The sequence below is a fragment of the Acinetobacter sp. S4400-12 genome (genome assembly GCF_024129495.1).
GTDB classification, from domain to species: domain Bacteria; phylum Pseudomonadota; class Gammaproteobacteria; order Pseudomonadales; family Moraxellaceae; genus Acinetobacter; species Acinetobacter lwoffii_C.
This window is the reverse complement of record NZ_JAMXYB010000019.1, coordinates 1-50,151: the sequence shown is the minus strand read 5'-3', so window position 1 is coordinate 50,151 and position 50,151 is coordinate 1. Positions and strand designations below refer to the sequence as shown.

Sequence of the window (50,151 nt, the reverse complement as noted above, 5' to 3'; positions counted from 1 at the left end):
CTGCAGGTGCATTTATCCTTGCAGATAAGGGTTATCAGGGAATTTATACAGTGTATCCAAATAGCTTGTTGCCATTAAAAGCAAAGAAGCGTTGTAAACTGGATCCTGAATTAAAAACCTATAATCAGGAAATCAATAAAAGAAGAATTGGGATTGAGCATGTATTTGGCAGTTTGAAAACTTTCAAGATCCTTGCCGAACGATATCGCAATCGAGGCAAAAGACTAGGATTAAGATTCAATCTAATTGCGGGAATCTATAATTTAGAACTGAGTAAAAAATGACTTATGAAAGAAGTCTAATATAGATTTCATGAAATATCAGAAATTAAATCGTTTTTCAGATTCTGAATTCCAGCGCTTGGTTGGTGTACCTCGAGCAGTTTTTAGTGAAATGGTCGAAGTTTTAAAAGAAGCAGAATCACTTAAAAAGAAATTAGGGCGTCCTCATACTTTAGCTATAGAGGATCAATTATTATTAACACTCAATTACTTACGGAGCTACAACACCCAATTGGAATTGGCGGCAAATTACCATATCGCTGAAAGTAATGTGAATCGAACTATTAAAAAGGTTGAAGATGCATTAATGAAATCAAGACGTTTTACCCTGCCAAAACGCAGCATTACCACAGCAGACGAACAATTTAACTGGGTAATTATTGATGCGACAGAATGTTTAATAGAACGCCCGAAAAAAAAATCACAGTAAGTTCTACAGTGGTAAAAAGAAGAAACATACGTTAAAAGCCCAAGTGATCTATCATCCGAAGAGCAAACAAATCATAGGAGTAGATATATCGTCTGGCAGTCAGCATGATATTAAATTGGCAAGAAAAACAGTTAAGAAATTCAAACATTGTGACTATGTTATGACCGATTTAGGGTACTACGGATTAGAGCAAGATGGCTTTAAATTATTGATGCCAATAAAGAAAAAGAAGAATTTACCCTTATTTGATGCTGAGAAAAATTACAATAAAATGATTGGAAAAATACGAGTTGTAATCGAACATATTAACAGTCAATTGAAAAGATTTAGAATACTAAGTGAACGCTATCGAAATAGACGGAAAAGATTCGGTTTACGCATTAATTTAATCGCTGCACTGGTAAACCGGATGAACTTGCAATAACAACTTTCGCAAGAGATCTTATAAATAAGGCAATAATATTTATAAGAAAATCAGGCCTTGTATGAATATCTAAAAGACCTGATGGATGTTGCAGTTATTTATCGTATTGAGCAATCACTTTTACAATAATCGTTTGTGATTCTTCCTGCTCTTCAGCGAGATACAGACGCTTTAACTCTTTACTGGTTACTTTAAAATTCAGATTTTGATAAGAAATAGTAGGGGGAATTTGATCAAAATATTGGCCATCCGCATCAATTTCTTCCTGAAATAAAGGTGTACCCAATTGATAGTCCAGACTTTTTAATACGACATATTTTACTGTAGTTTTCATTCTTACCACCTACTTTTACTCAGCTCTTTATTTTTGTTTTACCATTATTCCTATGAGGAAGAAACTATTAATTGCAGAGATTGCCCAAGCTTTAAACAGTCAGCCCCTAGCTCTTCTTTTAAGCTACAAATTTATAAATTTGCAATTTATTTTTACCTTATATCAAAATTAAAGCCCTATTCAGAGTTGATACCCAGCCAGAACCGGTCTAAATTAAACTTAAGCTATCTCTTATCAAAATGTGCACTATGCTTAAAACATGTTGTGAATTACTTGAAGAAAAAGAGATCAAGATCGCCTTCATTGAAAGTGCGAGTTCTGGGTATCTGACCAGTCAATTCTCCATCTGTAAAGGAGAAGGTGCCGAAACTTTACTGGGCGGTTTGGTCTGCTATGACGTCGGTGTCAAAGTCTCGGTACTGGGTCTATCACAGGATCTAATCAATAGTTACACCGCAGAATCTATGCCTGTCACTGTTGCATTGGCTCAGGCAGGCAAAAAAATGTTTCAGGATGCAGACTGGGTGATTGCCTGTACTGGCCTGCTTAAGCCTGGAGGCAGTGCTACACCAGAAAAACCGGAAGGCACGTTTTTTATCGCGATTGATGATGGAGTTCAGGTTCATCAGTTCCACTACTATTTGAAAGGTACCCCTCAGCAGCGTTTAAACAAATTGGTAGCAGTTTTGGCACATGATATGATTAATCTGCTCAATCAGTAAGACTTCATTATTTCTACCCTATTTTAAGATAAATTAAGCTTATCCTCACTATAATAAGGTTTAATGAGCAATGAAAATAAAAGCTATCATTTCAGTTTTACTGGTTGGTTTGCCTTGTGCGGCGTTTGCCACAGTGGGCGGACCTCAGAATATTGAAGTCTTAGGGTATGAGGTTAAAGATCAAAAGCTCTACCTGATGCGCCATTATCTGGATGGCCGAGGCCGTTTACCGCAACTGTATTATTATAATTTTAAATCCAAGCAGCCAAACCAGCTGGTGATGGTGAATTCCCTGTATATTAATCCGAAGACCAAACGTATTGATTATGATCAAAGTAGTCAAAAATTTGATCAGGAAATTGCCAAAATCAAGAAGCGTTTAATTCCAGTCATTCCGGTAAAAAAACAGAATATTCGACTTGAATTATTAAAAACCAGCAAAGGCTATGCGTCTGCCTGGTATGATCCACAAGAGAAAGTGCCAAAATGGACCTATCAATATCAAGTAAAATCTGGCTCACAAAAAAGTCTGACTCATCAAGCGGTCAGTTATCAGCAAGGTTTAAAAATCAGCCAGGCCTATAAAGTTCCTAAACAGAATAAAACGCTGGTGACAATCAAATATTTGGGGATTCCTTTTGAAACCGGTTATACCATTGAAGACCCGGTACTGTTAAGCCGTTAAGCTTGAGTTTAATAAAAATAAAGCCTCTCATGAGGCTTTATTTTTTTAATCAGCAACTCAGTATTCAGATCAAGCTGCTGAACTACGCTCTGCAATAGGAATGACTTTTCGCAGCTCTGGACCGGTATAGTCTGCGCTTGGACGGATAATACGGTTATCCGCACGCTGTTCCATCACATGCGCTGCCCAGCCAGTTATACGTGACATGACGAAAATCGGGGTGAACAGCTTGGTTGGAATCCGCATAAAGTGGTATGCCGAAGCATGAAAGAAATCGGCATTACAGAATAGTTTTTTCTCACGCCACATCACTTCTTCACAACGTACAGAAACCGGATACAATACGGTATCACCCACATCTTTGGCCAGACGCTCAGACCAGACTTTAATAATGGCATTACGCGGATCAGAGTCTTTGTAAATTGCATGTCCGAAACCCATGATTTTTTCTTTACGTTCCAGCATGCCCAGCATTTCGCGTTCAGCTTCTTCTGGAGACTGCCAGTTTTCAATCATATCCATTGCTGCTTCATTGGCACCACCATGCAAAGGCCCACGTAGGGAACCAATCGCTCCAGTGATACAGGAATGCATATCAGACAGAGTAGAGGCACAGACACGAGCCGTAAAGGTTGAAGCATTAAATTCATGCTCTGCATATAAAATGAGAGACACGTTCATAACCTGCTCATGCAACTCATTGGATTTTTCACCATGCAACAGATGCAGGAATTGTGCGCCGATAGAATCATCATCGGTATTTTCTTCAATACGTACACCATCGTGGCTATAACGATACCAGTAGCAGATGATCGCAGGTAAGGTGGCCAGGATACGATCTGCGATATCCTGCTGCTGTTCGAAGGACTGTTCAGCTTCCAGGTTACCTAACATGGAAACCCCTGTACGCATTACATCCATAGGATGTGAATCTGCAGGAATACGCTCAAGCACTTCTTTTAGGGCTTGCGGCAAGGCACGTAAAGATTTTAATTTTGCTTTATAGGCTGCTAATTGTTCTGAATCTGGCAATTCACCAAAGAATATTAAATAAGCTACTTCTTCAAACTGACAGTTTTCTGCCAGATCCTGCACGTCATAACCGCGATAGGTCAGACCTGCACCACTTTTACCGACGGTTGAAAGTGAAGTTTTCCCTGCCACTTGTCCGCGCAATCCTGCGCCAGTAAGTACTTTTCCTTCAGCCATTGTTTTAATTCTCCTGTTTAAACAGTTTATCTAATGTGTTTTCAAAGCTGTGATAGTCTAAAAATTCGTAAAGTTCTTTTCGTTGTTGCATCTGATCTAAAACATGTACCTGTGTACCATGTTCACGAACGGAGCGCATCACCTCAAGTGCTGCTTTTTGCATGGCGCGCGTTGCAGAAAGTGGATACAAGACCATACGTATGCCCTGCTCGGCCAGTTCTTCCGTCGTATAATATGGCGTATCGCCAAATTCGGTAATATTGGCCAGTACCGGCACCCCTACAGCATCACAAACGGTACGGTACATGGTGATGTCCGTCATGGCTTCGGCAAAAATTGCATCTGCGCCCGCTTCAACACAGGCACAAGCGCGGTCAATAACAGCCTGCAGACCTTCTTTTTGTAGCGCATCGGTACGTGCCATCACCACAAAATTGGAATCGGTTTTGGCATCCACTGCTGCCTTAATCCGGTCCACCATTTCCTGCTGGCTTACAATTTCCTTATTCGGACGGTGACCGCAACGCTTTTGTGCCACCTGATCTTCAATATGGACCGCCGCTGCACCAGCCGCAATCATCTGTTTAATGCTACGTGAAATATTGAATGCACCGCCCCAGCCTGTATCAATATCAACCAAAAGTGGCGTATCGACACGCTCAGTAATGCGGCGTACATCTTCCAGAACATTATCTAGACTGGTCATTCCAAGATCTGGTAACCCATAAGAATAGTTTGCTACACCAGCACCAGAGAGATAAATGGCTTTATAACCGACCTGTTTGGCCATCATGGCAGCATAGGCATTTACGGTACCCATAATTTGTAATGGTTTTTCGACTTCAAGTGCTTGTCTAAACTTTAAACCTGCAGACATTTGTTCTGTCATCTTCCCTTCCACAGTTCTGGCTATAATTATTGAAATTTGAGTATACCAATTTGCTTGGTGTACACCATTCCATTCTAGAACAAATACTCTAACACTTTAGTCAAATAATAGGTTTTTATTGCCGACCTGTTTTTCGTGATTGCCATTATTCTTAATAGAGCATGCTGTTAAGAATAATGTTCATCTAAAAATTAAATAAAATGAGCATTACTTCCTCTTAGTAGGAGCATCTATTAATATATCCAGCGCCCTAGCCAAATACACTTCTACACAGCACGCTGTACATATATTTGTTATAATCTCAATATCTACTTCATTCAATTGATTAATTTTTAGCCAATATGCAAGACCTTGCTCATCTGGAACCTCTCGCCAAAGATCTACCGCAAACCAAACGCGGCCATGATCGTTGCATTGCGTTGCTTGTCAGTGCAACCGAGCTTTTTCTGGAGCATAGTTATGATGCAGTCTCACTAGATGATATTGTTCAGCATGCTGGTGGTTCCAAGGCTTCTATTTATAAATATTTTGGCAATAAAGAAGGGCTATTTAAAGCGATCTGTGACTATCGTCGTGAAAGGTTTTTTGAACAAATCAGCATTCCTATTGAATTGATGGCCTTGGATTTTCGTCGTTATTTGGTAGAAACTCTGTTAAATTTTTATCATCAAATTATGACGCCTGAAAATTCGGCATTTATGCGTCTGGTCTTTGAACAGAGTCAGCGTAATCCAGATCTGGCTTTACATATTCATCAACGCGGACCTGTACATGTTCAGACTTCAATTGCCAATGCTCTGGAACAGGCAGATGCCAAAGGGGTACTACGTTGTGAAAATCCAATGTATTCGGCTCAGTTATATTTTGGTATTTTACGCAATCTGGAATGGCGTATTCTAATGGGAATTCAGGAAGAAGAGAGTGATGAAGAAATTACCAAGTATATTCATTACTGCGTAGACCGCTTTTTAGAAGGTCATCAAAAAGTCTAGTTTTTTTGCATTTTCCATCTCATATAGTATATTAGCCGATTCCGTATTTTTCTTAACTCACTAACCAACAACTAATTGTTGATCGGATTTTCAGCAATTATTGTGGAGTAACCAATGGCTCTCCGTCACTTTCTCACTTTACGCGATTTATCGACTTTAGAACTTAACCAAATATTGCAACGCGCTATTGAGCTCAAGCGCAAACAGCATAATAATGAAGTTTTCCAACCCTTTGTTGGCAAAGTCATGGGCATGATTTTTGAGAAATCCAGTACCCGTACGCGCGTTTCGTTTGAAGCGGGCATGAGCCAGTTTGGCGGTAGTGCTATTTTTCTGTCATCACGTGATACCCAGTTAGGTCGTGGTGAACCTATTGAAGACTCAGCACGCGTTATTTCCAGCATGCTGGATATCGTAATGATCCGTACTTTTGGTCATGACATCGTTGAGCGCTTTGCTTCTTATTCAAAAGTTCCAGTCATTAATGCGCTGACCGATGATCATCATCCCTGCCAGCTACTGGCTGACATGCAGACCTATCTTGAGCATCGTGGCTCAATTGAAGGTAAAACTGTGGCCTGGATTGGTGATGGCAATAATATGTGCAACTCTTATATCGAAGCGGCGCATATGTGGGGCTTTAAACTGAAAGTTGCCGCACCTAAAAGTTATGAACCACAAGAGAAATTCCTGTCTGAATTTGCCCATTGTGTCGAGCTGGTAGATACAGCTGAAGATGCGGCGGTCAATGCAGATCTGATTGTCACTGATGTTTGGGCCAGCATGGGCCAGGAAGAAGAACAGAAAATTCGTGAAAAAGCCTTTGCTGATTATCAGGTGAATGAGCGCCTTATGGATCTTGCTCATCCGGACTGTTTGTTTATGCACTGCTTGCCTGCACATCGCGGTGAAGAGATTTCTGAGAATCTGCTTGAGCATAAAAATGCTGTGGTGTGGGATGAAGCCGAAAACCGCCTGCATGCACAAAAAGCACTGGTAGAGTTCTTATTAAATGAGAACCTGAAAAAAGACTAAGATGTATCCTCATCTTCACAAATTAAGCACCAATCTCTGGTGCTTTTTTTGTCTCAGCTCTTATAATCAGGGTTGGGACGATATAAAAAGTGATACAAGCTAATGCAAAAAAAATATTGGGCTTTCGCAGTTATTGCAGGACTCAGCAGTCTGTTCATGCAAGCGAATGCTTCTGAATTTGATCAATATCTGCAAAATAAAGGCATTCTTAACAGTAAGTTCAAAATTCAGAAAAAAGCAGAGCTGAATGAATTGCTGGCAGTACTGAGCGCTGAAGACTCCAAAACCCTACCATTACAGATTGATCAAAATACGGTTATTGAGCAATTGCAACTCACTGCAAATAAAACCAGCCTGAAGGGCGTAATCACCACCCCGGACTTTGCGCAGTTTGAGACAGATTTGGGTCGTAAAGAAGTGCAAAAGCTCATTATGAAAAATCTAGTGCAAAGCTGCCCGATTTTCTTTGAGCATGAGTATCAAAAACTAAATCCGTATACCGTACAGCTTGAGCTCAGTTCAGAAAAAAATCGCTACACCCTGGAACTTAAACAGAAAGATTGCGGTATCAAATGATTTGCTCATCTGCTGCATAAAATGATTTAGTCTTGCTCTGCATCACGCCATGAATGATGCAGACACTCTTACTCTTAATAGACTGCAAGATGGAATCAGCTTTGCCCTCAACGCCGATTATCTGCTCTGGCATAATACCGTTTGCCCCCCCCTATCGGAAGCTTTAAAACATTAGAAAATACTCCCTCTACTATCCAAAAAATAAATAGCATTATTTTTCAAGTAAAGGTTCAAAAGGTTTTATACAATTCTTATTTAAAAGGTTGTTTAACGAACCAAGCCTTGGGGCTGCAACATAATAATCAGCGCACCTAAAATCACGACCATTCCACCCAGTAAATCCCAGCGAGACAGACTCACCTGATCAACAAAGCGCAACCATATCAAAGCTGAAAAAACATAGATACCCCCATAGGCCGCATAGATACGCCCGGAAGCGGCTGGGTGTAATGTTAATAACCAGACAAAAGCAGCCAATGCCAATGCAGTAGGAAGCCATAACCAGTGGCTTCTCCCCTGATTTAGAATCAGGTAAGGAAAATAACAGCCCAAAATTTCCATAAGCGCCGTGACCAAAAACAGGCAAAACGTGGTGAACAGCTTTGTAACTTGAATATCCATGATTTAACTATTGAACTGTATGATTGAGTTTATTAAAAAATATGAGTGCATGAAAAAACCCGTGCTTGCACGGGTTTAATTCTTTCTTCAAGCTTAGGCAGGTTCAGCGGTCTGATCTTCAAACACTTCAATTTTCAAGCCAACTGCTTTACCATCTTCTTTTTTCACGGATACGGCCACATTGCCACCGTTTTCTGCCAGCTCACCAAACAGAATCATTTCTGCCAGCGGCTTCTTCAGATGTTCTTGAATCAGTCGCTGCATTGGACGAGCACCCATTAAACGGTCATAGCCGTGTTCAGCCATCCATTCACGGGCACTGTGATCCACATCCAGAATGACTTTCTTCTCATCCAGTTGTGCCTGAAGTTCGGTAAGGAACTTATCAACTACATTTTCAATAACTGTAGTTGCCAAAGCTTTAAACTGAATCACGCCGTCCAGACGGTTACGGAATTCAGGTGAGAAGGCTTTCTTCATGGCTTCCTGGTTGTCATTGCTGTTGTCCTGCTCCATAAAACCAATGCTGACACGGGAAATACTTTCTGCGCCAATATTGGTGGTCAGCACCAGAACCACATTCCGGAAGTCCGACTTGCGGCCATTATTATCTGTTAGTGAACCATGATCCATGATCTGCAATAACAGGTTAAATACATCTGGATGAGCCTTTTCAATTTCATCCAGAAGCAGCACACAATGCGGATGCTTGTGAATTGCATCCGTGAGCAGCCCCCCCTGATCAAAGCCAACATAGCCCGGAGGCGCACCGATCAGGCGAGATACTGCATGACGTTCCATATATTCAGACATATCAAAACGGACCAGCTCTACACCCATTAACTTGGCCAGCTGTTTAGTGACTTCAGTCTTACCTACACCTGTAGGACCTGCAAAAACGAAGCTGCCAACTGGCTTATCCGGAGATTTCAGGCCCGCACGTGACAGTTTAATAGCAGAAGCGAGCGCTTCAATGGCTTCATCCTGACCAAAAACCACACGTTTTAGATCACGTTCCAGATTTTCAAGGACAGTCTTATCATCTTTAGACACTGTTTTCGGTGGAATACGGGCAATCTTGGAAATAATATCCTCAATGTTTTCCACCGTGATCGGGCTATTGTCCTGCTCAGCTTTCAGACGACGCTGTGCACCTGCCTCATCAATTACATCAATCGCCTTATCTGGCAAGAAACGGTCATTGATAAACTTGGCAGACAGTTCTACTGCGGACACCAAGGCCTGATCGTCATACTGAACATGGTGAAAATCTTCAAATTTCGATTTCAGACCACGCAAAATATCAATAGTTTCTGAAATAGAAGGCTCATTCACATCAATTTTCTGGAAACGGCGCGACAAGGCATGATCTTTTTCAAAAACCTGACGATATTCCTGAAAAGTCGTTGAACCGATACAACGCAATGAACCATTTGCCAGTGCCGGTTTGATCAGATTCGAGGCATCCATGGTGCTCCCCATACTCGAGCCTGCACCAATAATCATATGAATTTCATCAATAAACAGGATGGCTTCCGGTTTTTTCTTTAAAGCATTGAGGAGTTGTTTCAGGCGTTTTTCAAAATCACCCCGATATTTGGTTCCTGCGACCAAAGCACCAATATCCAGACTAAATATCTCGGCATTTTCCAGCGGTTTTGGTGCTTTACCGTTCACAATTAGCCAAGCCAGACCTTCCGCGATCGAGGTTTTACCTACGCCCGGGTCACCGACCAATAATGGATTATTTTTACGGCGGCGACATAAAATCTGTGCAGCACGTTCAATTTCTTTTTCACGACCAATTAAAGGGTCTGTTTTGCCACGCTGGGCTTCTACATTCAGATTGGTGGTATAGAGTTCCAGCGGTCCTGAATTCGCAGAAGATGCAGACTCTCCTTCCAACTCTTCAATTTCTTCTTCGGACGGCACATCATCCTTACGTGTGCCGTGCGAAAGATATTGGGTCAAAGTTAAGCGATTAATCTGGTGACGTTTCAACAAATAAACGGCAAATGAATCCCGCTCAGAATACATGGCCACCAGAATATCTGCACCTTCTACCGTCCGGTCACCACCACTGGATTGCACATGGAAAATTGCACGCTGCAAAATACGGTCAAAGCTTTCGGTAGGATGAGGTGCCTGATCGCTATTTTCAGCGAGTTTAGGGGTATGTTGTTCTACGTAATCTTCCAATTCTTTACGCAGCACGATAATGTCCGCGCCACATGCTTTAAGAGCATTAACGGCTGAATCATTATCAAGTAGAGCCAATAATAAATGCTCTACTGTCAGGAATTCATGTCTCTTCTGACGAGCCATGCTGACAGCCAAACGTAGTGATACTTCTAATTGACGACTGAGCATGCAACCCCCTTAGTTTTTAGGCTCAATCTGGCAAAGTAATGGATGACCTTGAGATCGAGCGCAATTGTTAACTTGGTTCGCTTTGGTTTCCGCAATATCCCGTGGATAGACCCCAGCTATACCTTTCCCTTCATAATGTACAGTTAGCATCACTTGAGTTGCTTGGTCAAGATTCATTGCAAAGTATTGTTGTAAAATTTCAATTACAAACTCCATAGGGGTATAATCGTCATTCATCAATACCACTGCATACATCGGTGGACGCTTTAATTCTGGAGGCGCAGTCTGTACTGCAATATCTGAATCACCCTCATGATCGGGTTCGTTGCTTAAACGCGGACTCATATGCCAATCAACAATTCCAGACTGATAAAAAGAATTTTTGACATCACTTAAACACATTTGACGTTTATTGTTTGGCATAAGATTTCTATTTCACACTTAATTTGCATTTGCTTCGGTCTTAGGAATTTCAGACAACACAGTAGACGGACTTTCTACCGCTTTTCCTTGATCCCAGCTAAAACGGCGTGTGACCGGTTTAGAACCTGTCAAGCGCACTTCGATAAATTCTGGTCTAAAGCCTTTGGGCATGGTCCAGCGCCCAGTAAGACGTTCATAGTTTTCAAAATTGAAACTCTTATCCTCCATCGGCACGACCAGAATTTCTGAGCCTTTGATCAGACGCATTTCGACTAAACCGGATACCCGATTTTTGCCTGGACTGACCTGAATCAGATCAAGCTGATATTCAAATGCATTGTCTGGCAAAGGCTTAATGCCAACATGCTGGACAGTCAAGGCCAAACCACCACGCTGACGTAAAATTTCCCGGTAAATTGTACCCAGACTTTCTGCCTGAACCTGTTCATCCTGGGCTTTGGTCATGGCTAAATAGAGGTCATTGGTATTACTGACCGCCAGATCTCGCTCCTGAACCGCAGTATTCAGGCTTTTATTCATGCTTTCCAGACTGGCTTTCTGCTTTTGTACCACTTCGACCAACTGTTCAGCATCAGCATCAAATCCGACCACAGTCAAACCCTGACGGTGTCCGACCGTATAGCCCAATAAGCCACTGCCCAACATCAATACTACTGCACCAACCACCAGAGGACTGCTGCCTTTCATCAAAGGTTTTTTTTCATCCGGCTCTTGAGGGATCGTCGCGTTTGAGTCTGTATTCGGCATTTTGATCTCTAATTCGATTTATTCAAAACACACATTTAAATCTAAATCTAAATGTGTGTGAAGTTCTAATACGTTTTTTATGGTAATAAGCCGATATTATTCAAGCCAGCATCTTCTGCAAAACCAAACATCAGGTTCATGTTCTGCACTGCCTGACCTGCTGCACCCTTAACCAGATTGTCTTGAACGACCAGTATCACCAGCTTGGCCGGCTGTGGCTTATATAAAGCAATCCGTAATTCATTGGCGCCACGTACTGAACGGGTTTCAGGTGAACTGCCGGCCGGCATCACATCTACAAATTTTTCGCCAGCATAGTACTGTTCATATAATGCCTGCAAATCTGCAGCCTGGCCAGCTTCGGTAAGGTCGATATAAATAGTCGACAACATGCCGCGGATCATCGGGACAAGATGCGGAACAAACAGGATCTGATCGAATACACCCTGCTGTCCTGAGATATTTTCTAGGGCTTCAACAATTTCCGGGTGATGACGATGACCTGGTACTCCATAAGCCTTGAAGTTATCTGAATTCTCAGAGTAAATCATGCCCAAGCTGGCTTTACGGCCTGCACCAGAAACACCTGATTTCGCATCAATAATAATACTCTCAGGCTTCACCAAAACTTCGTTAGCTTGTAAAACTGGTGCCAGACCCAGCTGTACAGTCGTTGGATAACAACCCGGATTTCCAATTACACTGGCTTGTTTGATGTCTTCACGATTCAGCTCAGATAAGCCATACACAGAATTTTTTAACAGTTCTGGACATGCATGCTTCATGCCATACCACTTTTCAAACTGGGCAAGATTCTGTAAACGGAAATCTGCTGCCAGATCAATCACTTTGGTATTTGCGGCCACCAGGGCTTCAGCATGCTGCATGGCAACACCATGAGGAGTTGCGAAAAACACCACATCACATGATTTAAGTAAATCCTGACTTAAATCAGAAAATTCAAGATCGGTATGACCGCGTAAGCTCGGGAACATATCATCCACACGACGGCCTGCTTCCGTACGTGATGTAAGTGCTTTCACTTGAACATTTGGATGTCGCAGCAATAGACGTAAAAGTTCAACGCCTGTATAGCCTGTACCGCCTACAATACCCACTGAAATCACGATCTTTACCTCAAAAATGTCTGTTTTCTTTATAACGTAATAGTATGACAGGAAGTTGTGGCTTTCTAAACCATTTTACTCAGGATTGATGCTTTTTTATAATTTTCAGCGGGTTGAGATTTTAAAAGTCTTGAAAGCACATACCGGTTTAATTCCCCTCATTGGTATTTAACTTTGTCCAGCTGCGATAACACAGATAAAGCCCAAAGAAAAATCCTGGCATAGCCAAAAACACAATAGGATCAGCCTGAACTGTAAACGGCGTTAGGCCAATAATGGCAAGCAGTACTGCAAGCGTCGCAAGCCATTTAGGAATTACTCTTTCCCGACTCCAGAGTAGAGCCATAATAAAGAGAATCGTCCAGGCCAATACACTAGAGATGAGGACTAAATAACTGGTCCAGTGATAAGAAATCGGATTGTCAGGAGAGAGCATATTCAAGATAAAAAGCATATAGAAAAATAATGCCGGCAAAGACATTAATATAATCAGGAGACTGATGCTAAACCGGTTCCAATTCATGTGAATAAATTCTAGTAGTTATGTGTCGATTTTAACCAAAATCTGAAAATGATAAAGTCTTAATTGCTTAGGCTATTAAGAATAAGCTTAAGATAAGACCAATTTAAACGATGCAACTTCATATTGATCACCTTTATATAACCGAAATTCGGATCAATTTAGGAATCATAGCAGCCTATAGTTATACCAATATTAAAACCAGCTGCAGTCTGCTAAATTTTATATTCTTATAGGCTGATGCAATTAGGCTTTATTGACAATCTGTCTGTATTGCAAAATGTATGTATGTTTATGCTGACATGCGCATGAAATATAAAACTTAAACATTCTAAATAATTTATACAGAAGCGCTAGCAAAACGTGCTGTCTAAAAACACATAGATTAACAATTCCACCAATATGGCAAAAACGTATTTTTTAAATACTGACGATGTTGCTGAAAGTTTGCATCATGTTGAGCAACCAACTGCCAGAACCTTGAGCTGTGATCGAAATGGTGAGTATGTGCAAGTTCATGTACACTTACATAACGCACAATCTCTTGAGGAAACAACACCAGCGCACTGTTGAGCATAATGTCATGTTTGGCTGAACAACTGCCCCAGCGGGTTTTGGGTTGACGAATATGACAGACATTAAAAGACAGCCCGGTTTCCTGAGCGATTTGCACCAAATACCCCGGCAACTGCTCCTTGGCATAGGCGATGACAAATGCCTTTAAATAAGCTTCAGGATTCCGGTCACTGATAGAAAGCTGGAGTTTTTCTGATTCAAAAACAAAATTATTTTTTTGGCTTTGATAACAAACCTGTAGAGCTTGGGCTTGATTAAAAAGTTGCAATTGTGCCGGTAAAGTCTGGTCAATACTTTGTACTTGTTCCTGCTGAATTTTCCATGTTTTTAATAACCAGGATTCGGCCTGCTGTAAAAAACTTTGTATTTGCTGCTTACTGCAAGAAACCGGCACCGTCATTTTGATCTGCTGATGCTCTACACGTAAACGTAAACGTCTGGAGCGAGCATTTCGGATGATTTGAATTTCAGGTAGGTCGTTTAGGGTCATTTTTTATATTTAATCATTAGGGTCTATTGACACTGCGTCCATGTTTGCGAAGTGAGAGATCTATTTTGCAAGATTTTTTTAGCAGAGATAAGGCATAAGCAGGAAACTTAGTCATTCTAAATGCTTTCGTTATGAAACTTGGCAACAGTTTCGCTACTCCTTTCGTTTCATGCCTCATCTCTACTCAGCTTTAGCTTACAGCACAAGCAAGCCATTTATGAAAGATCAACAGATCCTATTTTATTCATTTCTCTCACTCCCCCCTTTTTTAATAAAGAGGAAGATTCAAACTTTTAAAAATTTCTAGGAGCCTGATCAAAATTAAAAACGTTCCCTCCTTTAAAAAGGAGGGTCAGGGAAAACCTCTTAAACCGCAGTGCGTTCTTCAATTCCATGATTGGTTGCGACAATCGCAATATCGGCTTTATTTAATGCAAAAATTCCGTTACAGACAACGCCAGGAATATCGTTGATGCTTCTTTCCAGCTCAAGAGCATTCAAGATATTCAGGTTATAAACATCCAGAATTACATTACCGTTATCAGTCACTACACCTTCACGATAAGCAGGATCTCCCCCCAGGGCAACCAGTTTACGTGCCACAGCCGAACGTGCCATTGGGATCACTTCTACAGGAAGCGGGAAATCACGTCCCAATTGCTCCACCCATTTTGAATCGTCAACGATACATACAAATTTTCTTGCAATAGAGGCAACAATTTTTTCACGTGTTAGCGCAGCGCCCCCACCTTTGATCATGTGCATATGACGGTCAATTTCATCGGCACCATCTACATAAGCATCTAAACTGCCAACGCTGTTCATATCGACCACGTCTATACCCAGCTTTTTCAGACGCTCTGCTGTGGCTTCTGAGCTTGCCACTGCTGCTTCCAGCTGAAGCTCTGGCAAAAGATCAATTAAAAAGTTCACGGTACTGCCTGTACCAATGCCTAAAATGCCCCCTTTTGGTAAGTGTTTTAAAGCTGCTTTGGCCGCAGCCTGTTTTTTCTCATCTTGGGTTGCATATAGACTCATGACATCACTCAACTATTTTGGACTTTTGCAGCATTTTTAAACCGAAAAGCCGTATGGTTTGTTACAATAAGCGCCTATTTTAAACTGTTAGATGGAAAATTAACATGCTGTCTCGTTTGGTTCGACAAATTTTACAAGCAACGGTCTACGATGTTGCAATCGAAACTCCACTCGAAGCAGCGCCACGAATTAGCGAACGACTCAATAACAACATTCGTTTTAAGCGTGAAGATTTACAACCGGTCTTTTCTTTTAAACTACGCGGTGCCTACAACCGTATTAGTCAATTACCGAAATCCCAGCTCGAACGTGGCGTTATTACGGCTTCCGCAGGCAACCATGCACAAGGCGTGGCACTGTCTGGTAAAAAGTTAGGGATTCGCGCCATTATTGTGATGCCGAAAACTACACCGGATATCAAAGTACAAGCCGTTAAACGCCTGGGTGGTGAAGTGGTTTTACATGGTGATTCATTTGATGTCGCCAACAAGTATGCAATTCAGCGTGCGCAAGATGATGGCATGACCTTCATTCCGCCTTATGACGATGAGCTGGTGATGGCAGGTCAAGGTACGATTGCCAATGAAATCCTGCGTCAATGGCGTGATGTAGATTATGTATTTGTTGCGGTTGGCGGTGGCGGCCTGATTGCCGGGATTGCAGCCTATCTGGGAGATGTGGCGCCACACGTCAAAGTCATTCCAGTGGAATATGATGAATCTGCCTGCCTAAAAGCTGCTTTAGAAGCAAATGAGCGTGTGACCCTTCCATCTGTCGGTTTATTTGCAGATGGAACGGCGGTGGCCCAGATTGGTGAAAAACCATTTGAAGTGATTCGCCTGCAAAAATCAGACAACTCAGGCCCGATCGTCGAGCCGAATGTAGTACTGGTCAATACTGACGAAATCTGTGCTGCAATTAAAGATACATATGACGAGTGCCGCAGCATTGTTGAGCCATCAGGTGCGATGGCGCTGGCAGGTATTAAAAAATACGTTGAAGAACATCAAATTACCGATAAAAATATGGTGTCGATTGTCTGCGGCGCCAACATGAACTTTGATCGTTTACGTTATATTGCAGAGCGTACTGAACTTGGCGAGCGTAAAGAAGCCATTTTTGCCGTGACCATTCCTGAAGAAAAAGGCTCATTTCTGAAATTCTGCCGCGCCCTGCAAGGGCGTAATATTACGGAATTTAACTACCGTGCCAGTGACGCTTCTGCGGCACAGGTTTTTGTCGGCATCAGTTTAAAGAATGGTGAAAAAGAGCGTCAGGAAATTTATGAAAACCTTAAGTTTCATTATGATGTTGACGACCTATCCGATGATGAAGTCGCAAAACTGCATATCCGTTATTTAATCGGCGGTCATGCCGATATTGAAAATGAACGCTTATTCCGCGTGGAGTTCCCGGAGCGTCCAGGCGCATTGCTAACGTTCCTGGAGCGTCTGGGTCCTACCCATAACATTACCCTGTTCCACTATCGTAACCACGGCGCAGCAGAAGGTCGTGTGCTGGTGGGCCTGGAAGCTGAAGATGCACAGCAAAACCCGGACGGTCTGGTTGAAACTCTGGAAAGCATTAGCTATCCATACGATGAGATTACCAATAATCTGGGTTATCAGCGTTTCCTGAAATAAAGAGCAGATTATCAAACCGTCTGAACAGGCGGTTTTTTATTGCCTGGATTTTCTGAAAAAAGGCCACAAATACAGGATTTATGTAATAGTAGATAGCTGATTATTCTAAAAATCTTTAAGATATTAAGCAGATTCGATTTGAATAAAAAGTTAGGAACATTTCCATGGCATTATTTGCAGTCATTGGACTCGGTAGCTTTGGTGCAACGGTTGCAACTCAGCTAATTGAGCTGAAACATGAAGTAATTGGCATCGATCTGAATAAAAAATATGTTGAAAATATCTCTGACCAGCTGACACATGCGGTGATTGCCGATGCAACCGATGAACATGTCTTGGATGAGCTGGATGTCAAGCGTTGTGAAGCTGTAGTTGTGGCGATTGGTGAAGATATTGAGGCCAGCATTCTTTGTGTGCTACACCTGAAAAACATGGGCGTTAAAAAAATATGGGTCAAAGCCAAATCCAAGGCTCATCATATGATTCTGACCCATCTGAATGTCGATAAAATTATTCATCCTGAAGAAGATATGGGCGTACGTGTTGCCCAGTCTCTGAGCTATCCAATGGTCAGCCGCTATATGGCACTGGAAGATGATTATTATATTGTCAAAGTCGAAATCCATGCCGATCATCATGGCATGCCGCTACGTAAATTGATGAGCCATGTGCCTGAAATTAAAACCCTGCTGCTTAAACGCGGTAGCCGCATAGACGACAGCCCTGCTCCGGATATTCTGCTTCAAGAGGGCGACATTCTGGTCATTGAAGGTCTGCTTGAACCTTTACGCCGTCTTTCCAAATATTTTAAACGCTTATGAAAACACCAGACCTTAGTTCACATCACACGGTAAATCTTAGTCCGCCCGCCCTTCTGGCTTTGGGTTTTCTCGGGCTGATTTTTATCGGTTCTTTGCTGCTGATGCTGCCGATTGCCCATCAACAGGAGATTAGCTGGCTGGATGCTATTTTTACTGCCACTTCTGCCGTCACCATTACTGGCCTGTCAGTCGTAAACGTCGGAGAAGCGTATACGATGTTTGGCCAAATCATCATTATGTTCTTGTTGCAATGTGGTGGTCTGGGCTTTATGACTTTTGCAATTCTTGCGGTCATGAGTCTGGTGCCAGGAATGGGCTTAAAACAGCAGGTCATGGCTCAGGAATCCATAGGACAAACCAGCTTAAAAAAAGTCAGCTTTACCATTAAGGCGGTTTTTTTATATTCATTATTTTTTGAAGCTATTGGCACTATGATTTTAACCCTGGCCTGGCTGCAAGATTACCCCTTGGGTGACGCTTTATTTTATGCAGCATTTTATAGCGTCTCTGCCTTTAACAATGGTGGATTTTCTTTATTTCCCAATAGCTTAATGAGCTTTTCTGGGCAATATCTGGTGACCTTTACCATTAGCATGCTGTACATCATCGGCGGGATCGGCTTTTTGGTGCTGATGGATGTAAAAAAACATAAACGCTGGTCCAGGCTCAGCACCAATAGCAAACTGATTCTCTCCACCATTCTGGGTTTGAACTTAGGGGCTTTTATTCTGCTCTGGATTTTAGAAGCGTCGAACCCGCAAACCCTTGGAATCCTGAGTCTGGGCGATCAAGCCTTAAATGCCTGGTTTCATGCCACTGTCCCGCGTTCTTCAGGGTTTAACAGTCTACCTTTAGATCAGATGACAGATGCTTCGACACTGATCACCATGATCCTGATGTTTATTGGCGGAGGATCTTTAAGTACCGCAGGTGGCATCAAAGTCGGTACTTTTATTATTGTATTGATCAGCGTGATCAGTTTTTTACGCCGCGAAGATGAAATTCGCCTGTTTAATCACTCCATTTCCGAAAAAACCACCTTTAAAGCTTTGGCAGTGGTCTGTATTACCGCTGGACTGATCATTATGGGCTTTATGAGTTTACTGATTCTTGAACCTGATCATGAGTTTCTAGATTTGTTATTTGAGACAGTTTCAGCAGCCTGCACCGTCGGCTTGTCACGAGGCGTAACCGAAGAGCTGCAACCTGCCAGTTTGATCATATTAATGCTCTTGATGTACGCCGGTCGTTTGGGTCCCTTAACCCTAGCCTACTTTATTGCAACCCCGAAAAAAAGCCGCCTGAAGCATCCTCCGACAGAGATTCAGATTGGATAATTTTTAATTTGAAACACATAAATAGCCGATAAAAAAACCACGCCAAAGCATGGTTTTTTTATTCGAGGTATTTTAATACCAGTTCAGTAAAGATACACCCAAACCGACATAAGTCGCGCGGTGATTATAATCAATCAGACTCTCGCCATAACCATCAAAAAGTTGGAACTGTCCACGCAAACGACCACTAATCGGGAATGACCAGTCAAACTGTACGGCGCCACGACTTTCATCCCCACCTTTCAGTGTATGTCTCAACATTAATGAAAAATCATGTTCCTTGTGACGATAAAATGCAGTCAGATCCCCCCGACCAATATAGTTTTTGATTTCAGGATTGTTATCATCCTCCCACTTCTCTTCAATTCGATACCAGGGGCGAACCATCATGGCGAAATTGTCTTTTTCAAAACCAAGATTCAATATAACCCGGTTCCAGCTACGTGAAAGCGGATCTGAACGGCCATTGGACTGATGGTTAAGCGTCAGACCAAGTAAACGCCAATTTAAACCGAACAAGTCATAATTCGTACGGAAGATCAGACTGGCTTCAGGTTCATAATTGGTTTCACGAAACGGCCGGGACTCGTCCGAATTATAGACCTGCCAGCGTGAAGACTGGGTATAACCTAACCAGAGGTCACCATTATTGCCGAGAATATTTTCCACGGCCTTGGTTTTCAAAGACAGCTGGAATTTTGCTTCAGTTGACGTGAGATTCTGGTTCTCTGTCTCGGTATTGTTCGGGTTTTCACTTTGCGGGAATTCATTTTTTTTCGATGTCCAGAAACCTGGCATCAAATATAGCGGTTGATAGGAACGAATGTTCCATGTACCCAGTTTACTCTCTGGTGAAAGCTCCCAACGGCTATCCATTAAAGACTCAGTGGGAGTCAGTCTTGGCCTCTCAGAAGTATAGATATTAGAAAAAATATCTGCACTTTTTGCTTTCAGGCTATCGGCTGTGGGCCTAAGTTCCTGGGCAGCACGCTGTTCAGAAACAATTTCAGGCTGATTACTGCCCGATGCTTTAAACAAAGTATCGTAACAAGCCAGTCGCTCAGCACTCACTTCCAGTGCTGCACAGGCTTCGGCGGTTGCGGGCGTAGGACTATTGACCAGCACCGGATTTTCCGCATTCGCGTGCGTCCCAACCGCGCAGCCCAGCAAAACGCTCAGCTGCAAAGTTGAGCGCTTAATTGAATTAAGCGCCATCCTTTTTCCTCATTCTTCTATTTATTGAACTTGTTGAATACTAAAACCCAGCTGCTCCAATGCTTCCCGTTTTGCAACAGGTGCAACCACTGCTTTAGATGCTTGCTGCTCAACCAAATAAGTTTGTGCAACACGTTTCAGGTCATCCAGCGTGACATTCAGTAAACGTTCACGCAGCTGTTTGCGAAATGCCGGGGTACGCTGATGCAGATAGGCATAGCATGCAGTAATCGCTTCGCCTGCTGGTGAACCCGGCTTATCCATGCTGGCAATCAGGCCCAAAATGGCTTCTTCCAACTGATGCGGTTGTTGGGGAGCATTCAGCAACCACTGAATACTGGCCTCAAAATCCTGAAAAGTTTCTGCCAGACGTGGATCACGGTAGCTATAGAAACGGAATGAACAGGCATTGCCATCATAGCTGGCACCGCCACCATACGCCCCACCTTTTTCACGTATCGCGCTGTGCAGGAAACCATTACGTAAATAACCTGCCAGCACCATCAGTGCTGCAGCATCTGGATGTGATACCTCCACTGCAGGATAGGCTGCTGCACAGAACTGAACATTGGTCTGAATCAACCAGGCTTCATCATGATCATGATTGACTTTCTCAACCTGTGTCAGCTCAACAGGTGCGTTATTAACTTCCAGCTTGTCCCAGACATGTTGAATTTCTTCAATCAGGCGCTCAGCATGTGGCTCTTCACATACCAGCAGGAACTGCTTAGGTGCTTGCAGCAGGATGTTATGAATACGTTTTAACTCGTCAATCAGCGCATCATACGCAGCCGGGTCTTGTTCAATCTGATTCACCAGATGGATCAGCCAGTTTAAAGCCCCCAAACCGGTATTATGATAATCCCGTAAAGCTAAAGCACTGTGCTGACGCGAAGCGGTTTGCATGGCATAGCTGTGACCAGAACCGGAAATGCGTGACTGCCAGCGTGTTTTACGCTGTTGCAACAGTTCAACAATACGCGCTTTTTCGTCAAAACGTAGCTGCTCGAAACCGATCTTTAATAGACGGATTGCATCCAGATGCGTTGTCAGGGATTTGGTGGTAAGTGTGAGCCAAGCACTAATCTTGTGCTTGTCATCGACTTTAGAGCGTAGTGAAGCCCCCATTCCCAAGCCACCACTTACTGCAGTTTGTAGTTGCTGGAATTCAAGATAGTCGTATTCGCCTGCACCCACTTCACCCATCAAAATAGACAGCAAGTTGAAATACGGCGATTGCACCACTTCATCCGGAATTTTAACCAGTACCTGCTGATAATAAATCCCGTTGGTACCCGCATGATAAAGATTAAGCGGGGTATCTACGCGGTTACAGATAATTTCACGCAACTGGCCCTGCACAATCTGCAACTCGGCAGGAACATCTTCCAGGCCAACTTTAGGTAACAGTTCCAAATCATCCGGAGTATCCTGACGTACTTTTAGGGCTTCAGTCTGAGTAATAATTTCAGCTTTCTGCTCTTCGGTCAGTGTTTTTGCAATTTCAGCCAGACGTGCTTTTTCAGCTTCTGCTTCTTTGGCCGATTTGCCTGCATCTGGAACCAGCGTGAGCTGTACACGATGCGGATTATCCAGTAAATGTTCTTTAATCAGATTCGACAGCCACATCGGATCTTGCAGCTCGTCCTTAACCGCCGCAATGGCAGAATCTACATCCCAGACTTCAACCGGATCACGATGATGAATTGCACTGCCCAATCCACTTAGAATCAGGCTTAATCCATATGGCGTACCGTCACCATTGATTTCACGCTGATGCAGCTCGATTTGATGCAAGATTGCATCAACAGCCTGTTGATCGACAGGTTTGGAAGCTACCTCTTCAAGTATCTTGAATACACCATTTTTAAACTCTTCTGCATGTTCAGGGTTAGAACCTTGAACTGCACAATAGAAGGTCATTTCAAAGTTAGAATCATCTACGCCCAAAAATGGACCAGTCGACTGGGCATAGCCACAGGTTTCCAGATAGTGACGCAGTGGTGAGGCTGAATCTTCCAGCAAGATACCTTCTACCAGACGCATTCCCAGACGTAATTTGATTTCACTAGCTTCAGGCAATAACCAGGATAAAACATGATAGGTTTTATCTTTCAGATCTTCGGCATCTACAGCATAGGTATCGGTTACGGCAATTGGCGCGGTCAAACGTGTTACCGGTGTAGAATACAGTGTTTCGCCTTTTTCAAATTTGAACAATGCCAGATTTTCAAACTGCTCCTGAAGTTCAAAAGCTGATTTATTACCAAAGGTCATAAATACTGCATTACTTGGGTGATAATGTGATTTATAGAAATCCACAAGTTCTTCATAGCTGAGGTCTGGAATATCTTTAGGATCACCGCCCGAATTATAATGATAGGTCGTATCCGGGAATAAATAATGCGCCAAAGTATGATAAAGCTGATCTGAAGGCGAGCTCATCGCCCCTTTCATTTCATTAAAAACCACACCTTTATAGACCGGTTCGCCATTTTCAAACTCGATACGAATCCCTTCCTGAGCAAAATCCAGCGGATTCAGGTTCGCAGCAAACGCTGCATCCATATACACTTCCAGCAGGTTCTGGAAATCTTTGCTGTTCTGGGTTGCAAACGGATAAGCGGTCCAGTCCGCTGCCGTAAATGCGTTCATGAACGTATTCAGTGAACGGCGAATCATTAGGAAAAATGGATCGCGCACCGGGAATTTTTCTGAGCCACATAATGCAGTATGCTCCAGAATATGCGCTTCTCCCTTGGAATCCATGGGCTGGGTGCGAAAAGCCACCAGAAAGACATTTTCATCATGATTGGTCGCCAAATGATAATGGGTGGCGCCAGTCACTTTATGCTTATATTCAGACACAGCAATGTCTAAAGCTTCAACATGTTGTTGACGTACCAACTGAAACGCAGGATGTACAGTTTGAGAAATGGTTTCAGTGACATCTACAGTCATGCGATCTCCTAATATTTAAATTAAAAATAACTGATCGCATTATAGCTGTAGTTGTTTAAATTATTCACTGAGAAATCCAATGATTTTGATCGAATTCAGTAAACTTGATTATTTAAAATGATAAATCATCAAATTCACTTGAATCAGACTCTTAAATCATCTGAGGATACTGATCGAAGTTCTAGATCAGGTATTTGAAGTAGTTATAGTTTGGATGACTTTCTACAAAAACATAGTTCTGTTTCTGATAAAAGCTCGCAGCCTGTTTAATATCGGTATGCAAGCAAAGTGCTGAATAATGCGGACGCGCCAGCTGTTCCAGATAAGCAAGAAGCTGTTTGCCTACCCCATGCTGCCGATATTTTGGATGTACATAGAAACGGCGCACACGGCCAATGCGCTCCTCAACACCATTGTCACCCCATTGCTGATTGAGGCCCCCACAGGCAATCAGTCTGTCACCGTCATAAGCACCCACCAAAAACTCGTTGGCATGGCTAAAGCAGTTTTTCCCCGTACGGTATTCTTCAATCAACTTGTCAATTAATTCGTAACCTTCCTTACGCGCGAGTATGGCCAGTTTTTCAATCTGATCCGGTAGTTCTTTAGCAGTTACAATCTTAATTTCCATATATGCACACTATTTGAAATTGTGGTGAGGAGATACGCTTGCAGAACTTGATGCAAAGCCTCTTACCTTATAAATAAAACAAGACTCTCAAATCAATGGCTGTACAACTCATTGCATAAAAATAGTTCAGAAACTCGACCAAAGATAATCCAGAATGAATTGTATTATATAAATTTTCTTTGAAAAAAGCTCAGCAAACTACAGCAATTCCGAGTGATGGTGTAAACTTACGACTTTCATTTTTTAATGTGATCTTAGAATATGGCAACTGTTGATCTTTTTGCAATTGGAAATGCGCTGATTGACCAAGAATTTAAAGTTTCTGATGAATTTTTAACTGCACAGCACTTGCAAAAAGGCACCATGCAACTTGCAGATGGTGAAACTCAGGCGAGCCTCTATCAAAACCTAAGAGATACCCAAATTTATAAAGGTCAGGCATCTGGCGGTTCTGCTGCCAATACCACGGTGGCTTTTGCTGCACTGGGGAGTCCGGCATTTTATGCTTGCCGCGTCGGAAATGATGATTTAGGACATATTTATCTGAACGGTTTAAATGAAGCCGGCATTCAAACTACGCCTAAATCGATCAGTCAAGGTGTAACAGGTACCTGTATGGTGCTGGTCAGCCCGGATTCTGAACGTACCATGCATACTTATCTGGGAATTACAGCTGAACTGACCGATGCACAGATTGACTTTGAGCCATTAACTACAGCGAAATGGCTGTATATCGAAGGCTATTTATCCACTTCAGACACTGCACGTCAGGCGGTAAAACAGGCGCGTGAGATTGCGAAAGCCAATGGCGTTAAAATCGCCTTGACGCTCTCTGACCCGGCTATGGTGCAATATGCGCGTACCGGTCTGGATGAAATGATTGCCGAAGGTGTCGATCTTTTATTCTGTAATGAACAAGAAGCATTGATGTATACCCATACTGACACCATTGATGCTGCTTTAGTGAAATTAAAGACTTTAAGTCAATCCGTTGTCATTACATTGGCATCCAAAGGTGCGCTTATTTCAAGCAATAGAGAGACCTTTACTGTACCAGGTCGCGCCATTCAGGCAGTAGATACCAATGGTGCAGGTGATGCCTTTGCAGGCGCTTTCCTGTATGCCTTAAATGCCAATCTTGGTTTTAAGACGGCTGCAGAACTGGCGGTTTTAATTTCAAGTAAAGTGGTTTCCCAGTTTGGTCCACGTCTGGCGGTTGCAGACTATGCAGCCTTATTAGAAAATTTCCAGAAGGAATGTGCTTAATGTATAAAATTTGCTTGACTGAAGACATCCCGGAGCGCGAAGCACGCTCTTTTGAGACTCCGAATGGCGATACGATTTTCATCACCCAGCGTGATGGTGCATTCTATGCCTATCAGAACGTCTGTCCGCACTTGCAGGTAGAACTGGAGTTTCTGGAAAACCAGTTCCTGGATCGTGATCAGGAATTCATTGAATGCTCTACCCACGGTGCACTGTTCATGGTTGAAAGCGGTGAATGTATTTCCGGGCCTTGTCAGGGGCAATCACTTGAAAAAGTGGAGATTACCGTGCATTCTGATGGCGGGATTTATCTTACAGAATAAGACTTAATGGATTTTGCCATGCCAGCTTTTTTGCTCGACTACAACCTCATGCCTTTTCATTTGAGTCTGGTCTTGATCTTTGTGTTTAGCATGGCAAAAACTTCTGCTTTTTATTTTGGGCTTCAATCCAGAAAACTCTTTAAATGCATTCCGTCTTATGACTTCGCCTATCTTGATGTTCTGAATGTCAAATTTTCCAAAACCCTCATCATCCTTTTCTTTTTGATGAATTTTAGCTTTTCCGGCTATTTACTGCAGTTCCTGATCTATTCTCAGGAAATGGAATTCTTGCCAGCTTATTATCTGATTTTACCGGCCTTGATTATTGCCAGCTTTTTTACTGTATTTATGATCCATTGTCTGGATCAGGTGATTCCTCCAAAATACAAAAAAAATCATGTCAATCTACTCGGACGACTCGCAACCATTTCAAGTGGTAATGCACGTCCAGGTTTTTCAGCCCAAGCCCGGGTACGTGACGAATATGGCCAGATCCACTATGTACAAGTTGAACCTGAATTTGGTGAACTGGAATTTCAGTCCCAAATTATTTTAATTCGAGTAAGAAAATCACATTATATTGCCAAAAAAATCTGTCAGTCGAATCAGCTATTTAGTCTGAACCTGGACTAAATCACTTTAAAACTTTAGAGTGGGTTGAGGTTTGTAGTATGTAATTTGTGCTATAAAGGCTGCCAAGTATAAGCTAAAACTACTGCACTCTGACAATTACGTTTTAGCTTGTCATATCGAGTAGAAAGTCTTCATTTTACATTCGCTATTTCTTTAAGTAATAAATTTCAACAAACTCTAATGATTTCAATTTCTCATAAAAAATCCCACCTATGGGCGGGACTTTTTTATCTATCTAATTTATTTTTTCAAAAAGCTGGAAACCATATTCATGACATTCTGAATATCTTGATTGGCCTCCTGTGTACTGGTCTGTTCCCCTTGAGGAGTTAACGAGTCAATAATCTGCGGTAAGACCTGGGAGATTGCACTATAAATATCCTGCTTAGGCGCTTGAGTCTGCTGGGCGACGTCTTCAATGTCCTGATCATCAAACAGGCTTTGTACTTGCTGTGGATCGACTTGTGCATTTTCGCCTGGAGCTGCAGAGACCCAATCATCGACCTGGCTGTTTAATCCTTGGCCTTTTAACTTATCCAGTGCTCCCTGCAAACCGCCCTGCTTTTGAATCCAGGCTAGAACCAGCGGTAACACTGCAATCAATAGGCTTTTGGCAGAGCTTCCACTCGATTGGGATGTCCGCGTAGCAGATTGATTATTACCAAACTGACTTAATACTGAACCTAGAATTGCACCCAGACCATTTTGCTGATTTTGAGCCTGATTTGTCTGATTCCCCAATCGCCCCAATACCGACCCTAAAATATCAACCAACCCATCTTGTTGCTGTGATTGCTGCCGAGACTGGGATTGCCCGCCTCCCAGCGCCTGCTTAGCCAGCATTTCGACAATATTACTGAGATTGGTCATATTACTTTCCTACCGATGCGTTCTTTCTTTATTATAGCATACGGCTCTATAAATCCTTGTCTTTCAGTATTTTGTTAATATTTGCAATATTAATCCAACTCTTATCTCATCTTCATGTTACCAACGATATTTATCCCAGTTTTCAGGATTGGCCCAAAACTTTGAATTAAGCCAGTCAGGCACAAGCTTATAAGTCAAAATATTGAATTGCCAAAGCTCAAGACCACCTTCCCCACGCTGATAATTCAATTGGGTTAAACCCAAAGCCCTGAGAAGTTTTTGATCTTGGGTATGGCAGATGACCAGCAAACGCTTGGCAAATAAATCACGCATTTTTACCAAAATTTGACTTTTCTGCTGCTCTAGCAATACCACTATTTCAGGTGCAGCCAGCATCACCACTGCCAGATCATAGCGCTGTTGAAAAGGCAGATTTAAAACCTCAGATACGCTAAAATGGTACCATTGAATGGATTGCTGAAATTGAAGTCGGGTTAAATCCTGCCCAATGCAAATCGCAGTATGAATTGGCTGTTCCTGTGCAAAATCGTCTAGCATAGCAATGATGACATTTTGTTCAGCCATAACTGCACCCCTATGATTTAAGTGAGTAATTTTATGGAATTTCAGGGCATTTGCCAGAAAATGCATGTCGGTCTCAAAGATCTAAATGTAACTGATCAAAATACCCAACGGGCAAATGTTGAATATAAATTAATATTAGATGGATCTCAAATTAACCTCCCGTTTCAATTGGGCCAGGAAATCGAGATTGAATGGACAGGCAATATTTACTGTGTGTCTTGTGGTACTAAAACCTCCAAGTCTTTTTCTCAAGGCCACTGCTTTAAATGCTTTAAAACCAAAGCTTCATGTGATATGTGCATCATGAAGCCAGAAACCTGCCATTATCATTTAGGGACCTGCCGGGAAGATGAATTTGCACAGAATGTCTGCTTTCAACCTCACATTGTTTATCTGGCAAATTCTAGCGGCTTAAAAGTCGGCATTACCCGCCTTAACCAGATGCCTACCCGCTGGTTAGATCAGGGCGCTACCCAAGCCTTACCGATTATGAAAGTGGGCTCACGCCGTCTTTCCGGTAAACTGGAAGTCATGTTTGGCAGTCAGGTAGCTGACAAAACTGACTGGCGTAAACTTTTAAAAGGTGAAGCTGCGCCGCTTAATCTACCTGAGGTCCGCGAGCAACTGATTGAAGAGTTTGCACCAAAAATTCAGACGATCCGTGAAGAATTTCATCAGAACTTCGAGTTTAATGAAACGATTGAAGTACTTGAAGATGAACCGGCTCGCGAATTCATTTATCCTGTCGAGCAATATCCAGAAAAGATCAAATCCCACAACCTTGACAAGACCCCGGTGATTCGTGGAAAGTTACAAGGTATTAAGGGTCAATACCTGATTCTGGATACGGGCGTGATCAATATCCGCAAATATACCGGCTATGAACTCATTATTCGGACTGAGTAATGTATTACAAAGGGAGCTTGCTCCCTTTACTTATAATCCAAGTACGACAGCCTGTTCAAACAGTTATGATTAAATCAACTCCGAAATAGTAAATTGCTGAGCAACATATGATAATTTTCTACTAGCTCTATCAAAATTGGCTTAATAATAATCTCTGAATTGCCAGATTTTTTCAGCTTGTTCAATATCACTAATATTCTACCAGCTACATCCATAAGATAATTTACCTCTTAATAATAACCAAAGCACGCTGGTTACTGCTTCATCACCCCATGCCTTTTTCCTGACTTATCTAGCCCACGCGCCTGATCAGCTTGATTTGGTCTGGTGGTAGAGAAGAGTTTAATACCTGTTTTAAAACAAACTCAAAATAAGATATTTTTTCTTTTGGTTATTGATGTAGACAGGCTTGACTACATACCTCAAGCCATCAAAGGACTATTACTAAGTCTGATTTTTCTAATTAGCAGACACCCTAAATCTAGGTCAATAAAAAACCAGCCCTTAGGCTGGTTTTTTAGAGGAAAATTTTTATTTAATTTTCGCATGAGACTTTAAGTAACGTGTATAGTCATCAAATTCTTGCTGACCGCGTAATTGACGATACAGTTCTACCAGCTCATTACGCTGTTCGGCACTTAACACATCAATTGGATTTTTCTTCACTTCAGAAACCGCAACCACTACCAGTTCATTTGGCATATGTGCCGTAGTAACCGACCAATGACCGGCCTTTGGTGGTGTTACACTGAAGGCTGCACGCTGAACATCACGTTTTAGCAAACCTTCAGCACGGGTATAGATACCTACATCTTCAAAGACCAGGTTGCCTTTTGTCACAGCCGCTGCTGGCTTGGTTCTAAACTCATCCAAAGTCTTCTGAATTTTTGCTTTTGCCGCATTCAGTGCTTTTTCTTCAATCAATTTTGCAGTTACATGAGGTTTAGCTTCTGCCAACGTTTGCTCGCCTGCTGCATGATAATCACGCACCTTAATCCAGACCACATCGCCATTGTTTAACTGGATACTGGAAGAAGCATTGCGATCGCCATTTTTGACATCATCATTAAACAGCTTCACTTTAACAGCAGCATCGCTCAGAAGTGGATCACGTGTCGCCAGCGTCACACCTTTGGCACTTTGAACCTGCACTCCTTTTACTTCCTGCGCCACCACTTCTAAAGAATCCGAGCTAACAATCATATCGTTTAAGCTATTCACAGTATCCGAGAACGCGTTGGATTTTTTAGTTGCCAGAACCTCTTCAGACAAACGTGCTTTCTGAGACTCAAAAGATGGTACCGCAATCTGTGGAAGAGTGACAGAAATCAGATGATACCCGTTCTCTGTTTTTACTGGAGCAGACACTTGTCCAGATTTCAAAGAAGCTACAGCCTGGTCAAATGTCGCCCCAAATACACCTGCTTCATAAACAGCAATTTCACCACCCTTCGACTTAGACTCTGGATCTTCAGAATATTGTGCCGCTGCTTGTGCAAAACTGGTTCCTGCCTTGATTTTGGCAGCAACCTCAGCAGCAAGTTTTTTAGCTTCCGCATCGCTACGATTATCCGTGGTGATCAAGACATGTTTCACTTCAGGTTTAATATTCTGCTTTTGTGCTGCGACAAATGCATCATATGCCTGCTTTAACTCAACGTCTGTAACTGCCAGACCTTCAGCCACAATATTCTCAGGCTTCAGCACCACATAGTCGACATCTACCGTAGTTGGCTGTGTAAAAATAGCTTTATGCTTTTCATAATAAGCAGCAACTTCAGGCTCAGTAACTTTGACATCTTTTTTATAACTTTCCAGACTGATACTGGCAATGTGAATCTGGCGCTGTTCCGTTTGCAAGTCAGCAATCTGTTGAATATCAACACGACTAACCAGCGGATAATCCACAAAAGTTGAGGACAGCATTTTCAATGCATGATCTGTACGCAGGCTTTCGATCAAAGCATTGTTGGTCATTCCAATCGATTTCAGGTAGTTTTCATATAAAGCCTGTGAAAACTGACCATTTTGCTGAAAAGTTTGCTGCTGGGCAATCATCTGTTCAATTTGCTCTTTGCTCAGACTAATACCCAGTTTTTCAGCCTGCTGCAAAAGCAGGGTACGTGCTATTAAAGTATCTTTGGCTTTCTGCTCGATGAAACTTTGATTTAACAGGGTTTCATCGCCATTGGTATAGCTTAAATATTGTTGTTTGAATGATTTTGTTAGTGACTCTAATTCTTTTTGAGAGATGTCAGTCCCATTGACTGAGCTTACAGCATCAGAACTCCCGCCGCTAAAATATCCTTCAATACCTACAAGTGCTAAAGGGGTCAAGAATAGAACGAGCAAGACTTTGCCCAACCAACCCTTAATAACTTTACGAAAAGCTTCCATAAGTATTCCAATATTTTATTTGCAAGGGATTTTAACCGAAAATACCCATTGAATGAACGTGTTAATCATGAAATTACATCTATCAATAAAAAACGCGCCGAGAAGGCGCGTTTTATCGCTAAGTAGACTTAAGCTACAGCGTCTTTCAAGCCTTTACCTGCTTTAAAGCTAGGCACTTTGCTTGCTTTAATTTCAAGAGTCGCACCAGTTTGCGGGTTACGACCAGTACGTGCAGCACGCTCTTTTACACCGAAAGTACCAAAACCCACTAGAGTTACAGTATCACCAGCTTTTAAAGCCTCAGTAACAGAAGCAATTGTAGCATCTAAAGCTTTACCTGCGTCAGCCTTAGATAATCCCCCTTTTTCTGCAATTGCATCAATTAATTCCGATTTATTCATGAAAATTACGTCCTCTTAATATCGTTTATATAAGGTTCAAGAATTTGTTTAAATTGCCATAACGCCTTTATAGCAATGCTTTAGGTATAAACGCAATACTTATGAGCCTCTTTTTTTTCAAAAAACATGCGAAAAAAACAATGAATAATAAAGAAAGTCATTTCATTGAGGTTTTTTTCGTTATTTCCTTTTGTAATTTTTCCTGCTCTGCTGTCAGTTGATCAACTTTGGCATGCAATTGAAGGATTAGACGTTCCAGATGCTGTACATCCTTCAATGTCACTAATCCTATCCGATTCAATGAATGATGAACAGAGTTGTCGATCAATTTATCGACTTTATCTTTAGTCTCGGTTACCGACTCTTTAGCCTTCTCTGATACCCTTTCAACAGTCTGATCAGCAATGTCAGCGGTTTTGGATTCCAATTCCTCTCCAACCTTGACCAAGGAATCAAACAGCTTATTGCCTTCTTCTTCTGCCCGTGAAAATGCACCTAATCCTGCCAGCCAGATTTGCTTGGTATATTTGCGAAAATCCAGCACCGACCTGCGCTCTACTGACGATCTGGACTTATTCTTCGCTGTTTTATCGCTCAGCTCCGTAACTGTATCTTGTGTCGTTTTTATTTTATCCATGAACACGACTCCTGCTTATTTTCTGTGTAAATATTATAAAATTATCTACAAAATCACTGCATAATAGCAAATTTAGGGCTTGATAGATTTGCTAAACTGTTCTACAAAGCAATTTATTTCAACTCTAATTTGATTTACCCCTAAAACCTTTCCACGAGCAGGAAGCTTTTTCATTTTATTTTTCAGGTAAGGATTGGTCGTATTTATGAGCGAATCGCAACAAAGTCAAACTCAACCGCATTTGTTGCTCACGATGACTTTGATCGTTTTAGAGACAATATTTACGTTTATCCTCCAACATGACCGCGTTGTTGCATTGCAGGCAAAAAAGTTTGTAGAGGAAAAGATCACCATTAAAATCAATAGTTATGTTCCCTATTTTGATTTTTATGTACAATTCACTGCCAATGGTTTGCTGTTCGATTATAAAGCCTCAGGCCGTGTGATCGATCTGGATGTACGCACTACTCTCCTTGACCTGATTAAAATTTTTATTTTTGGTAATCGTAAAAGCATTCACAGAATGCGCATTGATGGCGACCAAATATTAAAAGACGAATTTCGTGATTTAGTAACTTTATTTAGTTTACCCAAAGTGCTCTCTGACTGGAAACACTGGTTATCTGAACCGCCTTCCAATGAAGCAGACATTATTAGCTCGAAAAAACGGATTGCACCACTTTTAAAAAAAATTGAAGAGCAGCGCTCCAAGATTAATACGCTTCAGGTCGAAGTAAAACAGTACCGCAATCGTATTAAACGTATAGAGCGCCGCCAGAAGCATATTAATCTTGTTTTTGCGTGTATTACCTTAGTTTTAATTGCGTTATTAGTATATAATTGGCTGAATATGTAATTGTTTCTTTTCTCAGTAAATTAAATACACATATCCAGTATAAAAATAACTTGACTAATTTAGTCGGGATTCATAAAATCGATACATCTAGTCTAACTATGTGTATCGAATCATGCGCCTAACCACTCGCGGTCGCTACGCAGTGACTGCTTTACTTGATCTAGCTTTGCAGCCATCTGAAAAAACGATTACGCTCGCTGAAATTGCAGCACGTCAAACCATTTCTGTTGCTTATCTTGAGCAGTTATTTGCAAAACTTAAGCGCCATGGCTTAGTTTCAAGTGTTCGCGGAGCGAATGGTGGTTACCATTTAGCGCGTAATGCAGATGAAATCACTGTATTAGCAATTATTGAAGCTGTAAATGAAACAGTTGATGCTACTCGCTGTGACCATAAAGGCAACTGCCAGAATGGAGCGATGTGCCTGACTCATGATTTATGGCAAGAACTCTCCCATCACATAGCCGATTATCTCGCGAAAATCTCACTGGCTGATCTGGTCGCACGTGACAACGTACAAACCGTGTCATTACGCCAAAACTCACCAAATTTTGATTCAGACCTTTTATCGGTTACAGGTATTTGACATGAAACGTCCGATTTATCTTGACTATGCAGCAACAACTCCGGTAGATCCTCAAGTTGCAGAACGTATGATGGAATGCTTAACTTTCGAAGGTACCTTCGGTAATGCGGCATCCCGTTCACATGCTTATGGCTGGCAAGCGGAAGAAAAAGTTGAATACGCACGTGAACAGGTGGCGAATTTAATTAAAGCAGACCCGCGTGAAATCGTTTGGACTTCAGGCGCAACCGAATCTGATAACCTTGCACTTAAAGGTGTTGCACATTTCTATGCATCGAAAGGCAAGCACATCATTACTTCTAAAATTGAGCATAAAGCTATTTTAGATACATGTCGTGAACTAGAATCTGAAGGTTTCGAAATCACCTATCTTGAGCCACAACCAAAAACAGGTTTAATCACACCGGAAATGGTTCAGGAAGCTCTTCGCCCAGATACTATTCTTGTTTCCCTGATGATGGTAAATAACGAGATTGGCACGGTGACTGATGTTGCCGCAATTGGTGAAATCACTCGCGCTAACAAAATATTCTTCCACGTGGATGCAGCTCAGGCTGCGGGCAAGGTTGAAATTGACCTGTCTACCTTAAAAGTAGATTTAATGAGTTTCTCGGCTCACAAAATCTATGGTCCTAAAGGTATAGGCGCCCTGTTTGTACGTCGTAGCCCACGTGTACGCTTAAAAGCGGAAATGCACGGTGGCGGTCATGAACGAGGTATGCGTTCTGGTACGCTTGCAACTCACCAGATCGTTGGTATGGGTGAAGCGTTTGAACTGGCAGGTAAAAACTTGGAATCTGAGCAAGCACGTTTACGTATATTACGTGACAAGCTTTGGAATGGCCTGCAAGACCTTGAGCAGGTATTCCTGAACGGCCATCCGACTCAAAACGTCGCCAACTATCTAAACGTAAGCTTTAACTTCGTTGAAGGTGAATCTTTAATGATGGCTCTGAAAGATGCAGCAGTATCTTCAGGTTCAGCATGTACTTCTGCGACGCTAGAACCGTCTTATGTATTACGTGCATTAGGTCTATCTGACGAGCTTGCACATAGTTCGATCCGCTTCAGCTTTGGTAAATACACCACTGAAGAAGATATCGATCATGTTTTAACTATCACTAAAGCTGCTGTTGAGAAATTACGTGAACTTTCTCCGCTTTGGGATATGTACAAAGAAGGTATCGACCTTTCTACTGTTGAATGGGCTGAACACTAATTTTTGAGCTTGAGATAGCCATCTAAGTATTGCTATCTCATTGATAAAAAATTTTTAATCCCCATATTTAATATTAAGGCTGACCCCGAGTTTTGGAGAAGCAACATGGCTTATAGCGAAAAAGTAATTGATCATTACGAAAACCCTCGTAATGTTGGTATTTTAGATAAAAATGCTGAAAACGTTGGTACAGGTATGGTCGGTGCACCAGCGTGTGGCGATGTAATGCGTTTACAGATTCAAGTAAACAATGAAGGTGTCATTGAGGAAGCACGTTTTAAAACGTATGGTTGTGGTTCTGCAATTGCTTCCAGCTCTTTGGTGACTGAGTGGTTGAAAGGTAAAACTCTAGACCAAGCACAAGCGATCAAAAATATTGATATCGCCACTGAACTGGCCCTTCCACCGGTTAAAGTTCACTGCTCTGTACTGGCTGAAGATGCGATTAAGGCAGCTGTCGAAGATTATCGCAATAAACAGTCTAAGGCTTGATCCTTCGTTTTTAAAGAAAGATTTATGGAGTTTTCATGATCAATTTAACTGAAAATGCTGCAACTCATATCAGCAATTACCTCAAAAATCGCGGTAAGGGTGAAGGCATTCGCGTTGGTGTGAAAACTTCAGGCTGTTCTGGCTTGGCTTATGTACTCGAATTCGTCGATGAAATCGATACACATGATCAGGTCTTTGAACAGTTTGGCGTTAAAGTATTCATTGACCCGAAAAGTCTGGTTTATCTTGATGGTCTGGAAATGGACTATGTCAAGAATGGCCTTAATGAAGGTTTTGAGTTTAACAACCCGAACAAAAAAGGTGAATGTGGGTGTGGTGAGTCTTTCACAGTCTAATCATAGTCGCCCTCCCTTATACAATTAAAACAGTGTAGTTCACACTGTTTTAATTGTATTTATACATTATTTTTTGCCCATTAATTGCGGATTTCACCTCCCATGAATCATTTTGAGCTGTTCAATCTTCCCGTAGCACTCGATATTGATTTGGCTTCTTTAAAAACAGCGTTTTTAAAGTTACAGCAACAATATCACCCGGATAAAGCTGAAGACAAAGATCAAGCATTGATTAAATCAAGTGAAATCAATCAGGCCTTCAAAATCCTGTCTGCTGTTGATAGCCGTGCCGCCTATCTGCTCTCGTTAAAGAAACAAGATTATCATCTCGATCAATCGATCAGTGATTTTGAGTTCTTGCAGGATGCACTGGACATTCGTGAACAACTCGATGATGCAATATCTGCAGAAGAGCTGGCTTCTCTAAAAGTTGAAGTCCAGCAATGGATTGATGGTCTGGTCCGTGAATTCAAGATTGACTACACAGATGAAGACTGGGCTGAAGCTCGTGATACAGTGCGCAAATTACGCTTCTTTGTTAAAGTCATGGCCGACATCGACAAGGCAGAAGACCGCCTTCTGGATGATGACAGCTTTGACCTTGATGATTTTTGATTTTCCTCTTTAATTTTAACGTGCAAAGGATGTAATACGATGGCTCTCTTGCAGATCGCAGAACCAGGTCAATCAAATGCACCACATGAACACCGCATTGCGATTGGTATAGATTTAGGCACCACCCACTCTTTGGTTGCCACGGTTCTTTCAGGTAAAGCCAAAGTACTTAATGATGAACAAGGTCGTGTATTACTTCCTTCTATCGTTCATTATTCAGAGCAAAGCACTCAGTACGGCAATGACGCTGTACCTTTTATTACCACTGATCCTCAAAATACGATTGTCTCCATAAAACGTTTTATGGGTCGCTCAAAAGCAGATATTAAATTTCAGCATCCTTATGCCTTGGTCGGCGAAGCCAATGAAATGCCCGCCTTTGAAACTACACAAGGCCGTAAAACGCCAGTCGAAATTTCAGCTGAAATTTTAAAGCAACTATTAAACCGTGCTGAATCGAGCCTGCAAAACCCTATCAATGGTGCAGTCATTACCGTTCCTGCCTATTTTGATGAAGCACAACGCCAGGCAACACGTGATGCTGCTCAGCTTGCCGGCTTGAATGTTTTACGCTTGTTAAACGAGCCAACTGCCGCAGCGGTTGCCTATGGTCTGGACCAGGAAAGCAACCTCAGTACCGACCGCAACCATGTCATTTATGACTTGGGTGGCGGTACATTCGACGTTTCAATTTTGCGTTTTGCTCAAGGTGTATTTGAAGTTCTGGCCACGGGTGGTCATACGGCACTTGGTGGTGATGACCTGGATCGGCTAATTGTCAAATGGGCGAAGAAAGAACTTCATATTGAAACGCTAAGTGATGCAGAACATGCCCACTTCGTGGTTGCAGCTCGTAAAGCCAAAGAAGCCCTATCAAATGCTGATTCTGTTGAGTTAAAGCTACTGGATCAGGCCTTAACGCTTGACCGCCCTACTTTTGAAGGCATTATCAAAGTTGCGCTGGACAAAACCATTAGCGTTTGTAAACGTGTACTGCGTGATGCCAAGCTAGAACTGGATGATATTCAAAACGTTGTTCTTGTAGGGGGTTCGACCCGCTCCTATGCCGTTCAGAAAGCAGTGCGTGAGGTCTTTAACCAGGAACCTTTATGTACCATCAACCCGGATGAAGTGGTTGCAATTGGTGCCTCGATTACAGCGAATCAGCTGATTGGCAACAGTAAAGACGGTTCTTTATTATTAGATGTAACACCTTTGTCCTTAGGTCTTGAAACCATGGGCGGACTGGTTGAGCGTTTAATTTCACGCAATACTGCAATTCCGGTTGCACGCCGTCAGGAGTTTACCACCTATCAGGATGGCCAAACTGCCATGTTAATTCACGTGGTGCAAGGTGAGCGCGATCTGGTAGAACATTGCCGCAGTTTAGGCCGCTTTGTACTGCATGGTATTCCTCCGATGACCGCGGGTCAGGCACGTATTGAAGTCACCTTTCAGGTCGATGCAGATGGTCTGTTAACCGTTTCTGCCAAGGAAATGACTTCGGGTGTAAGTGCACAAATTGACATCAAACCCTCTTATGGTTTATCAAGCGAAGATACCGAGCGTCTGCTTTTAGAAGGTTATCAGTTTGCAGAGGAAGATAAAAATCTTCGTCATTTGCAGGAAACCAAGGTAGAAGCACAGCGTGAACTTGAAGCACTGGTTCAGGCCTTGAAAGTAGATGTACATTTGATGTCTGAACAGCAACTTGCGGAGCTGACTGCTGCGCAGACTCGGCTTGAAGCAGAACTGCAAGGCGATGATGTCAGAACCATTGAATCTGCGGTTGAACAGCTTAAAATACATAGTGATGCCTTTGCTGCACTGCGTATGAATCAACATATTGATGCTGCCCTGAAAGGCACCAAACTCGACGACTGGTCAAACTCAAACTAATTTAAGGTAAAGACTATGCCACGTATTAAAGTTCTTCCTCATGCGCAAATTTGTCCAGAAGGTGCGGAGTTTGACGTTGAACAAGATGCAAATTTGTGCGAAAGCCTGTTAAAAAATGGAATCAAGATTGAACATGCCTGTGATATGTCATGTGCATGTACCACCTGTCATGTGATCGTACGTCGCGGCTTTGACAGCCTTGAAGAAATGAATGATGTGGAAGCTGACCTGCTGGATCGTGCCTGGGGTCTTGAACCTGATTCTCGCTTGTCTTGTCAGGTTAAAATAGTCGATGAAGATCTGGAAGTCGAAATTCCAAAATACACGATTAACCACGCTTCTGAAAACCATTAAAATATCCAAATAAAAAACCACGCTTCGGCGTGGTTTTTTATTCTTAGATTAGCATTTGAAGTGCAACACTATGTGGCTGTCATACTACCTGACTCAGACTTTTAAAGCCGAGTTTTTCTTGAGCAAATAAATATAATGCATGATACAACTTTGACTGTGATCGGTCGGAAGTAGAATGCCCGTTCATCTTACTTCCTTCCAATAATTTAATCTCTGTTGCACTTCCTTTGAAGTCTAAGATTGATCACATGATTTTAAAAAGTGGAACAATCTGAGCTTTATGATATTTAGCTTGCTATCTGATTGTTTCAGGCGGCACAGTTTCAATTACTTCATCTTCAAGTTTTAACTTCACAATACCCTGTGAATTTGTCAGTTTCTGCTGGGTTTCAATCCGCTTGATCATTCTTTCCAGAACTTCAATCAGGTTCGGATAGTCAAAATTTTGCACTTCATCCAGATTAAGCAGTAAATGAAAGCCTTTATATTCATAATCAAACCAGCGCTGATACTCCACCTTTTGAAAAGCATATCTTTCCATCACTTGCCAGGTTCTTACGGGTGCTTTGATCCCCTTCAGGAAAATCGGTTTTTTCGGTGCACACAGATAATCATTTTTGATCAAGTTATGCGTATCATCTGAAATCAGAATTTCATCTACTTCTGCGGCACTTTGCAATCGGGCCGCAAGATTGGCATCTCGTCCTACAATGGTATAAGCCATGCGGTGATTAGCCCCATAATTGCCTACGTGACAATAACCGGTTGAAATCCCCATACGGATATGCAAAGGTGGATAACCCATTTTAACCCAGCGTTCGCGCAGCAATTTCATTTGTTGACGCATAGCCAGTGCCATTTCCAGACAGTTTTTGGCATCCTGCTCGACTCCTTCCGAGTTTGGATCACCAAAGAAAATCAGAATGGCATCCCCCATGAATTTATCGACAGTTGCCTCATATTTTTTGGCAATTTCAGTCATATGACTTAAATAGTCATTGAGCAGGAAAGCCAGGTCATCTGGAATCAGGGTTTCAGAAAGTTCAGTAAAGCCTTGAATATCCGAAAAGAAAATAGTCAGTTTTTTACGCTTGTATTCGATTTTTGCCTCAGACTCACCTTTCATGATCGATTGCCACAGCTGGACTGGCGCATAGCGGCTCAGCTGGTTGGCGAACTCCATGTAACGGTTCATCTGGTCAAAATAGTGATTTTTCTTTTTGGTCATGTATTGCACACGACCACTTTGATAAAAACTTCCCACCCCAAAATACATCATTAGGCAGATAAAGCCCAGAATAGTCAGCTCACTACTACTCTGTTCAAAATAATTACCCAACCCAAAAACCAGAATAGCAGACAGGTAAAATACTGTCGTTCCGATAAGACTGGCCAGCGTCGACATTAAAAATGAGATTTTGTTACTGATTGCCGTATATAACAGTGCGGAAAGGCCCAGGAAAGAAAGAACCAGATCCAGATGTACTGCTGCGAGCACCACCGACACCACAGCCACATCAATAATAAAAAATACATTACGCTTGATGTTGGAGTTATAGCGATAGGTCAGCCACTGCGACAGCTTAGGACTAAGCAGTAGCAGTAGAACCAGCAGAAAAGGGATAAAAATCTGGTAACTGGTATCTGGAACAGTTTGGTGATAGACGACCAGCACCAAAGACAACATGATATATCCCATCAAGCGATGAAAATATTCAAAGCGTCTTGGCTCTTGATGCATCCAGTCGTCTAATTGCACTCAATCACTCTCTTAGGTCTATATCCATGAATGGACTATAGTAGCCTGCATGAATCAGTCCATACGCCAATCGAATGGCATATCGCCCTGACCGCGTAACGCCAGCATCAGGGTCTGGCGCATATGTGCCAATACTTCATTATTATAAGGCACCGCCGGTGTACCCCATACCGGTTTAGGCCATGCCACATCGTTCTGATAACGAACCACATGATGAAAATGCAATTGCGGCACCATATTACCCAGCGCAGCCACATTCATTTTATCAGCACGAAATACGCGGGAAAGCTGACTAGATAACCAGCTTGACTCACGCAGGAACTGTTCCTGGTCAGCTTGGCTTAATTCATATAATTCGGTAACGCCCGGTACACGTGGTACCAGAATGAGCCACGGAAATTGCATATCATTCATCAAACGACATGTTGACAAAGGAAAGTCGCCTACAAAAAACGTATCTTGAGCAAGTTGTGGATGCAAACTAAACATATCTTTATAAATGATGCAAAATTAGAATGATGACCAATACTATCATATCCAATTAGGACTGAGTATTATCCTCAGTCACATTCGGGGCAATTTTGTATGATTTATTCAGTACAAAATACCAATCATCTCTTTCAATAATTGCCTGAAAAAACAGCGCAGTATTCACACGCGTATTCAGATGGAACAGCGTGTGAATCTGTCTCCTGTCTGAGACTGCAAATTTCAATGCAGCTGTATTAATAAACTCTCCAGCAAATCACTGATGAACTGGATCCGTTTTTGATAATCTTCCAGCATGACCATGATTTTCAGGCGCTGCCCTCCATCCATCCTAAAGTAGGTTGGATGTTTCTGCATCATCTGGATAATACTCATTGCTTGCACCGGCGTATCTGGCGCAAACTCGATATGTCCGCCATGAGCGCTGACATCAATCTTGGTAATGCCAAGCTGTTCAGCTTTAAGACGCAGCTGATGGACAGCAAATAACTGTTTGACGGGTTGTGGAGGAATACCAAAACGGTCGATCAGTTCCATACGGATATTGTCGAGCTTTTCCTGAGTATCGGTATTACTGATGCGTTTATAGAACAATAAGCGCTGATGCACATCACCGAGATACTCATCTGGAATCAAAGCTGGCATATGCAGGTTGATTTCCGCAGTGAGCGTCAGGGGTGCATCAAAATTCGGCGTCTTGCCTTTTTGGATGGCTTTGGTGGCTTTTTCCAGCATTTCCATATACAGGCTATAACCAATCGCCTGCATCGAACCACTTTGCTGTTCACCCAAGAGTTCCCCAGCACCGCGAATTTCCAGATCTTCTGTGGCCAGCATAAAACCGGCACCCAAGGTGGCTGCACGTTGAATCGCTTCCAGACGTTTTTCGGCATCTCCCTTTAAGCCTTTAAGCGAAGGCACCAACAGATAGGCATAAGCTTGATGATGGGAACGACCGACACGGCCTCGCAGCTGGTGTAACTGTGCCAGACCTAGCTTGTCTGCCCGTTCAATAATGATGGTATTGGCATTCGGCACATCAATCCCGGTTTCAATAATGGTCGAACATACCAGCACATTATATTCTTTATGATAAAAACGCTGCATGACCTGCTCAAGTTCACGTTCACGCATCTGGCCATGGGCCACCACCACCCGTGCTTCCGGCACCAGATTGCGGATATTTTCTGCAGCACGTTCAATGGTATTAACTTCATTATGCAGGAAATAAACCTGACCGCCGCGCAGCAGTTCGCGCAGAATCGCCTCTTTAATTGTGTCGTTGGTATGTTCCTGTACAAAGGTTTTTACTGCCAGACGGCGTGCTGGTGGCGTGGCAATAATCGACAAATCGCGCATGCCACTAAAAGCCATATTCAGGGTGCGTGGAATTGGCGTTGCAGTTAAAGTCAGCATATCTACATCGGCACGCATGGCTTTAATCCGTTCTTTATCACGCACGCCGAAACGATGCTCTTCATCGACAATCATCAGCCCAAGATTATGGAACTGGACATTTTCCTGCAAAAGCTTGTGCGTACCGATGACAATATCGACTTTACCCTCGGCCAGATCTTCCAGGGTTTTACTATGCGTCTTGGAAGAGCCAAAACGGGACAGGACTTCAATACGTACAGGCCAGTCCGCAAAACGGTCCTTGAAGGACTCATAATGTTGCTGGGCGAGCAAGGTAGTCGGCACCAAAACCGCTACCTGCCGGTTATTTTGCACAGCAACAAATGCGGCACGCATGGCGACTTCGGTTTTACCAAAACCCACATCACCACAGACCAGTCGATCCATTGGTTTGGCCTGCTGCATATCATATAAAGTTGCTTCAATGGCATTGGCCTGATCTGGCGTTTCCTCATAGGCAAAGCCACTGGCAAATTGCATATACAGGCTTTGATCCAGTTCAAAACTGATGCCTGGCTTGGAAAAACGGCGTGCCTGAATATGCAGCAATTCGGCTGCAACATCATGAATCTGCTCTAAAGCTTTACGCTTGGCTTTATTCCAGGCATCGGTTCCGAGCTTGTGCAAAGGTGCTAAATCAGGATCACCGCCACTATAACGGCTGATCAGATGCAAATTCGTCACCGGCACATAAACTTTGGCACCCTCGGCATAGTCCAGCTGCAAAAATTCATGATCCTGATCATCGATACTAAGGGTAATCAGACCAGCATAACGCCCAACGCCATAATCAATATGTACAACTGGTGCACCAATACTGAGTTCGGTCAGGCTACGGATCAGGAACTCTTCTGACACCTCCTGCTGGCGCTTGCGGCGGCGTTGCACCACACGATGCTCATACAACTGGTTTTCAGAAATCACACTCAGATGATCGGTCAGGACTAGGCCACGCTCTAGAGGTGCACTGGTAATGGCAATCGCATGCAGAGATTCAACAAAGGCATTAAAACTGTCTACAGTGGGCATATCCCCGAGGCTTGGACGCAAAGCATCTTTTAAAGTTTCGCGGCGACCCGCACTTTCAGCCACCAGCAAGACCGGATGATTGGCAGCATCAATATATTTTTTGACTTCAGTAAAAGGTTTTTCGCGTTTCGGATCAACAGGCAGTCGTGGCGGGACTTGGGTATCCAGATTAATTACGCCGGCTTTTTCCTCAAATGGCTCTTGCGCGGCAATAATACGACTAAACTGATTTAGCTGTTCCAATAGCTGATTGGTCGGACTAAATAAAGTGTCAGGCGGTAAAATCGGCTGATCTATATTATGGCGACGATCTTCATAACGGCGCACGACATCTTGCCAGAATTGTTCCAGACTTTGTTCCAAAGCCTTGTCTGTAATGACAATGCCATTCTTTGGTAAGTACGAAATAAGGGTGCTTTGACCAGCTTGCATTGCCTCAGCACTGAAAAATAAAGGTAAATAGAATTCAATCCCGGGGGAAGCAATACCATCCATTACATCCTGATAGAGTGGATTCTTCTTTGGATTGGCAGTAGGAAAAAATTCAGCATAACGGTCGCGGAAAGTAGCACGGCCTTCTTTGAGTGGAAATTCCTGGGCGGGCAATACGGTAAACTGCTCCAGCATCTGGGTCGTACGCTGGGTTTCCGGATCAAAAAATTTCAGTGTTTCAATTTCATCATCGAACAGATCAATACGAATCGGCGCATCCTGACCTGAGGCGTAAATATCAATAATACTGCCGCGTACCGCAAATTCACCATGGTCATACACCGTATCGACCAGATGATAGCCAGCTTGAATCAATTTTTTCTTCTGTTGTTCCAGATCAAGCTTTTGACCGACACGAATATCAAAATGCTCACCCAGAATCCATGACGTCGGTGCAACACGCTGCGCCAAAGTAGAGGCAGACAACAGCAACACACCGCTTTGTGGCATATTTGATAAAATAGCCAGACGTTCCGAGACAATATCTTGGTGCGGCGACAAACGGTCGTAAGGCAAAATCTCCCAATCCGGAAAAATGATGGGCTTAATCCCATAAAATTCCAGCTCACTTTCCAGTTGCCCCAAGTGCTGATTATTGCGCGCGATGATCACAAACAGACGCGACTGCTGCTGCCTGATTATTTCTTTCAGCAATAATGCAGTAGACGAGCCTTGCAGATTACCTAACCAGCGTTTCTCGCCTGCTTTGAGCCTAGGTAAATTAAGTTGGGAAATTTCTTGTTGGAACATGTATATAGCTTTAAAGTCTAAACAACATGGCGCTTATATTATCACGATGATCCAGTGCGCTTTCGTTATTTTTATGCAGTCCTGATCATTCCGCTATAGAGTATGAAGTTCATGTGTCGCTAGCCTATTTTTGGTCGCGTAAAAACTGACGATAATAGTCATTCAATTTCTTGACAATTGTTTTAAATTGCAGCAGGTTTTCTTCGGTATTCGCCAGAGGCTGATTAAAGCGCTGATGCGCAATTTCCAGATCAATCTTTTCATTGATAATCATCGCGCTAGAATAAAGTTGCGCCAGATCATCAAAACTTTTCATGCGGCGATTGGATAAATACTCCAGACGTGCTCCCAGTTCCTGATTGAGTTGAATTCCATCAACGATATATCCTGTACCTTCTACATATTGGATATTCTGTTCTTCCAGATAAAGCTGTGCTGGAGAAGATTTATTGGATTGAAAGAGTTTAGTGATTTTATCAAACATGTTTTGCAGCAATTCCAGTTCATCTCAAGGTCGGTATATAGTCTAGATGAAAAAGCCCCAAACCCACATGAGGATTTGAGGCAAATGGCTAAAATCAGTACTTTTTGATTAAAGCCTAGAACTTTTAAGACACCTGTTCTAGTGGGCTCACTTCATTGGGTACTTCTGAAACCAGATTTTCAAAAGCGAAGATTTCATCCAGCTGCTGTTCAGTCAACAGGCCCAGCTCCAATACAACTTGTGGAACAGTTTTATTTTCACGGATACACTGTTTTCCGATTTCATCACAGGCTGCATGTCCCAATAACGGATCAAGCAGAGTGATAATTCCAATACTGCGCATTACAGCATCCAGACAGTTCTGTTCATTAACTTCAATGCCTTCAATACATTTTTGCTGTAAGGTCTGCATCCCTTGAGTGAGCAATTGAATTGATTCATTCAGAGAAATGGCGATCACAGGTTCCATGACATTGAGTTGTAATTGGCCTGCTTCTGCTGCCATGGTAATGGTCAAGTCATTCCCAATGACACGGAAGGCAATCTGGTTAACGACTTCTGGAATAACCGGATTGACCTTGGCGGGCATAATAGATGAACCCGCCTGTAATTCTGGTAAACGGATTTCCGCCAGACCTGTACGCGGTCCAGAGCTTAAGAGACGCAAGTCATTACAGATTTTAGAGAGTTTCACCGCCAGACGTTTTAAACTGCTAGACAGAATAATAAATGCCCCACAGTCGCTGGTGGCTTCTACATAATCTTCAGCTTGTTTTAAAGGCAGGCCTGTAATTTTCGCTAAATTTTCGATCACATGCTTGGCATAACCTGAAGGCGTGTTGACACCGGTTCCAATTGCAGTAGCTCCCAGATTCACCTCAAGCAATAACTGGCGCAGTTGCTCAATCAGCTTAAAATCTTCCTTTAATAAAGTTGCAAAAGCCCGGAATTCCTGCTCCATGGTCATTGGCACTGCATCCTGCAACTGGGTACGCCCCATCTTGATCACATGCTGAAATTCAAGCGCTTTGCTATATAGGCTCTCAGTTAAGGATTTAAGCGCAGTTAAGAGCTCATCTATTCGAGTATATGTGGCCAGACGCAAAGCCGTAGGATAGACATCATTGGTAGACTGGGAAGTATTCACATGATCATTCGGATGAAGAAGCTGGTACTCTCCTTTACCATGCCCCATCAGCTCCAGCGCCCGATTGGCAATAACCTCATTGGCATTCATATTCACGGAAGTACCCGCACCGCCCTGATAAGGATCAAGTGGAAATGAAGCCTTCCAGTCTTGCGGCCGCTGAATCAGTTCATCACAAGCTTGCTGAATAGCAATACTTTGCTGTTTTGAAATTTTCTGAAAATGCAAGTTACTTTGGGCCGCAGCTTTTTTAACCTGTGCCAGAGCACGAATAAAATGAGACTCCTGGCCCACTACCAATCCTGAAATCTGAAAGTTTTCAAGCGCACGTAAAGTGTGAATTCCATAATAACTGTGCTGTGGTATGTGTTTCTTCCCCAATAAATCCTGTTCAATCCGGGTAGATTCTAGTTGAAGCATATTGTCCATGTAATATTACTCTTGGCGATGATGCACCCCTACGGTGCGGATTTACTATGCGTAGCTGGGCCTGGAATAAAGCAGGCTTTTTCAACAAAATTTGCTACAAATTATATCTAATTTAAGCTTCTTGTTAACTTTGTAATTTTATGTAACAAAAAACTTAAAAGCCAGTAACTTTTTCATACCACTTAAAAATACCCGTCATTAGCCAAAATATAGACAAAATAAGTCTTGGAAAGCGCCTTTTCAGCATTTAAAATAAATTTTCAAAAACAAAAATATTTACAATAAATACACACAAAAGCCGCTAAAATGTTACTAAATATAAACACTCAACTTTATTTGCGGCACTGGCTCATGATTTTGGTACACAAATCATCCAGATGTTGCTTTTATTTTTTTTAAGGATGCTTGCCTATAACTTCTCTAAGTTTCAGCCTGATGACTTTCATACTGATAATTGCCAGGATCAATCAGTTTATATGCCTAGCGTGCAAGCTCCAGTTTTGCTGAATATATTCTGAGCCGAGGGAATCTGGGCAGTCTAGTCACCACACTTTCGGCCAGAACAATTTATCTGTCTGGTTTATCCGCAGTCTGGATTGCGGTAGATTTGATTGTTGGAGCATGGTTGAACTGGTTGCTGCTCGCCGGACATAGAGTTAGTAGGCGCGCATACAAAATATCAGAACCACGGCGTTATCGCTGGCTGCAACTACAACCCTTCTATATATTTGCATTGGGGGGGTCTGACCAGATGTTATTTTTATTTTCTTAGCCATGTCCAGCGAAGCTGTAGACACGCGGGTAATACCAGCCTGATGACCATGTCGGATTAATCAGCCCTTTTAAGCAAGTCTTTCTTTTGCTCTTGATGGCCAAGTTTCTCCCCTTAGAAGATTCGGTCTTTTTTATACAGCCTTCCCCGTGTTTGCCTGAATAATCTTAGGCAGATCAGCAAATTTTTGCTACCATCTCGACTTTCAAGTATTTGCGATGTTTTAGTGCATATGACCTCATCTTATCAGCAACAACTGGATGCCAAAGTTGAACGTATTCGGACGCAATTTGCCGAGTATCAACCACCTGCTTTAGAAGTATTTGAATCTCCAGAACAATACTATCGCATGCGTGCTGAATTCCGTATCTGGCATACTGAAGATGACCTGTTTTATGCCATGTTTGAACGAGATGAAAATAATAATAAAAAAGTCATCCGTATTGACACGTTCCCAATTGTCGATCGGCGCATTAATGAGTTAATGCCCCAGCTCCTCCAAGCATTTAAGGCAGATCCAATTCTGGGGACACGCCTGTTTGAAGTGCATTTTCTGGCGACCTTAAAGGGCGAAGTTCTGGTGTCTCTGATTTATCATCGCAAATTCGATGAAAGCTGGGAACCTGCGGCAAAAGCACTGGCTGAAAAACTCAATATCAAACTGATCGGTCGTAGCCGTGGACAAAAGTTTGTGCTCTCTGACGAATTCGTGATTGAAGAGCTGGCTGTATTTGATCGCCGTTATCAATATAAGCAGATTGAAAGCAGCTTTACGCAGCCTAATGCGCAAGTTTGTCAAAAAATGCTGGAATGGGCATGTGAGGCTGCAGAGCAATCTGATAAAGATTTACTGGAACTGTATTGTGGAAATGGCAATTTCACCCTACCACTCTCCACCAGATTCCGCCGTGTGTTAGCCACCGAACTGGCCAAATCTTCTGTGTATGCCGCTGAATGGAATATCGAACAGAACCATATTGATAATATTCAGGTGGCTCGCCTGTCTGCTGAGGAGTTTACCCAGGCCTATAAGGGTGATCGTACTTTCCGCCGCTTGCAGGAAGCCCAAATTGATATTTCAAGCTATGACTTCAGTACCATTTTTGTCGATCCGCCACGTGCTGGTATAGATGATGAAACGCTTAAACTGTTGCAGCACTTTGAACGAATTATCTATATTTCATGTAATCCGGACACATTACATGACAATTTAAAACAATTAACCCAGACCCATAAAATTAGCAAATTCGCCCTGTTCGATCAGTTTCCTTATACCCATCATATCGAGTCGGGTGTGCTGCTAGAAAAGCGCTAATACTTTGTTTCAATTTATTTTTTAGTTACACAAATGGAGTCTACAGAGACTCCATTTTTTATTTTAAAAATTAAGTACTTACATGAGTCAAAAGGGATCTCAATCAAGAAATATCGTTGAGAACCAGCTTGTCTATCGGAAATTCAAACGACTGTTTGCTGCTTTTATCGCACAGCTTGGCTTGCTTTATTTATTATATTGGCTATATTTCATTCTATGTTAGGTTGTGTATGAAGGCTCTATGAGTTTTTGGCAAAAGTTGTTTTCTGATGAACAACAGAATGATCACAAGAATCAAATTGCTTGTGTTGAAAATGATTGCTCTTGCAAGACAAATGAACAGCTTCTTGAAGCACTATCTAAAGCAACTGAGGAAGATGTTATTATCGGAATCAAAAAGGTTCTCGCTTCTCGCGGCTATAGCCGTAAAGAACTTAATGAACTTCAGCACCTGCCGCTGCAATAAGCAGCTTAGGTCACTTAAAAAAAGCATTTGCGCAAGCAAATGCTTTTTTTATCGCTGAACTTTAATTTTCTGATTTATTTTTAAACGACAACTGCCTATTTTTGAGGTCATTCCACTCCCTGGTCGCTCAGCTAGGCTGTGGTGAGACTGGCCAGAACGTTTTGCTTTAGAGTCAGTCGTGCATACTCACTTTAGCCGTTGGGGCTAAAGCAGGCCTGTGACAGAGGATATTTGAAATGTTGTCATATAAATAGTGACAATGAATATGCCACGTTGAACTCAACGACTGTACGTACTCATCAGCACAGAGCTGGAAAAAACGAGCAAGCGTAATACGTACTAAAAATGGCTTACACACTGAAATTCATCCCCCTACCGGTATTTGAGGCAGCATAACAGGATTTCTTCTGGCTGATGGACAGACTCATGATTTAAATGCTGCTGATGAGCTACTGGACTTATTAAACCAGACTTAGCGCATGGACGAAGTTTACAATTCCAGAGCACTGGTGATTGATCCAATTCATAAAATCAATGGTCAGGTTGATGCCATCTAAAAATTTTGAAGTAAACATCAAGGCCGGTTGACACTTCTTCTATATTTACAAGGTGAGAGTTCTATTTCGCCAGAATTTTTGCTGCTTCATATTAGGGCGTGTCCTCATTTGGCTTTACACCAAATAAACATGCAAGCAATGTAGATCATAGACTGATAATTTCGTGCAAGCTTATCAAATCGGGTAGCAATACCACGGAACTGTTTTAATCTCGCAAATGCATTTTCAACTAAATGTCTTAATTGATATAGATATTTATCAAACTCCTTATTAGACCTCTTACTATTTGATCTCATTGGAATAATGGAAATCATATCCTTATTCTGGGCATATATTCTAATCTGCCCAGCATCATATCCCTTATCAGCAATAAGATAAGTTGCCTCGTCTACAGTATCAATCAGTTGTTTTGCAACTTGACTGTCGTGGACGTCACCCCCAGTGATTTTAAAATCAATCGGTAATCCATTCGCGTCGGTTGCAAGATGTATTTTTGTTGTTCGTCCACCACGTGATTGTCCAATTGCTCTTTT

49 protein-coding genes and 1 pseudogene are annotated in these 50,151 nt (G+C 42.3%); 25 read left to right on the top strand and 25 right to left on the bottom strand.

The genetic code is table 11. The features are described from left to right. On the top strand, positions 1 to 284 hold a 284-nt coding region (locus NI461_RS09145), incomplete at its 5' end, for a transposase family protein (RefSeq protein WP_253157110.1). A 28-nt stretch (positions 285 to 312) separates the two neighbouring features. Continuing rightward, positions 313 to 1,135, top strand: a protein-coding gene (locus NI461_RS09140; protein WP_174659891.1) for an IS5 family transposase whose coding sequence is annotated in 2 segments (ribosomal slippage) — positions 313 to 693 and positions 695 to 1,135 — 822 coding nt in all. Because the reading frame shifts where the segments join, the coding sequence is not laid out codon by codon here. A 94-nt stretch (positions 1,136 to 1,229) separates the two neighbouring features. On the opposite strand, the gene NI461_RS09135 is transcribed toward NI461_RS09140, so the two are convergent. Beyond that, a complete protein-coding gene (locus NI461_RS09135) occupies positions 1,230 to 1,469 on the bottom strand; it encodes a hypothetical protein (protein ID WP_151205471.1) in 240 nt (79 codons plus the stop codon). Positions 1,470 to 1,717: 248 nt separating this feature from the next. Here NI461_RS09135 and NI461_RS09130 point away from each other — a divergent pair, with 248 nt between their 5' ends. Continuing rightward, the gene (locus NI461_RS09130; RefSeq protein ID WP_151206172.1) at positions 1,718 to 2,191 is read left to right on the top strand and encodes a CinA family protein; all 474 of its coding nucleotides are present in this window, start codon (positions 1,718 to 1,720) and stop codon (positions 2,189 to 2,191) included. Positions 2,192 to 2,261: 70 nt separating this feature from the next. Continuing rightward, positions 2,262 to 2,876: an aminotransferase gene (locus NI461_RS09125; RefSeq protein ID WP_151205469.1), complete on the top strand. Its 615-nt coding sequence runs from the start codon at positions 2,262 to 2,264 to the stop codon at positions 2,874 to 2,876. A gap of 69 nt (positions 2,877 to 2,945) precedes the next feature. On the opposite strand, the gene prpC is transcribed toward NI461_RS09125, so the two are convergent. Both prpC and prpB read right to left on the bottom strand, forming a co-directional pair. Further along, complete coding sequence (prpC, locus tag NI461_RS09120; RefSeq protein WP_174659892.1) at positions 2,946 to 4,085, bottom strand: 2-methylcitrate synthase; 1,140 nt, start codon at positions 4,083 to 4,085, stop codon at positions 2,946 to 2,948. Positions 4,086 to 4,089: 4 nt separating this feature from the next. After that, the gene (prpB, locus tag NI461_RS09115) at positions 4,090 to 4,974 is read right to left on the bottom strand and encodes a methylisocitrate lyase (protein WP_151205467.1); all 885 of its coding nucleotides are present in this window, start codon (positions 4,972 to 4,974) and stop codon (positions 4,090 to 4,092) included. A gap of 341 nt (positions 4,975 to 5,315) precedes the next feature. On the opposite strand from prpB, the gene NI461_RS09110 reads away from it, so the two are divergent. The 3 genes from NI461_RS09110 (at position 5,316) to NI461_RS09100 (ending at position 7,577) form a co-directional block, all read left to right on the top strand. Continuing rightward, a complete protein-coding gene (locus tag NI461_RS09110) occupies positions 5,316 to 5,966 on the top strand; it encodes a TetR/AcrR family transcriptional regulator (RefSeq protein ID WP_151204979.1) in 651 nt (216 codons plus the stop codon). 114 nt (positions 5,967 to 6,080) lie between these two features. Then, entirely contained in the window at positions 6,081 to 7,001 is a 921-nt protein-coding gene (gene argF, locus NI461_RS09105; RefSeq protein ID WP_151204980.1) for an ornithine carbamoyltransferase, read from the top strand. Between the two features lie 102 nt (positions 7,002 to 7,103). After that, on the top strand, positions 7,104 to 7,577 hold the full coding sequence (locus tag NI461_RS09100) for a hypothetical protein (protein ID WP_151204981.1): 474 nt from the start codon (positions 7,104 to 7,106) through the stop codon (positions 7,575 to 7,577). 267 nt (positions 7,578 to 7,844) lie between these two features. On the opposite strand, the gene NI461_RS09095 is transcribed toward NI461_RS09100, so the two are convergent. From NI461_RS09095 to rpiA, 8 genes are all read right to left on the bottom strand, one after another. After that, positions 7,845 to 8,198: a YnfA family protein gene (locus NI461_RS09095; RefSeq protein WP_151204982.1), complete on the bottom strand. Its 354-nt coding sequence runs from the start codon at positions 8,196 to 8,198 to the stop codon at positions 7,845 to 7,847. Positions 8,199 to 8,291: 93 nt separating this feature from the next. Beyond that, positions 8,292 to 10,568 carry an ATP-dependent Clp protease ATP-binding subunit ClpA gene (gene clpA / locus NI461_RS09090; RefSeq protein ID WP_174659893.1) on the bottom strand — a complete coding sequence of 759 codons (2,277 nt, stop codon included), beginning with the start codon at positions 10,566 to 10,568 and terminating at the stop codon, positions 8,292 to 8,294. 9 nt (positions 10,569 to 10,577) lie between these two features. Next, a complete protein-coding gene (clpS, locus tag NI461_RS09085) occupies positions 10,578 to 10,991 on the bottom strand; it encodes an ATP-dependent Clp protease adapter ClpS (protein ID WP_151204984.1) in 414 nt (137 codons plus the stop codon). An 18-nt stretch (positions 10,992 to 11,009) separates the two neighbouring features. Next, on the bottom strand, positions 11,010 to 11,759 hold the full coding sequence (locus NI461_RS09080; RefSeq protein ID WP_174659894.1) for a DUF6776 family protein: 750 nt from the start codon (positions 11,757 to 11,759) through the stop codon (positions 11,010 to 11,012). A 77-nt stretch (positions 11,760 to 11,836) separates the two neighbouring features. Next, on the bottom strand, positions 11,837 to 12,886 hold the full coding sequence (gene argC, locus NI461_RS09075) for an N-acetyl-gamma-glutamyl-phosphate reductase (protein ID WP_174659895.1): 1,050 nt from the start codon (positions 12,884 to 12,886) through the stop codon (positions 11,837 to 11,839). Positions 12,887 to 13,034: 148 nt separating this feature from the next. Next, a complete protein-coding gene (locus tag NI461_RS09070) occupies positions 13,035 to 13,367 on the bottom strand; it encodes a hypothetical protein (RefSeq protein WP_253157102.1) in 333 nt (110 codons plus the stop codon). Between the two features lie 424 nt (positions 13,368 to 13,791). Beyond that, a complete protein-coding gene (locus tag NI461_RS09065) occupies positions 13,792 to 14,472 on the bottom strand; it encodes a M48 family metallopeptidase (RefSeq protein ID WP_174659896.1) in 681 nt (226 codons plus the stop codon). Positions 14,473 to 14,838: 366 nt separating this feature from the next. Further along, entirely contained in the window at positions 14,839 to 15,510 is a 672-nt protein-coding gene (gene rpiA, locus NI461_RS09060) for a ribose-5-phosphate isomerase RpiA (protein ID WP_174659897.1), read from the bottom strand. Between the two features lie 104 nt (positions 15,511 to 15,614). On the opposite strand from rpiA, the gene ilvA reads away from it, so the two are divergent. The 3 genes from ilvA to NI461_RS09045 all read left to right on the top strand — a co-directional run bounded on the left by ilvA (position 15,615) and on the right by NI461_RS09045 (position 19,311). After that, the gene (gene ilvA, locus NI461_RS09055; protein ID WP_174659898.1) at positions 15,615 to 17,153 is read left to right on the top strand and encodes a threonine ammonia-lyase, biosynthetic; all 1,539 of its coding nucleotides are present in this window, start codon (positions 15,615 to 15,617) and stop codon (positions 17,151 to 17,153) included. 164 nt (positions 17,154 to 17,317) lie between these two features. Then, positions 17,318 to 17,974 carry a TrkA family potassium uptake protein gene (locus NI461_RS09050; protein WP_174659899.1) on the top strand — a complete coding sequence of 219 codons (657 nt, stop codon included), beginning with the start codon at positions 17,318 to 17,320 and terminating at the stop codon, positions 17,972 to 17,974. Next, positions 17,971 to 19,311, top strand: a complete 1,341-nt coding sequence (locus NI461_RS09045; protein WP_174659900.1) for a TrkH family potassium uptake protein — start codon at positions 17,971 to 17,973, stop codon at positions 19,309 to 19,311. Before NI461_RS09050 ends, NI461_RS09045 begins: the two co-directional genes overlap by 4 nt. 72 nt (positions 19,312 to 19,383) lie before the next feature. On the opposite strand, the gene NI461_RS09040 is transcribed toward NI461_RS09045, so the two are convergent. The 3 genes from NI461_RS09040 to NI461_RS09030 all read right to left on the bottom strand — a co-directional run bounded on the left by NI461_RS09040 (position 19,384) and on the right by NI461_RS09030 (position 24,118). Next, a complete protein-coding gene (locus NI461_RS09040; protein ID WP_174659901.1) occupies positions 19,384 to 20,526 on the bottom strand; it encodes a phospholipase A in 1,143 nt (380 codons plus the stop codon). A gap of 21 nt (positions 20,527 to 20,547) precedes the next feature. Further along, positions 20,548 to 23,487: an insulinase family protein gene (locus NI461_RS09035; protein ID WP_174659902.1), complete on the bottom strand. Its 2,940-nt coding sequence runs from the start codon at positions 23,485 to 23,487 to the stop codon at positions 20,548 to 20,550. 181 nt (positions 23,488 to 23,668) lie between these two features. Further along, entirely contained in the window at positions 23,669 to 24,118 is a 450-nt protein-coding gene (locus NI461_RS09030; RefSeq protein WP_174659903.1) for a GNAT family N-acetyltransferase, read from the bottom strand. 261 nt (positions 24,119 to 24,379) lie between these two features. Between NI461_RS09030 and NI461_RS09025 the strand changes: the two genes are divergently transcribed. The 3 genes from NI461_RS09025 to NI461_RS09015 are packed head-to-tail and all read left to right on the top strand — an operon-like array spanning position 24,380 to position 26,340. Next, positions 24,380 to 25,384: an adenosine kinase gene (locus NI461_RS09025; RefSeq protein WP_174659904.1), complete on the top strand. Its 1,005-nt coding sequence runs from the start codon at positions 24,380 to 24,382 to the stop codon at positions 25,382 to 25,384. 14 nt (positions 25,385 to 25,398) lie between these two features. Beyond that, a complete protein-coding gene (locus tag NI461_RS09020) occupies positions 25,399 to 25,707 on the top strand; it encodes a Rieske (2Fe-2S) protein (protein ID WP_171478803.1) in 309 nt (102 codons plus the stop codon). Positions 25,708 to 25,725: 18 nt separating this feature from the next. Continuing rightward, positions 25,726 to 26,340 (top strand): OB-fold-containig protein, encoded by a 615-nt coding sequence (locus NI461_RS09015; RefSeq protein WP_174659905.1) that lies wholly within the window; start codon positions 25,726 to 25,728, stop codon positions 26,338 to 26,340. A gap of 240 nt (positions 26,341 to 26,580) precedes the next feature. Here the strand turns inward: NI461_RS09015 and NI461_RS09010 are convergent, their stop codons facing one another. Continuing rightward, positions 26,581 to 27,210, bottom strand: coding sequence for a YidB family protein (locus NI461_RS09010; RefSeq protein WP_174659906.1), 630 nt, complete (start codon positions 27,208 to 27,210; stop codon positions 26,581 to 26,583). A gap of 117 nt (positions 27,211 to 27,327) precedes the next feature. Next, a complete protein-coding gene (locus NI461_RS09005) occupies positions 27,328 to 27,795 on the bottom strand; it encodes a DUF6231 family protein (RefSeq protein ID WP_151206152.1) in 468 nt (155 codons plus the stop codon). A 33-nt stretch (positions 27,796 to 27,828) separates the two neighbouring features. Here NI461_RS09005 and NI461_RS09000 point away from each other — a divergent pair, with 33 nt between their 5' ends. Beyond that, positions 27,829 to 28,701, top strand: a complete 873-nt coding sequence (locus tag NI461_RS09000; protein WP_151203959.1) for a DUF2797 domain-containing protein — start codon at positions 27,829 to 27,831, stop codon at positions 28,699 to 28,701. Positions 28,702 to 29,232: 531 nt separating this feature from the next. On the opposite strand, the gene NI461_RS08995 is transcribed toward NI461_RS09000, so the two are convergent. The 3 genes from NI461_RS08995 to NI461_RS08985 all read right to left on the bottom strand — a co-directional run bounded on the left by NI461_RS08995 (position 29,233) and on the right by NI461_RS08985 (position 32,136). Further along, positions 29,233 to 31,098, bottom strand: a complete 1,866-nt coding sequence (locus tag NI461_RS08995; RefSeq protein WP_174659907.1) for a SurA N-terminal domain-containing protein — start codon at positions 31,096 to 31,098, stop codon at positions 29,233 to 29,235. A gap of 128 nt (positions 31,099 to 31,226) precedes the next feature. After that, positions 31,227 to 31,499 (bottom strand): HU family DNA-binding protein, encoded by a 273-nt coding sequence (locus NI461_RS08990; RefSeq protein WP_004786051.1) that lies wholly within the window; start codon positions 31,497 to 31,499, stop codon positions 31,227 to 31,229. A 157-nt stretch (positions 31,500 to 31,656) separates the two neighbouring features. Further along, the gene (locus tag NI461_RS08985) at positions 31,657 to 32,136 is read right to left on the bottom strand and encodes a phasin family protein (RefSeq protein WP_174659908.1); all 480 of its coding nucleotides are present in this window, start codon (positions 32,134 to 32,136) and stop codon (positions 31,657 to 31,659) included. A 205-nt stretch (positions 32,137 to 32,341) separates the two neighbouring features. Between NI461_RS08985 and NI461_RS08980 the strand changes: the two genes are divergently transcribed. The 8 genes from NI461_RS08980 to fdx all read left to right on the top strand — a co-directional run bounded on the left by NI461_RS08980 (position 32,342) and on the right by fdx (position 38,513). Further along, positions 32,342 to 32,992 carry a hypothetical protein gene (locus NI461_RS08980; protein ID WP_174659909.1) on the top strand — a complete coding sequence of 217 codons (651 nt, stop codon included), beginning with the start codon at positions 32,342 to 32,344 and terminating at the stop codon, positions 32,990 to 32,992. 112 nt (positions 32,993 to 33,104) lie between these two features. After that, on the top strand, positions 33,105 to 33,578 hold the full coding sequence (locus tag NI461_RS08975; RefSeq protein ID WP_151203955.1) for an Rrf2 family transcriptional regulator: 474 nt from the start codon (positions 33,105 to 33,107) through the stop codon (positions 33,576 to 33,578). A gap of 1 nt (position 33,579) precedes the next feature. After that, complete coding sequence (locus NI461_RS08970; protein WP_151203954.1) at positions 33,580 to 34,797, top strand: IscS subfamily cysteine desulfurase; 1,218 nt, start codon at positions 33,580 to 33,582, stop codon at positions 34,795 to 34,797. Positions 34,798 to 34,902: 105 nt separating this feature from the next. Beyond that, positions 34,903 to 35,289, top strand: a complete 387-nt coding sequence (gene iscU / locus NI461_RS08965) for a Fe-S cluster assembly scaffold IscU (protein WP_151203953.1) — start codon at positions 34,903 to 34,905, stop codon at positions 35,287 to 35,289. A gap of 35 nt (positions 35,290 to 35,324) precedes the next feature. Further along, positions 35,325 to 35,645, top strand: a complete 321-nt coding sequence (gene iscA / locus NI461_RS08960) for an iron-sulfur cluster assembly protein IscA (RefSeq protein WP_151207853.1) — start codon at positions 35,325 to 35,327, stop codon at positions 35,643 to 35,645. A 102-nt stretch (positions 35,646 to 35,747) separates the two neighbouring features. Then, positions 35,748 to 36,260 (top strand): Fe-S protein assembly co-chaperone HscB, encoded by a 513-nt coding sequence (gene hscB, locus NI461_RS08955; protein WP_151203951.1) that lies wholly within the window; start codon positions 35,748 to 35,750, stop codon positions 36,258 to 36,260. Between the two features lie 39 nt (positions 36,261 to 36,299). Continuing rightward, the gene (gene hscA, locus NI461_RS08950) at positions 36,300 to 38,159 is read left to right on the top strand and encodes a Fe-S protein assembly chaperone HscA (protein WP_253157100.1); all 1,860 of its coding nucleotides are present in this window, start codon (positions 36,300 to 36,302) and stop codon (positions 38,157 to 38,159) included. A 15-nt stretch (positions 38,160 to 38,174) separates the two neighbouring features. Continuing rightward, entirely contained in the window at positions 38,175 to 38,513 is a 339-nt protein-coding gene (gene fdx, locus NI461_RS08945; protein WP_151203949.1) for an ISC system 2Fe-2S type ferredoxin, read from the top strand. Positions 38,514 to 38,808: 295 nt separating this feature from the next. Here the strand turns inward: fdx and NI461_RS08940 are convergent, their stop codons facing one another. From NI461_RS08940 to aspA, 5 genes are all read right to left on the bottom strand, one after another. Further along, complete coding sequence (locus tag NI461_RS08940) at positions 38,809 to 40,272, bottom strand: adenylate/guanylate cyclase domain-containing protein (RefSeq protein WP_174659911.1); 1,464 nt, start codon at positions 40,270 to 40,272, stop codon at positions 38,809 to 38,811. Positions 40,273 to 40,326: 54 nt separating this feature from the next. Then, complete coding sequence (locus tag NI461_RS08935; protein ID WP_151203947.1) at positions 40,327 to 40,761, bottom strand: HIT domain-containing protein; 435 nt, start codon at positions 40,759 to 40,761, stop codon at positions 40,327 to 40,329. A 222-nt stretch (positions 40,762 to 40,983) separates the two neighbouring features. Continuing rightward, on the bottom strand, positions 40,984 to 44,448 hold the full coding sequence (mfd, locus tag NI461_RS08930) for a transcription-repair coupling factor (protein WP_174659912.1): 3,465 nt from the start codon (positions 44,446 to 44,448) through the stop codon (positions 40,984 to 40,986). 124 nt (positions 44,449 to 44,572) lie between these two features. Further along, positions 44,573 to 44,932, bottom strand: coding sequence for a hypothetical protein (locus NI461_RS08925; RefSeq protein WP_174659913.1), 360 nt, complete (start codon positions 44,930 to 44,932; stop codon positions 44,573 to 44,575). Between the two features lie 124 nt (positions 44,933 to 45,056). Further along, positions 45,057 to 46,508: an aspartate ammonia-lyase gene (gene aspA / locus NI461_RS08920; RefSeq protein ID WP_174659914.1), complete on the bottom strand. Its 1,452-nt coding sequence runs from the start codon at positions 46,506 to 46,508 to the stop codon at positions 45,057 to 45,059. Positions 46,509 to 46,919: 411 nt separating this feature from the next. Between aspA and NI461_RS14300 the strand changes: the two are divergent. The 3 genes and pseudogenes from NI461_RS14300 to NI461_RS08905 form a co-directional block, all read left to right on the top strand. Then, a pseudogene (locus NI461_RS14300) lies at positions 46,920 to 47,157 on the top strand (sodium:proline symporter); the annotation flags it as partial. Between the two features lie 355 nt (positions 47,158 to 47,512). Continuing rightward, positions 47,513 to 48,595: a tRNA (uridine(54)-C5)-methyltransferase TrmA gene (trmA, locus tag NI461_RS08910; RefSeq protein WP_174659915.1), complete on the top strand. Its 1,083-nt coding sequence runs from the start codon at positions 47,513 to 47,515 to the stop codon at positions 48,593 to 48,595. Positions 48,596 to 48,836: 241 nt separating this feature from the next. After that, positions 48,837 to 49,061, top strand: coding sequence for a hypothetical protein (locus NI461_RS08905; RefSeq protein WP_151203942.1), 225 nt, complete (start codon positions 48,837 to 48,839; stop codon positions 49,059 to 49,061). 661 nt (positions 49,062 to 49,722) lie between these two features. Here the strand turns inward: NI461_RS08905 and NI461_RS08900 are convergent. After that, positions 49,723 to 50,151, bottom strand: a 429-nt coding sequence (locus NI461_RS08900; protein WP_253157098.1) for an IS5 family transposase, incomplete at its 5' end; no start/stop codon positions are given.

Bases quoted from the DNA above. Each gene is read 5' to 3' on its own strand.
- NI461_RS09135 (WP_151205471.1), bottom strand. From the start codon at position 1,469: ATGAAAACTACAGTAAAATATGTCGTATTAAAAAGTCTGGACTATCAA.
- NI461_RS09130 (WP_151206172.1), top strand. From the start codon at position 1,718: ATGCTTAAAACATGTTGTGAATTACTTGAAGAAAAAGAGATCAAGATC.
- NI461_RS09125 (WP_151205469.1), top strand. From the start codon at position 2,262: ATGAAAATAAAAGCTATCATTTCAGTTTTACTGGTTGGTTTGCCTTGT.
- prpC (WP_174659892.1), bottom strand. From the start codon at position 4,085: ATGGCTGAAGGAAAAGTACTTACTGGCGCAGGATTGCGCGGACAAGTG.
- prpB (WP_151205467.1), bottom strand. From the start codon at position 4,974: ATGACAGAACAAATGTCTGCAGGTTTAAAGTTTAGACAAGCACTTGAA.
- NI461_RS09110 (WP_151204979.1), top strand. From the start codon at position 5,316: ATGCAAGACCTTGCTCATCTGGAACCTCTCGCCAAAGATCTACCGCAA.
- argF (WP_151204980.1), top strand. From the start codon at position 6,081: ATGGCTCTCCGTCACTTTCTCACTTTACGCGATTTATCGACTTTAGAA.
- NI461_RS09100 (WP_151204981.1), top strand. From the start codon at position 7,104: ATGCAAAAAAAATATTGGGCTTTCGCAGTTATTGCAGGACTCAGCAGT.
- NI461_RS09095 (WP_151204982.1), bottom strand. From the start codon at position 8,198: ATGGATATTCAAGTTACAAAGCTGTTCACCACGTTTTGCCTGTTTTTG.
- clpA (WP_174659893.1), bottom strand. From the start codon at position 10,568: ATGCTCAGTCGTCAATTAGAAGTATCACTACGTTTGGCTGTCAGCATG.
- clpS (WP_151204984.1), bottom strand. From the start codon at position 10,991: ATGCCAAACAATAAACGTCAAATGTGTTTAAGTGATGTCAAAAATTCT.
- NI461_RS09080 (WP_174659894.1), bottom strand. From the start codon at position 11,759: ATGCCGAATACAGACTCAAACGCGACGATCCCTCAAGAGCCGGATGAA.
- NI461_RS09070 (WP_253157102.1), bottom strand. From the start codon at position 13,367: ATGTCTTTGCCGGCATTATTTTTCTATATGCTTTTTATCTTGAATATG.
- NI461_RS09065 (WP_174659896.1), bottom strand. From the start codon at position 14,472: ATGACCCTAAACGACCTACCTGAAATTCAAATCATCCGAAATGCTCGC.
- rpiA (WP_174659897.1), bottom strand. From the start codon at position 15,510: ATGAGTCTATATGCAACCCAAGATGAGAAAAAACAGGCTGCGGCCAAA.
- ilvA (WP_174659898.1), top strand. From the start codon at position 15,615: ATGCTGTCTCGTTTGGTTCGACAAATTTTACAAGCAACGGTCTACGAT.
- NI461_RS09050 (WP_174659899.1), top strand. From the start codon at position 17,318: ATGGCATTATTTGCAGTCATTGGACTCGGTAGCTTTGGTGCAACGGTT.
- NI461_RS09045 (WP_174659900.1), top strand. From the start codon at position 17,971: ATGAAAACACCAGACCTTAGTTCACATCACACGGTAAATCTTAGTCCG.
- NI461_RS09040 (WP_174659901.1), bottom strand. From the start codon at position 20,526: ATGGCGCTTAATTCAATTAAGCGCTCAACTTTGCAGCTGAGCGTTTTG.
- NI461_RS09035 (WP_174659902.1), bottom strand. From the start codon at position 23,487: ATGACTGTAGATGTCACTGAAACCATTTCTCAAACTGTACATCCTGCG.
- NI461_RS09030 (WP_174659903.1), bottom strand. From the start codon at position 24,118: ATGGAAATTAAGATTGTAACTGCTAAAGAACTACCGGATCAGATTGAA.
- NI461_RS09025 (WP_174659904.1), top strand. From the start codon at position 24,380: ATGGCAACTGTTGATCTTTTTGCAATTGGAAATGCGCTGATTGACCAA.
- NI461_RS09015 (WP_174659905.1), top strand. From the start codon at position 25,726: ATGCCAGCTTTTTTGCTCGACTACAACCTCATGCCTTTTCATTTGAGT.
- NI461_RS09010 (WP_174659906.1), bottom strand. From the start codon at position 27,210: ATGACCAATCTCAGTAATATTGTCGAAATGCTGGCTAAGCAGGCGCTG.
- NI461_RS09005 (WP_151206152.1), bottom strand. From the start codon at position 27,795: ATGGCTGAACAAAATGTCATCATTGCTATGCTAGACGATTTTGCACAG.
- NI461_RS09000 (WP_151203959.1), top strand. From the start codon at position 27,829: ATGGAATTTCAGGGCATTTGCCAGAAAATGCATGTCGGTCTCAAAGAT.
- NI461_RS08995 (WP_174659907.1), bottom strand. From the start codon at position 31,098: ATGGAAGCTTTTCGTAAAGTTATTAAGGGTTGGTTGGGCAAAGTCTTG.
- NI461_RS08990 (WP_004786051.1), bottom strand. From the start codon at position 31,499: ATGAATAAATCGGAATTAATTGATGCAATTGCAGAAAAAGGGGGATTA.
- NI461_RS08985 (WP_174659908.1), bottom strand. From the start codon at position 32,136: ATGGATAAAATAAAAACGACACAAGATACAGTTACGGAGCTGAGCGAT.
- NI461_RS08980 (WP_174659909.1), top strand. From the start codon at position 32,342: ATGAGCGAATCGCAACAAAGTCAAACTCAACCGCATTTGTTGCTCACG.
- NI461_RS08975 (WP_151203955.1), top strand. From the start codon at position 33,105: ATGCGCCTAACCACTCGCGGTCGCTACGCAGTGACTGCTTTACTTGAT.
- NI461_RS08970 (WP_151203954.1), top strand. From the start codon at position 33,580: ATGAAACGTCCGATTTATCTTGACTATGCAGCAACAACTCCGGTAGAT.
- iscU (WP_151203953.1), top strand. From the start codon at position 34,903: ATGGCTTATAGCGAAAAAGTAATTGATCATTACGAAAACCCTCGTAAT.
- iscA (WP_151207853.1), top strand. From the start codon at position 35,325: ATGATCAATTTAACTGAAAATGCTGCAACTCATATCAGCAATTACCTC.
- hscB (WP_151203951.1), top strand. From the start codon at position 35,748: ATGAATCATTTTGAGCTGTTCAATCTTCCCGTAGCACTCGATATTGAT.
- hscA (WP_253157100.1), top strand. From the start codon at position 36,300: ATGGCTCTCTTGCAGATCGCAGAACCAGGTCAATCAAATGCACCACAT.
- fdx (WP_151203949.1), top strand. From the start codon at position 38,175: ATGCCACGTATTAAAGTTCTTCCTCATGCGCAAATTTGTCCAGAAGGT.
- NI461_RS08935 (WP_151203947.1), bottom strand. From the start codon at position 40,761: ATGTTTAGTTTGCATCCACAACTTGCTCAAGATACGTTTTTTGTAGGC.
- mfd (WP_174659912.1), bottom strand. From the start codon at position 44,448: ATGTTCCAACAAGAAATTTCCCAACTTAATTTACCTAGGCTCAAAGCA.
- NI461_RS08925 (WP_174659913.1), bottom strand. From the start codon at position 44,932: ATGTTTGATAAAATCACTAAACTCTTTCAATCCAATAAATCTTCTCCA.
- aspA (WP_174659914.1), bottom strand. From the start codon at position 46,508: ATGGACAATATGCTTCAACTAGAATCTACCCGGATTGAACAGGATTTA.
- trmA (WP_174659915.1), top strand. From the start codon at position 47,513: ATGACCTCATCTTATCAGCAACAACTGGATGCCAAAGTTGAACGTATT.
- NI461_RS08905 (WP_151203942.1), top strand. From the start codon at position 48,837: ATGAGTTTTTGGCAAAAGTTGTTTTCTGATGAACAACAGAATGATCAC.